The organism is Methylobacterium sp. NEAU K (assembly GCF_030700285.1).
GTDB lineage: Bacteria > Pseudomonadota > Alphaproteobacteria > Rhizobiales > Beijerinckiaceae > Methylobacterium.
Genome location: NZ_JAUYZJ010000007.1, coordinates 57,427 through 113,175 on the forward strand (window position 1 = coordinate 57,427; position 55,749 = coordinate 113,175).

Genomic DNA, 55,749 nt, shown 5'->3' on the forward strand with positions numbered 1-55,749 from the left:
TCCACACGCGCAATCGGCGCAACCGGCTCCTGGCGACCTGGGCGTGCGAGCGGATGCGCCTCACCGGCACGGCGGCGGAGGGCTACGTCACCTCCTTCACCGAGGGCGCCGTGGTGACCGACGACGAGGATCTGATCGTCAGGCTGGACGCGGACCTGAAGGCGGCCGGCGTCGCGGTGGCGCCCGCGATCCTGCGGAAGGAGATGGAGCGCTGTGCCGCGCTCGCCCATGCAGAACGGCGCGTCGGCCTTGCGCTGGATCAAGGCTCCGCCGTCTAGGGTGCGCAGAGTCATCGCGCCGGCCCAGCCATCGGGCGTGAACGGGAGGACTGCCATGACCGACAAGGATCTCCGCCGCGACGTGCTCGACGAACTCGACTTCGATCCCAGCCTCGACGCGGCCGATATCGGTGTCGCGGTCTCCGAGGGAGTCGTGAGCCTGACGGGGCATGTCGGCAGCTATGCCGAGAAGGTCGAGGCTGAACGCGCCGTCCGCCGCATCAAGGGCGTGCGCGCGATCGCTCAGGAGATACAGGTCCGCTACGCCGACGAGAAGAAGGTCGAGGACGACCAGATCGCCGCGCGGGCGCTGGCGATCATCGACTGGTCCGTGCACCTCCCCAAGGACGCCATCCAGATCAAGGTCGCCGGGGGCTGGATCACGCTGACCGGCTCGGTGCGCTGGCAGTACCAAGCGATGGGCGCGGAGGCGGCCGTGCGCAAGCTGTCCGGCGTCTACGGCGTTACGAACCTGATCACGGTCAAGCCGGAGGTCCGGCCGATGGCGGTCAAGGACAGGATCCTGGAGGCGTTCAAGCGCAGCGCGCTGTTCGAGGCGGACGCGATCAAGATCAGCGTCGAGGGCGACAAGGTCACCCTGGAGGGCGCCGTGACGGCGTGGGCCGAGCGGGACGCCGCCGAGCGCGCGGCCTGGTCGGTGCCTGGGGTGCGGTCCGTCGAGGACCGGATCGTCGCTCTCTCCTGAGGAGATGTCCATGCCGCACGCAACGCAAGATCCCGGCGCCACCGCGTCTCGACGCGAACAGCATGCCGCGAAGCCGGCCGCGCCCGCGATGCTGCACCGGGTTATCCTGACGCTGGCGCGCTGCCCGGAGCATCCGGACGGCAGCGCCGGGCGCGGCTACGAGATCGTCGCGCCGCTCGGGCCGGACGGCCGCCTCGACGCGGCGCTGTGGAGCGAGTCCCGCGACCATTGCCGCGTGCGCCGCTTCTGGACCGGCGAGCCCGACCGCTATGGCCGGCTCGTGCATCGGGCCGGAGGCGAGGGCGGCGCGACTTGGCTGATCGACTACGACGACCGGACGACGGAGGACGACGAGCCGGGCTACCGGCTCGGCACGCACGTCTTCGTCGAGGGCGAGTACGTGTCCATCCGGGAGGCCGACGACGAGACCTACCACACGTTCAAGGTGACCCGGCTCGGCAGTGGGCTCCTGGGAGACCATGCATGACATTGAAGCCTAGACTTGTTCCTTCGACCGTGGCGGGAGCGGCCTTGCCCGTGTCCGGCGACCCGTGGCTCGCCCTGTGGCGCACGGTCTGGCTCGACCTGCCCCTCGCATGGGCTGGCGAGTTCGACCGTTGCCTGTCCCGGGGGACGCCGCTGGGGCCGGCGGCCGTCGCCGATCGGCACGCCGGTGCCGCGCGGACGCCCGCGGAGGCGGTCGCGCTGGGCCTCGGCTGCGGCGACTACGCCGAGGAGGCTTTGGAACGAGCATGAACCCTCCCGGCGCGCCCGGCCAGCGGCGCCCTCGCGGCAGTCTGAGGATCATGGCGTCGGAACGCGCCGCTCCGCGCTCCGGCCTTTGACCCAACTCAAGGTTACGACCCGGATGTGTCGGCCCGGTGGTCTCCCGGACTGGGAGACACTCCACGACCGACGCACCCGATCGCCAACCAGCGGCACGGCGTCCTCGAGGTCGCGATCAGGCTTCACACGGCTTGCGATGCGCGGCGGGCTCGGACTTCGAGGCGGCGCCTCGGGTTGAATGCCGGCATCCTCGATCCGTCTGCAACCGGCCGGAAGCGCAGGTGGATCACCCTGGAGGCGTCCCGCTCCAGGGTGACTGGGAATCATCAACCCAGGATCGTCCAATCATCCACCGTCTCGGCCTTCCGGGGCTCATCGGTGTCGGCGGGGCCGCATTGCATGATGTCGCCCTCGATCCGGCGCTGGTCTGGAGACTCGGGCGCATGCCGCTCCGGCCAGACCCAATCCTTCACCTTCGGGAGGTCGTCCCCGGTTCGGCAGACGTAGGCCCGATGGGCGGCGAGCGCCTCCCGGAGCGCCTGCTCGGCGTGCTCGGCATGCGCTCCGAGTCGGGGCACAATCTGAAGTGCGGCCTGCGCCAGATGGTACCGGTCGAGGCGGTTCAGCACGCACATGTCGAAGGGCGTCGTCGTGGTGCCCTCCTCGATGAAGCCGTGCACGTGGAAGTTCTCGTGGTTGGTCCGCTTGTAGGTCAGGCGATGGATGAGCCACGGATAGCCATGATAGGCGAACACCACCGGCCGGTCGTGGGTGAACAGGCTGTCGAAAGTCGGGTCGTCCAGCCCGTGCGGGTGCATCGCCCGCGAGGGGAGTGTCATCAGGTCGACGACGTTCACCACCCGCACCCGCAGCTCGGGGACGTGCTGGCGCAGCCAGTCGACCGCCGCCAGCGTCTCCTGGGTCGGCACGTCGCCCGCGCAGGCCATCACCACGTCGGGCTCCGCGTCGCCCTCGTTCGAGGCCCATTCCCAGATGCCGGCCCCTGCCGCGCAGTGCTTGGCGGCCTCGTGCAGGCTGAGCCATTGCAGGGCGGGCTGCTTGCCGGCCACGACCACGTTGATGCGGTCGTAGGTGCGCAGGCAGTGCTCCGTGACGCAGAGCAGGCAGTTCGCGTCCGGCGGCAAGTAGATGCGGGCCGTGTCGCCGCGCTTGTTCGCCACGAAGTCGATGAAGCCCGGGTCCTGGTGGCTGAAGCCGTTGTGGTCCTGCCGCCAGACATGGGACGACAGCAGGATGTTGAGCGAGGGCACCGGGCGGCGCCAGGGCAGGTCGCGCGCGGATTTCAGCCATTTGGCGTGCTGGTTCACCATCGAATCGACCACGTGCACGAAGGCCTCGTAAGTCGCGAACAGGCCGTGCCGGCCCGTGAGGACGTAGCCCTCGAGCCACCCCTCGCAGAGGTGCTCGCTCAGCACCTCCATGACGCGGCCGTCCTTGGCGAGGTGGTCGTCGCCCGGCAGGATCGCCTCCTGCCAGTCCCGGTTCGTCACCGCGAAGACCGCGTCCAGCCGGTTCGAGGCGGTTTCGTCGGGGCTCATGATGCGGAAGTTGCGCGCCTCGGTGTTGAGCGTCAGGATCTCGCGCAGGTAGGCACCGAGGGCACGGGTGGCCTCGGCTTGCGAGCCGCCAGGGCTCGCCACCGCGACGGCGAAGCTTTCCAGGTCCGGCAGACGCAAGGCCTGCGTCCGATCCCCGTTGGTGTGCGGGTTGGCGGAGAGCCGCCGGGGGCCCTGCGGCGGCAGCGCCGCGAGGTCGGCCACGAGCGAGCCGTCCTCCGCGAACAGCTCCTCCGGCCGGTAGGACCGCATCCAGCGCTCCAGGATCGCACGATGCCCGGCGTTCTCGCGGACGGCCGCCACGGGCACTTGGTGCGCGCGCCACGTTCCCTCGACCGGCTTGCCGTCGACGGTCTTCGGCCCCGTCCAGCCTTTGGGGCTGCGCAGCACGATCATCGGCCAGCGCGGCCGCTGGACCTCGCCGTTCCGGGCCGAGTTCTGGATCGCCGCGATCGCATCGAGCGCCGCATCGAGGGCGGTCGCCATGGCCTGGTGCATGGTCGAGGGCGCGTCCCCCTCGACGAAGGTCGGCTCGTAGCCGTAGCCGACGAGCAGGCTGCGCAACTCCGCCTCGGGGATGCGGGCCAGGATCGTCGGGTTGGCGATCTTGTAGCCGTTCAGATGCAGGATCGGCAGGACGGCCCCGTCGTGGCGCGGGTCGAGGAACTTGTTCGAGTGCCAGGCGGCGGCGAGCGGCCCCGTCTCGGCCTCGCCGTCGCCGACCACGCAGGCGACGATCAGGTCGGGGTTGTCCAGGGCCGCGCCGAAGGCGTGCGCCAGCGAATAGCCGAGTTCCCCGCCCTCGTGGATCGAGCCGGGCAGTTCGGGCGAGGCATGGCTCGGGATGCCGCCCGGGAACGAGAACTGCCGGAACAGGCGTGCCATCCCGGCGACATCCCGCGCCACGTCCGGGTAGATCTCGCTGTAGGTGCCCTCGAGATAGGCGTTCGCCACGAGCCCAGGGGCACCATGGCCCGGTCCCCAGACGGCGATCATGTCGAGGTCGCGCAGGCGGATGGCGCGGTTCAGGTGCGCGTAGATGAAGTTGAGGCCCGGCGTGGTGCCCCAATGTCCGAGGAGCCGCGGCTTGACGTGTTCCGGCTTCAGTGGCTCGCGCAGGAGCGGGTTGTCCATCAGGTAGATCTGGCCGACAGACAGGTAGTTGGCCGCGCGCCAGAAGGCGTCGATCTGCCGGAGCCCGTCCGGCCCGAGCGGGCCGGGCACGAACGGCAGATCGTATCCATCATCCCGACCATGGCCGCTGCGGCGGTCCCTCGGCTCGTGCGTCACGTCCATATCGGCCACTCGGAGGATGCAGATCCAGGCATCGACGGTGCCCGTGCGCAGGGCCGAGGGCGTTGAGGTGGATCAAAGCGCCCGTCGGCAGGCCCGGCAGGATGCCTCCCGTCAGCCAAGATGGGAGCGGGCGATGAACCTGGTGTTTCAATCCACCGACATCCGGACGGTGCGCCGTGTGGCCGTTCCGGTCAGGCTGGAGGCACGCAACGACGCGAGGCCCGGCCTCGTCACGGACATCGGCCGCTACCGGACCATCGGCAGCCTGCAGGCCCTGGGCCTGGCCATCGCGGCCTCGATCGTCACGCCGCCGCTGATCTGGCTGGCTCTCTGACACCCGGACCGAGCGCAGGAGGCAAGGCGATGGACGACAGGACCGTGCGCCAGCACGTCACCGACGAGCTGAACTTCGCCCCGATGATCGACGCGGCACAGATCGGCGTCGCGGTCGAGAACGGTGTCGTGACCCTGACCGGGCATGTCCGCAACTACGCGGAGAAAGGCATCGCAGAACATGTCGCCCTTCGGGTGCGCGGGGTCCGCGCGGTCGTGGAGCAGATCGAGGTCCGCTACCCGGACAACATCCGCATCGGCGACGAGGCTCTGGCCGACCGTTGCGCCCGCGTGCTGGAATGGGACGTGCAGATCCCGGAGCGATCGGTCGAGCTCAAGGTCGAGAAGGGGTGCGTCACCCTCCAGGGCAGCGTGCCCTACTACCACCAGAAGGCGGATATCGACAAAGCCCTGCGCCGCCTCGCCGGCGTCACCGACATCGTGAACCTCATCGCCGTGAAGCCGCCGGCCCAGCCCGCAGAGATCAAGGCCCGGATCCTCGCGGCGCTGAGGCGGAGCGCCAAGGATCCGGACACCATCCGCGTGCAGGTGGACGGCGATACGGTGATCCTCGACGGATGCGTCGACGCGTGGCGCGAGCGCGAGCTGGCCGAGCGCGCCGCTTGGTCGGCCCCCGGGGTGCGGGCCGTGGAAGACCGCCTGACGCTGGCTTGCTGAGGCCGGTCCGATGCTGGCGATGGTGCTGCGGTCGGTCGGCGGTCCGCTCCTGCCCGAGCACCGCCCGGACCCGGAGCCCGCCCCCGGCGAGGTCCGCATCCGCGTCGAGGCCTGCGCGATCTGCCGGACGGACCTCCACGTCATCGACGGCGAGCTGCCGCAGGCCGTCTACCCCGTCGTGCCGGGCCACGAGGTCGTCGGCCTCGTCGAGGCCGCCGGTCCGGGTGTGACCGACCGGCGACCGGGCATGCGGGTCGGTGTAGCCTGGCTCGGGCACGCCTGCGGCCGCTGCCGCTATTGCGAGGCCGGCCGCGAGAACCTGTGCGACACGCCCGGCTTCACCGGGTGCACGCGCGACGGCGGCTTCGCGAGCCACCTCCTGGCCGAGGCCGCCTTCACGGTGCCGCTCGATCCGAGCCTCGATCCGGTCGCGACCGCGCCGCTACTGTGCGCCGGCCTCATCGGCTGGCGCACCCTGCGGATGGCAGGCGACGCCGGGACGGTCGGGCTCTACGGCTTCGGAGCGGCCGCCCACATCGTCGCCCAGGTCTGCCGATGGCAGGGACGGCGCGTGTTCGCCATGACTCGGCCCGGCGACCGGGCGGCGCAGGATTTCGCCCGCGCCCTCGGGGCCGCCTGGGTCGGCGGCTCCGACGAGGCGATCCCGGAGCCGCTCGACGCGGCCCTCATCTTCGCGCCGGACGGGCGCCTCGTCCCCGCCGCCCTCAGGGCCGTGCGCAAGGGCGGCCGCGTGGTCTGCGGCGGCATCCACATGAGCGACATCCCGGCTTTCCCGTACGCGTTGCTCTGGGGCGAGCGCGCGGTGCTCTCGGTGGCCAATCTCACCCGGGCCGACGCACGCAGCTTCTTCGCGGTCCTGCCCCAGGCCGGAATCGTCACCCGTACGCGAACCTACCCGCTGGCGCAGGCGAACGCCGCCATCGCGGCGCATCGGTCCGGCGCCCTCCAGGGGGCTGCCGTCCTCGTGCCGTGAACCGCGGGCCTGCGCCGGCTCACGCTCCAGCGGGCCGCCCGGCCGGCGCCCTTTGCGCTGGATCAACGACCCGCGCGCGGACCCGCGCGAGAGTGATTCCCGTCGGACCGGTACCCGGGCCTTCGGAGGCGACCATGCACTACGCGAACATCCTCGTATCCGTGGATCTGGACGGCCCCGCGCCGGACCGGATCCGCCTGGCTGCCGGGCTCGCGCACCGCTTCGAGGCGACGCTCACCGGCGCGGCCGCCCATCCGGTCCCGGTCCCGATCCTGGTCCACGATGTCTACGACGCCACGATCCAGGAGAAGGAGAACGAGCGTGTGGTGCACGGCCTTCTCGAGCGCGCCCACGCTGTCTTCGCGGGCAACGCGGGCGAGGGCATCCGGACCGATTGGCGCCCGGCCTTCGCGGGACCGATCACCCACCTCGTCGAGCAGGCGCGGGCGGCGGACCTGGTCGTCGTCGGCCGGCGCGGCCCGGACGACGACAACGCCGACGGCCTCGGCGTCCCGCCCGGCCCGGTCCTCATGGAGGCCGGCCGCCCCGTCCTGGTCGTTCCACCGGGCATCGAGCACCTGAAGGCGGCCCGCATCGTTGTGGCCTGGAAGGACGGCCCGGAGGCACGGCGCGCCGTCTCGGGCGCGCTTGGCTTCATCCGGCACGCGGATCAGGTCTTCGTGGTCACGGCCGGCGACGGCGCACGGTTCGAGGGCGCCGAGGACGTGGCCGGTCATCTCGCGCGCCACGGCGCCTCCGCGACCACGCATCTCCTGAAGGCGGCGGCCGGCGACGGCGATGCGGTCCTGCGGTTCGCCCGGGAGCACGAGGCCGACCTGATGGTCATGGGCGGCTACGGTCATTCCCGCCTGCGCGAATGGGCCTTCGGCGGCGTCACCCGCGAGATTCTGCAGACGGCGCCCGTCTGCTGCCTGATGTGCCACTGATGCGCCTCTCAGCCCCCGCGATGAGCATCGCCGTCGTGCTCCTGACCGCCCTCCTCGGCACCCCCGCGACCGCCTGGGACCGCCGCGTGCAGCAGGGCGAAACGCTCGCTCGCACCAACTGCGCCCGCTGCCACGCCGTCGGGCGGATCGGGAGCAGTCCCCTGCGCGAGGCCCCGCCCTTCCGCGAGCTTCACACACGCTATCCGGTCGAGGACCTCGGCGAGGCCCTCGCCGAGGGCATCCGCACCGGACATCCCACCATGCCCGAGTTCCGGTTCGAAGCCGACCAGGCCGAAGCCCTCATCGCATACCTGAAATCGTTGGAACGCTGAGGCGGAGACCCCGATGTACCTGCGCTGCCTGCTCGTCCCCACCGGGCCCGGCGTCGACCCGACCCGCCGGCTGGAAGCCGCCCTGCGCCTCGGCCGCCGCCTTCAGGCCCATATCGGCGTCTGCTTCATGGCGCCCGGGCCGGAACACGTGCTGGCCGGCATGGCGAGCCTGGTGCCCGTCGACGATAGGACCATCGAGGCCATCGAGCGGGGAGTGCGCGAGGCCGCCGCGGAGGGCAAGGCGGCCCTCCGCGCGTGGTGCGAGCGCGAGAACGTGCCGCTGATCGCCAAGGCGGAGCGCCTCGACGCCACCTTCGCGACCTGGACCGAACTCTCCGGCGAGGTCGAGCCCCTCCTGACGCTCGCGGGCCGCGTCAACGACCTCGTCCTCGTCGACCGACCCAACCCCGGGCAGCCCTTCACCGGGCGGGCGCTCGACACCGCGCTGTTCTCAGTCGGTCGGCCGACTCTGATGGTCGGCGAAACCGTCCCGAACGACCTGCTGGGCCACGTCATGATCGCCTGGAACGGCAGCCTGGAGGCGACGCGCCTGATCGGCCAATCCATCGCCCTGCTGCACGAGGCCACGCGGGTCACGGTCGTGCACGCGCGGACCGAACGCTTCGACGAGGCGCGAGCTGCGGACCTGTGCGGCTACCTGCGCTGGCACGGGGTGGTGGCCGAGGCCGTCACCCTGCCGGCTCCGGACGGCACCCCGGTCGGTCCGGCGATCCTGGCCGAGGCCGAGCGCCGGAACGCCTCCATGCTGGCGCTCGGCGCCTACACCCACAGTCGCGTGCGCGAGTTCCTGCTCGGCGGCGTCACCCGCCACATGATCGAGAACGCGCGCCTGCCTGTGCTGATGGCCCACTGAGACCGCACCCGCGCTCGCCGCACGCGGTCAGCGCGGTGCCCGTTCCAGGTCGAGATAGGCCGGGTCGAACTCCGCGATCCGGCACAGGCGGTTCCAATCCTCGATGGTCAACGACGTGCCCCGCCAGGTGATGAGCCCGTCATGGCGAAGCTCCTGCACGACGCGGTTCGTGTGGACCGACGTCAGTCCCAAAGCGCTGCCCAGCTCCGTTTGGGTGACCGGCACCTGGCACGTGCGTGCCTTGGTCATCCCGGCCGTCCGCAAGCGGGTGAAGAGTTCGCAGATCAGATGCGACATCGCCTCGCGTGCCCGCCGGTGCCCGACGTTGAGGAGCCAGCGGCGGGAGATGGCGCCGTCGACGAGCGTATCGAGCCAGAGAAGGCGCGCGAGGTGCGGGTTCCGGTCCATGATCTCGTGCAGGGCCCTGTGCGGGATAACGGCCAGCCTGCAGGGTGTGAGCGTCGAGATGGCGTGGTCCATGCGCCGCCGGGGAAAACTCTGCAGGTCGATGAAGTCTCCGGGGATCTGAAGCCCGAGGATCTGCGGTTGCCCCCCCGCAAGCAGGGTGTAGCGGCTCGTCCAACCTTCCAACAGCAGCCTGCACTCCGACGGGACGTCGTGCTCGCGCAGGATGTCCCGGTCCGCCGCGACCTCCACGGTCCGACAGACCGCACCCGAGAGAGCGTCCTTCTCTGCGGCCGACAGAACATCGCGTCGCTCCAACCTGCGGATCAGGGGTTCGAGGCCGACACGATCCCCGCCGCCGATGTGTATCCTGGCTGCTTGTACGGGCATGGGTCAGTGGCTCATCAGGCAGCAGACGGGGGAGCCGGCGAGCAGGTTACGCGTGACGCCGCCGAAGGCCCATTCGCGCAGCCTGCCGTGGCCGTAGGCGCCCGTGACGATCAGGTCCGCACCGTGCTCGGCGGCCGCGTCCACGAGCGTTTCGGAGGTCGACGCACCCAGGGCGCCCGGCCTGACGCTGGTTGCGAACACGTCGTGGGCTTCCAGGAAGCGGAGGATGTCCCGCGTGTCGGCGGCCCCGCTGCCGTCGTCGATGGCCACGACGACGGCCTGGGACGCCCGCTTCAGGAACGGCAGGGCGTCCCGGACGGCCCGGCGCGCCTCGCGGGTGTTCTTCCAGCCGACCGCGACCCGCTTGGCATCGAGGTGGTCGACGTCCGGCGGCACCACCAGCACGGGCCGTCCGAGATGCATCAGCGCTTCGCCCGCGTCGACCGAGAACAGCCCGGAGCCGGGATCCGTCCGGCGTCCGACCACGACGAGGTCGGCGGCGGCGGCCTGCGCGACCAGGAAGGGCAGCGGAAGGTCGAGATTCGAGCGCCACTCGATGCGACTGCGCGTCCCGACGGCTTCCGCGAAGACGGCATGGGCCCGCTTGAGGTCGTCCAGGATGATCTCGCTCGACGCCTCCAGCGCGTAGGCGCTCGCGGGCGTCGGTCCGACGGGCGGAACCGCGAAGGCCGGCTGCTCCGCGCAGACGCCGATCAGGCCCGCGTGGAAATCGTCGGCGAGGTGGGCGGCCAGCCGGACGCGGTCCCGCGCATGAGGGTTCTGGTCCACTGCCACCATGATGCTGGCGTAGGTCATGGAAGGGCTCCGGCCGGAAGGGAGGAAAGGCGGCGGTGTCCCGCGGGGTCCGTGAGGCCGGCGGCCCCGCGCACCCCGCGCGGCCGCTCAGGCGACGGTCAGGTGATCCACGACGGCGCGCACCCCCGGGGCCGACCAAGCGGCATTCTCGGCGAGATTGCGCTCGTGCCAAGCGTGCACCTTGCCCTCCAAAGTGACCTTCGCATCCTTGACGGTCACCTGGATCGCGTCCGACTCGACCTCCGCGTTGCGCTTGAGGGCCGCGAGGATCTTCGAGCGCACGTCGGCCGCGTCCGCCTTCGGGGCCACCTCGATCTTGTTGATGATGCCGGTGACGCCGGAGAGGCGCTTGATCGCGGCGCGGGCCTCCTCCTTCTGGTACTGCCACTCGACCTGGCCGGTCAGGGTCACCCAGCCGTCCTGGACCTGCACCTGCACGGTGTTCTTCGGTACGGTCACGGACCAGTCGAGCATCTGCACCGCGCGCCGGGCGAGATCCTCGTCGCGCGGCGGCGCCTCCCCGACGAAGCGTACCTTGATCTCCTCCACCACGCCGCGCACGCCGCGCACCGTCTTGGCCGCCTTCTCGGCGGCCAGCCGCTCCGAGTAGCTGCCGACGTGGCCCGTGAGGATCACGATACCGTTCTCGACGGCGACCCCGATGCTCGCCGCGTCGATGCTCGGCTCGAAATCGAGCTCGTCGATGACGTTCTGGCGCAGGAACTTGTCGCTCATCTCACTCTCCCTGTGGTCATGTTGAGGCCCTGACGGGCCCGGAGCGGACGCTAGGCGCGGCAAGCCGTCGGACATTGATCCAGCGCAATACCTTCTCCCGTCTCGATGCGGCTCCGTATCGGGCAGGGCCGAGGGCCGCCCCGGCAGCCCGGGTTCACCGAGCAGGCCGCGACCGTCTCGATCATCATTCGTGCGTCGAAGAGCCGATCGAACACGGGCACGTCGGCGAAGGCGCGTGGGACCTGCGCATTTCCGGAGATCAGCGCGAACGGGACGCCCCGCCGGCGCAATTCGCAGGCGAGCGGGAAGCAGGAGCCGCGGTTCAGGTCGATGCTGACGATCGCGAAATCCGGCCGGACGTCGTCCAGGCTCCCGGCCGCGTCATCGCAGCTGGCGTAAGGGCCGCTGACCGCGCAGCCGGCATCGGTCAGCATGTCCTCGAGCCACATGCCCGGCAGTGCCTGCGGCTCCGCCACAAGCACGGTCGGCCCGTTTCCCATTCCATCCAGCTGCATCCCGTGCCTCCCGTTCCCGATTGCGACGGTGCCAGGATGGCCCAGGCAGACAGGCGCGCCTTGCGCTATGTCAACGGACGCACGGCCATGCCGACCATGGCGAGGACCGCCAGAAACATGCAGGCCGTGGCCGCCCAGCCGAGCAGCCGGAGCGGCCCGCGCACCGCGAAGGCGCCCATGATGTCGGGGCGTGCAGCGGCCAGCATCATCACTGCCATGATCGGCACCGCGATGACGCCGTTGACCACCGCGCTCCAGTACAGCGCCCGGATCGGGTCGACCGCGCCGAGGCTGATGATCATGCCGACCAGCGTGGCCAGGGCGACGGTGCCGTAGAAGGCGCGGGCCTCCAGCATGCGGCGGCCGAACCCGACCGGCCAGTGTTGCGCCTCGCCGACCGCGTAGGCCGCCGAACCGGCCAGAACCGGCACCGCCAGCAGGCCGGTCCCGACGATGCCGAGGGCGAAGACCGTCGCGGAGAACGGGCCCGCGAACGGGCGTAGGGCCTCGGCGGCCTGGGCCGATGTCTGGATGTCGGTGATTCCGTGGGGATGCAGCACCGCGGCCGTGGTGACCATGATGGCGAGCGCCACGAAGTTGGAGAAGGTCATGCCCACGATCGTGTCGACCTCGATCCGATGCAGGGCTTCCCTGCCCTGTTCCGGTGCATGCAGGAGGTCGCGGCGGCGCGGATAGGCGTGCAGGTCCTCGGCCTCTTCGGCCGCCTGCCAGAAGAACAGATATGGGCTGATCGTCGTGCCGAACAGCGCGACCAGCGTGGTCAGGCCCGGTCCGCTGAGGTCGATGCGCGGCAGCGCCATGGCCAGGGCCAGCTCCCACCACGAGACGCGCGCGAAGATCACCACGGCGAGATAGGCGAACAGGCTGAGCGTCAGCCATTTCAGGACGGCGACGTAGCGCGCGTACCGGAGGACGAGCTGCATGAACGTGCAGATGCCGGCGAACAGGACGACGTAGAGCCAGCGTGGACCGGGCAGCAGCAGGTCCAGGGCGTCGGCCATGGCCCCGAGGTCGGCGCCGAGGTTCAGGATGTTGGCGACGAGCAGCAGCAGCACCACCGCCTGCAGCAGGGCGTTCGGGTAGTGCTGGCGCAACACGCCGGCGATGCCGTGGCCGGTGGTGCGACCGATCCGTGCCGAGACCATCTGGACCGCCGCCATCAGCGGCAGGCTGTAGAGCATGGTCCAGCACAGGGCGTAGCCGAGTTGCGCCCCGGCCTGCCCATAGGTGGCGATGCCGCTCGGATCGTCGTCCGAGGCGCCGGTGATCAGGCCCGGACCGAGCACGCGCAGCAGGCGGGGTTTCGAGGGGCCGACCGCGGGGCTCGGCGCCTCGGGATCCTGCTCCTCCAGCGGGACGGAGAGCGTGGGCGTCGGAGCACTCATGCCGCTGATTGTCGTCCGTCGCGCAATCCCGCCTGGATCGAACGGGCCACCTTCAGGGCCGCGGCCAGGTCGTCCCGGTCGGTGCCGTACCGCCGCCAGAGATCGTCGAGCCAAGACACCCGCCCCTCGCTCCCATCGGGGATCTCGGAGAACGGAATGTGATACATCCCGTCCAAGGCCTCGATACCGTAGCCGGTCACGGCCCATTGCCGGCCCTGCCAATGCACGGGTTCTATCAGGTCGTGGCTCATCGCGATCTCCTCAGGCGACCAGTTCGGTCAGTTCGACGACGTCCCAGGTATCGGCCCGCAGCCGCCAGTCGACGATGCCGGCGGCTTCGCAGAACAGCGCCTTGGCCGCATCGGCCGCGGCGTCCTCGGAGCAGGCGGACACGACGGCCTGCAACTGCGGGACGCGGTGGTCGTGACCGCTGTCATCCGCAACAATCTTGAGGAAGGTGACGAGGAAGTTCCGCATCACGGCGCTCCGTTTCCCACAGGCGGTCGACCGTGGGCGCTGCCGGGACCGGCGGCCTTGATCCAGCGCAAGGATCGCGGCGCGCTCAGGCTCCCGGGGGCGGCGGGAAGAGCCGTTCCCGACCAGGTTCGAGGTCGAGGCCGGTCTTGGCGGACCGATGGGCGTGCGCCTTCCCGTGCAGCGGCCAGTACCGCTCCATCGCCAGGTATGTGAACGAGGCCGACCATCCGATCAGGAGCAGGCCGTTGAGCGCCTCGACGCCGGCGAGCAGGCGGGTATGCGAGGTCGGGAAGTGGTCGCCGAAGCCGAGGGATGTGTACGCCACCACGGAGAAATAGAGGCAGTCCTCGAAGGAGGTGACCGGCGTGCCGGCGAAGGCGCCGATGCCGAGCCGGAGCACAAGCAGCCAGTAGGCGCCGGCATAGATCCAGACCGCGACGGTGTGCCCGACGAAGGTCACCAGCACCACGGCGAGGATGCGAGCACGCGGCGGGATCGGCAGATCCGACAGGTGCTCGGATGTCAGCCGCAGCGTCTCGTAGAGCACCAGGATTGTGGAGACGACGAGGACGACGCTGGCCGTCATGGCGAGGAGCATGGCGCTGTCCCGAAGGGTCGGTCGCGCACAGGGTTGCATCCCCGCCGGGATGTCCTCCTTGACATGCCTCAAGGCGCCCCGCCGCCCGGCAGACCGGCGCCGCAAGGGCGGATCCGGATCGAGGGTGATCCAGATCAAGGTGGCCATCGTCCGGAGGGTGTTGCGTGGCCGTGGCGTCCCGCTGCGGGGCGCCCGCAGGGAGAGGGCGCCATGCCGGACGTTCGCGTATCCGAGGAACTCTGGGCCACCGCCATCTTGCCCGAGGGCATCTTGGAGCAGTGGCTCGTCGAGGACGGCACGCTGGTCCGTGCCGGACAGGCCGTCGCTGCCGTCAGGATCGGCGAGGCGCTGCACGAGATCGTGTCCCCGACGAGCGGCCGACTGGATGTCGTGGCGCAGGCACGTGAGGTCGTCGATCCCGGCTGCGTTATCGCCGAGGTCCATGCGTGAAGCCTGACTGCGGCACCGTGTTTGACACGGATCAACGCGGCGGCCCGTCGGCCCTGGCTGATCCAGAAAACGTCCACCCTATCGGAGGCCGATCGTGTCCCGGATCGAACTGCGCATGAGGCCCTCGCCGTCGGGATCGGGAAGCGACGAAGTTCTTCTCGGCCTCGCCCAGCACGCCATCGGCTCCGTCCTCGTCCTCGCGGCCTGGGGACTCGCGATCATGGACCAGGACCGCGCCGCCTCGTCGGCCCTCCTGCCCGGCCTGCTGATCTTCGGACTGTCGGCCGCGAGCCAGCTCCGGTTCCGCGCCGTGATCGAGCGGGCGATCGCGCTGATCGGCGCCTGGACCCTCATCGCACCCTGGGCGCTCGGATTCGCCGCGAACGATGCCGGGACCTGGGTGCACACGATCTTCGGAGCCGCGACCGTCGCGGCGGCTGCGGCCTCCCTGAATCATGCAGGGACGCGATGACGCCGGTGCCCTCCCGCTTCCTCAGCGCGATGGTCCTCGCCGGCCTACTTGCGGCCTGCACCCCCCTTGCGGCCGCCACCCCGGCTGAAGACCATCGTGTCCGGGGCCGGGCCGTGGCCTCGCAGCTCTGCAGCCGATGCCACGTGATCGGGCGCGAGCCGCAAGCGGGCGGGTTCATCGGGCCGTCCTTCGTGGAGATCGCCAAGATGCCGTCGACGACCGGCATGGCCCTCAACGTCTTCCTCCAGAGCCACCACCAGCGAATGCCGAGCCTGCAGCTGGACCGCGAGGAGATGGATGCGGTCATCGACTACATCCTCAGCCTCGAGGACCCTGAGGCGGCGAGGCCTTGAGGCCGCGTGCGGGTGAGCGAAAGCGGTACTGCGCCATCCCCTGCTCCCGATCCCCTGCTCCCGATCCCATGCTTCTGGGCGATATCGGTGTCACCGATGCCCGGTTCGCCGTCCCCGGGGCCGGAAGCCCGACCCGGTCCGACAGGTGCGCGCTTCATCGCGTCTTCCCGTTTCCTGCCAGCGGTTCCCCGAAGGGACCGACTCGGGATTGAGGCAGATCAAGGCCGCGCTCCCGGGAGCGCCGCATCGTGACGCGCACGGCTTCCGGTCTGAGGGACGGCCCCATGTCCTATGCAAGCATCATGGTCGCGGTCGATGACGGGCGCCATGCTTCGGCGCGGGTCCGCCTCGCTGCGGACCTTGCGGAACGCTTCAGCGCGCGCCTTGTCGGCGTCGCCGCCTGCATGCCGGATTATCCGCAATACTATGGCGAGACGGCCGCTCCCATGGACCTGATCTTCGAGGAGGTCCGTCTTGCGGCTCGCGGCAAGCTTCTGGGCGCCGAACAGGTCTTCCGGGATGCCGCGCTTCCCTATGGGCGCGTCGAGTGGCGCGCGGACTTCGATCATCCCATCCGCTACCTGGAGCGGCAGGTGCTGGCGGCCGATCTCGTCGTCGTCGGGCGTCACGAAGAGGACGAAGGGGTCGATCCCAGCGTGACCTTCGCGATGGGGGATGTGCTGATGGGCCTGGGCCGGCCCGTTCTGGTCGTTCCGCCCGGCGTCGAGCACGTGGCGGCGGAGCGCATCATCCTCGGCTGGAAGAACTCGTCTCAGACGCGCCGGGCCGTATCCGACGCGATGCCCGTGCTGAGGCGTGCCGAGGCGGTCCAGGTGCTGCGGGTCACCGAAGGCGAGAGCCGGGCCGAGGTCGAGGACGTGGTCCACTACCTGTCCCTCCATGACGTCCAGGCGAGCGCGGTCCTGGCGTCTCCCTCGGGTTGGACCGTCGCGGACGAGATGCAGAAGCGTGCGGCCGAGCTCGGCGCCGACCTGATCGTCACCGGCGCCTACGGCTACAGCCGCCTGCGGGAGTGGTTCTTCGGCGGGGTCACGCGCGACCTGCTGGCGAAGGCGCCGGTTTGCTGCCTGATGTCTCATTGAATCGCGCGGAATCCCTCATGTCCGACCCATTCAACCCCGGGGCGCCAAGCCCGACCTTCCCGCTCCCCTCCCCTTCGCGCCCGCCGGAGCCGGCTCCGGACTCGCTCCCAGAGCCCCTCGCCGTGCCACTTCCGGAGCCGGAAAACATGCCATCGCCGAACGAACCGCTCGGCTTCCCGGGTGGGATGCCGCCCGAAATCGTACCCGGAGGCTTCGGCCCGGTGGGATGATCCGCAAGCCGAGGGCAACCTCGGCCACCCTGCTCGGGGTGCGGGCTCGGATCCCGCGGCGTGCCCGCCGGCTTGTTGCGGGATTCCCGCTGGTGCCGACGAGAGATCCCGTTAAGGGACGCCTCTATGACAATCTCGCTGCCGCCTGACAGCATCCGAATGCATCATGGGCCCTTCACTGCGTCATTGCGCCGGCGATGGCGTGCTCCTCACGTGCGATCGGGGTGGACGCCGGCAAGGAAGAGCGCGACCGCAGCGCGCCGACGTTTCTCCTGTGCCTCCGGGTCGACCTCGATGCCGTAGAGAGCCTGCTTCGAACTGCGACCGAGGATGAGGTTGAGGAATAGGTCGGCGGCGATCTCGGCGTCGTCGACGGCGATCTGACCCTGCGCGGCCAGTACGTCCAGAAGCTGGCCGACCGCCCGCACGCCACGCATCCAGCCCTCTTCGTAGGCGAGCTTCGCGAGGTCCGGGAACTGCAGCGCCTGGGCGGCGATGCAACGCGTGAGCGCGGCCGCCCCAGGATCAAGCGAACGGGCGAGCAAGGTGCGGCTCAGCTCATCCAGCACCGTTGCGGCATCCTTGGGTTCTGCCAGGAGCGCCTGCGTCTCGGCCACCGCAGACAGCGGAGCGAGCCACTCCCGGACGCGTTCGTTCAGCACCGCTTCGAACAAGGCGCGCTTGTCGCGGTAGCGCGCGTAGAGCGTCGGCTTGCTCACGCCGGCGACCTCCGCGACCGCGTCGATGGAGGTCCCGTCGAAGCCGCGCTCGATGAACAGCTGCGTGGCCACCTCGACGATGCGCGCATCCCGTCGCACGGCCTCCTCACGTGTCGGACGCCCACCGGTGCCGCGCCTCGGCGGCTCCTTCGTCTCCATGACCTCAACCGGCGTCATGAAATTTCTCCTTGTCGACCGCGCTCGGTCAGCTTATTACAACCATACCGTATCGTTTTGTTGTTGGCCACACCGATGCAACCTCGTTCCGGCGACAATCCCAAGCCTGATCCTGCGTCCGGGCCGGCGGTGGCCCAAACCAAAGGGGAAGCGCCGTCCACCCCTGTGTTGATCACCGCACCGGTGCGCAAGCGTCGGAAGGGGCGTCTGATCGTTGCCTTGGCTCTCCTGACTGCACTGGGCGGCGGCGGCACCTACGGCTGGCACTGGTGGACGGTCGGGCGGTTCCTGGAGACGACCGAGGACGCCTACCTGCAGGCCGACAAGGTGACGGTTGCCTCGCGCGTCGCCGGTCACGTCGCCGAGGTGATGGTCGGCGACAATCAGCCTGTGAAGGCCGGTGACGTGGTCGCGCGCCTCGACGACCGCGAGTATCGCATCATGCTCAAGCAGGCCGACGCCGAGGTCGAGAAGAGCCGCGCCCAACTCCTCGGCACCGCCGCCGCCATCACCCAGCAGATGGCGCAGGTCGAGTCAGCGCGCGCCGAGGTCGAGAACACGGACGCCGCCCTGGACTTCGCCGGCAAGGAATACGCGCGCTACCAGAATCTCCTGCAGACCGGGTCAGGCACGGTGCAGCGGCAGCAGCAGGCGGATGCGGACCTACGTCAAAAGCGGGCAGCCCACGACAAGGCGCTTGCCTCGTTGGAAGCGGCCAAGAAGCAGGTCGAGAGCTTCAAGGCGCTGGAGGGCAGCGCCCGTGCGAGCCTGGAGGCCGCGCAGGCGAAGGTTGAGCAGGCAAAGCTCAACCTGACCTATACAACCATTACGGCACCCGCCGACGGCGTGGTCGGCGACCGTTCGGCGCGTGTCGGGCAGTTCGTCTCCGCCGGCACCGGACTGCTGACCGTCGTTCCGATGGGCCGCGACCTCTACCTCGTGGCCAACTTCAAAGAGACGCAGACCGGCCGGATCGTCGAGGGTCAGCGGGTCACCTTCACGGTCGACATGTTCGGCGACCACGAATTCGGGGGGCGGGTCGACAGCTTCGCGCCCGGCACCGGCTCGCAATTCGCGCTGCTGCCCCCGGAGAATGCCACCGGCAACTTCACCAAGGTGGTGCAACGCGTGCCCGTGCGCATCGCCCTGGACGACACGGACCCGATGCTCGCGCGGCTGCGTCCCGGTCTCTCGGTCGAGGCGACCGTTCACACGCAGGATCCCGTCGAGCGAGCCGAGCCACGCCACGGGAGGACGCGCCCGGCGCTCGTCAGCGAGGCGCTGCCGCGATGAGTGCGGCTGCGGCGCCTTTGGCCGCTCCCGGTAGGGCGAGCGGGCGCGACTGGCTCGCTGTGTTCGGCGCCATCCTGGGGGCGTTCACGGCCATCCTGGACATCCAGATCACCAACGCCTCGCTCGCCGATATCCAGGGCGCGCTCGGCGCCTCAACCGAGGAGGGAAGCTGGATCTCGACCGCCTACCTGATGGCCGAGATCATCGTGATCCCTCTGACCGGGTGGCTGTCCTCGGTGATCGGGCTGCGCCGCTACCTCGCGGTTAACACGATGCTGTTCACGGGCTTCTCGCTCGCCTGTGCGCTCTCTACCTCCTTGAGTCAGATGATCCTGTTCCGGGCCGGCCAGGGCTTCACGGGGGGCGTGCTGATCCCCACCGCCATCGTCATCGTGCGCACGCGGCTCTCGAAGGCCCAACAACCGATCGGCATCGCGATGTTCGGCCTGACGGCGACGTTCGCCCCGGCGATCGGTCCCACGGTCGGCGGCTGGCTTACTGACAATTTGTCCTGGCACTACATCTTCTACCTGAACCTGATCTTCGGCCCTCTGGCCGCGGCAATCCAGCTCGGCGCCTTCGACAGCGTCCCGGCCCGCTGGGGCGAACTGCTCAAAGGCGACTGGATCGGCATCGGCCTGATGGCGATCGGCTTGCCGTCCCTGACCTACGTGCTGGAGGAAGGCCAGCGGAAGGACTGGTTCGGCTCTCCCATGATCGTCCAGGCAAGCATGCTTGCGGCGGTCGGCATCACTGGCTTCATCGCGCGGGAGCTCTTGGCCGAGCGTCCGTTCATTAACCTGAGGGTGCTGGCCAACCGCTCGGTCGGAGGGGCCTGCGTGCTGATGACCGTGCTGGGCGCCGTGTCGTTCGGCTCGATCTACATAATCCCGGTCTACTGCGCCCAGATCCAGGGCTACAACGCGCAGCAGATCGGCTACGTCGTGATGTGGTCGGGTCTGCCGCAGTTGCTGCTGTTCCCGATGATGCCGCTGATCATGCGCATCTTCGATGCCCGGCTGCTGGTCGTCGCGGGAACACTGTTCTTCATCGCGAGCTGTTGGATCAACGTCGGGCTGACCCACGATGTCGGTGCCGACCAGCTCATCCTTCCCCAGCTCCTGCGGGCCATCGGCCAGCCGCTCTTCACAATCCCGCTCTCGCAGCTCTCGACGGCGGGCCTCGCGCCTCGTGACACCGCCGACGCTTCGGCGCTGTCGAACATGATGCGCAACCTCGGCGGCTCCATCGGCATCGCGATGCTGTCGACGATGATCGACCGGCGCGAGCATATGCACTTCTCGGTGCTGGCCGAGGCGATCACGGTGAACGCGACGCGCACGCAGGAGCGCGTCTCCGCCCTGGCCGCGGGCCTGCACGGCCACATCGCCGACCAGGCGGCCGCGAAGGGCGCCGCGATCGCCATGCTCGCCGCCCAGGTCCGGCGCGAGGCCTATGTCATGGCCTACGCGGATGGATTCTACCTCGTCGGCGTCAGCCTCGTGCTCAGCTTGGCCGTGGTTGCCATCCTGAAGAAGCCGCAGCGGTCCTCGGGTCCGATCGAGGCTCATTGAGGCCGCTGCTCCACCATCACGCCCTGGGACGTCCCCGCTTGCTCCGCAATTCTCAGAAGCCGCGACCAGATTCACGGCGTGTGTCGGATGGGGTGCAGCCATAGAGCCGGCGATAGCGCTGCCCAAAGTCGCTGATGTGGACAAAGCCCCAATGTCGCGCAATTTCAGCAATGGACCATGTGGATTTTTCAGTAGAAGTCAGATCCGTGTGGGCGCGCTCCAGCCGTCGCTCGATGATGAGTTGGATCGGGGTTCGCCCGATTTCCTTTCGGAAATTTTCCTGCAGCGATCGAACGCTGACTCCGGTCACGGATGCGATTTCAGACAAAGTAAGTCTATTCTGTAGATTCGCATCGATATAATCGATCGCCAGTCGGAGCCGCTGAGACGGAACGTGTGGCGCGCCGGCAGCCTTCACCTCAACACGCTTCGGCCAGGCCGAGAGCAGCTGATAGCTCATGACCTCCTGAAGCAAGGGAAAGACGAGATCGGCGCTTCGATCCAGTTCCTGGATCCGGCGCTGAATCAGCCGGACCGTGCAGAACAAGGCCGCCATGCCGGGCGTGCTCATCTCGGCAACCGGTGCGAGTTGGGGAAGCCCCGGGTGGTCGCTGCCCGTCAGCGCCTCGTTCGCGGCCGCAAGGGTGTTGACCGCAATCGTTCCGCTGACCGCGCTGAACGCGCTCGAAGCGCGAACCTCGTTGAGATCCTCGAAGCCGGCCAGCGTCGCATGCGTCGTCGAACCGAGGATGTCTCCGTGCCGGTGCGCGTAGACGATGTGGCCGCTCGTGACGAACCGGACAGTCACGAGCTGGGCGGCGAATTTGGGTTGAGTAATGAAGCCGCTCGCCGAGCGCGTCTCCCAGAAGCTCAGCACCTCGCTTTGACTGCCGGAGATCTCGATGTCCGGCTTCGTGGACTGCATGACATCGAAATGAACCGCGATGCCGCCCGTGTCGTTGAAGGCGCGAAGCTGACGCAAAGAGGCGATACGCGCCGCGAATTGAGCCTGTGACCGCCACGTGGCCCGATCCAGGCGCTCCTGACCTGCCGTCATGTCAATCCAATATCCAGACACACACCTTTCCGGTTCGACCAACAGGCGACCGTCTTATCGCCTCGTAGACGGACGGGACGTTTGCGCAAGTCCCGTGAAGGAAAAAATTGAGATATAATACAATAGTTTCTCTATAATAATTGCGCATAAGCCTATCATTTTTGCGCGGAGGCTCTTTTTAACAAGTCTATAACCTCGTGCAGCTAGGATATATCGTAAGATTTCGAGGTGCAACAATGGGACCTCGTCCGGATTAGCTGTTTGAGCGGGGCCTCTGCGATGCTGAATCTTCAATCCCGTACGTCACGCGCCACGCTGGCCGCGCTGAACCGCTCGCAGGCAGTTATCGAATTCAGCCCGGACGGGACCGTTCTGACGGCCAACGACAACTTCCTGACAACCATGGGATACAGCTTGGCTGAGGTGCGGGGACGCCACCACAGCTTTTTCGTGCCGCCCACCGAGCGGAACGATGCTGCCTACCAAGCCCTGTGGGATGATCTGCGCCGGGGCACCTTCCGCAGCGCCGAGTTCCTGCGTGTGGCCAAGGACGGGCGCGAGGTGTGGATCCGGGGCAGCTACAACCCGGTGCTCGGACGCGGGGGCCGGGTCGAGAAGATCGTGAAGTTCGCAACGGACATCACCGAGCAGAAGCTGCGCAGCCTCGACGCCGAACAGCGAATTGCGGCCTTCGGCCTTTCACAGGCTGTGATCGTCTTCGCCGCGGACGGCACGATCGAGGACGCCAACCCGAATTTCCTCGACGCGTTGGGATATCGGCTCGACGAGATCCGGGGCCGTCACCACAGCCTCTTCGTCGATCCGGCCGAACGCGGAAGCGCCGACTACCACATGTTCTGGCAAGCGCTGATGCGGGGCGAATTCCAGTCGGCGGAGTACAGGCGCATCGGCAATGGGGGCCGCGAAGTCTGGATTCAGGCAACCTACAATCCCATCCTCGATACGCGCGGCCACGTATTCCGGGTGGTGAAGCTCGCCACCGACATCACCTCGCGCGTGCGCGAGCAGCAGCGCCGCGCCGAGGCGGGATGCGTGATCACCGGCGAGCTCAACCGGATCGGTGATGCGGTCAGCGGCGTCACCAATCAGAGCAGCGACGCGGCCAGCACGGTGGAACGGGTTTCGCGGGACATCCAGACGGTGGCCTCCGGAGCGGAGGATCTCGCGGCCTCCGTGACCGAGATCAGCCAGCAGGTCATCCAGGCTTCCGAGATGTCCCGGAAGGCGGTCGTTCAGTCACAGCAGACCGGCGCGATCGTGATCGGCCTGAGCGAGCAGGCGGAACAGATCGGCGAGGTCGTGAGCCTGATCCAGACCATCGCCGAGCAAACCAATCTGCTCGCCCTCAACGCCACAATCGAGGCCGCACGGGCCGGACAGGCGGGCAAGGGCTTCGCTGTCGTCGCCGCGGAGGTCAAGGCGCTCGCCGGGCAGACCGCGAAGGCCACCGACGAGATCCGCGCGAGGATCGGCGCGACCCGTGACGCCACCGGCAAGGCGGTCGATGCCATCAGCACGATCCAGGCGACAATCGAGAAACTGAACCATGTCTCGGCTGCAATCGCGGCTGCCGTCGAGGAGCAGGCCACTGTCACGCGCGAGATTTCCGGGTCGATGCAAACCGCCTCGAAGGGGACGACTCATATAGCCAGCAGTATCGGTGCGATCGCCGACACGATGTTCCAAGTGGATCAAATCACGCAGCGCGTGCGCAAGATCTCAGGAGAGATCGCCTAGCGTCGAACCGCATCCGCTGGCGCTTCGCCATTATCCCGCCCAATCCGCCCCGTTCGCCGACGCGCAGCTGGTTCATGGCAGCCCGACGATGCCCAACCACGTCATGGATTGTCCTGCGGATGCGCTCGCCGCGCCGACCTCGTCCTGCGCGTGGCCGTCCCTGGGCGCCATCGTCGGGCACAGTGAGCGCCTCTTCCGCCTCCTGGCCGAGCACACGAACGATGTGATCGTTCTCGGCGCCCCCGACATGCAGTGCCTCTACGTCTCGCCGGCTGCGCTCGTCGTGCTCGGTTACGATCCTCATGACCTAGTCGGGACAAGCCCCGTCGACTTCATCCATCCGGACGATATCCACGTCTTCGCCGAGCATTGGACCGGGATCCTCGGCGGTCCGGAAGTCCGGACGGTGTGCAGCGTGCGCCATCGGCATAGGGAGGGGCACTTCGTCTGGATCGAGGCCTCGGTACGCGGGGTCGACGATCCGCGAAGCGGGCAGATCATCGGCTGCGTGGCCGCCCTGCGGGACATCACCGCGCGTCGCGAGGCGGAAGATGAGATCCGTCACAGAGCCCTGCACGATGTCCTGACGGGGCTGCCGAACCGATCCCTGTTCCGCGACCGCCTCGATCAGGCCGTCGCGCACGCGGCCCGCACGCGCAGCCACTTCGCCGTGCTCGCCTGCGACCTCGACCGGTTCAAGGCCATCAACGACAGCCTCGGCCACCCCGCTGGCGACGCATTGCTGCGGGTGACCGCGGCGCGCATGCGGGCGGTCCTGCGGTCCTGCGATACCGTAGCTCGACTCGGCGGCGACGAGTTTGCCGTCGTGCTCACGTCTCTCGACGAAGCCCACTCTGCCGAATGCGTGGCCGAACGGCTGATCGCGGCGCTGAGCGAGCCTGTCGACCTCGACGGACAGATCGTCGAGGTCGGCGTCAGCATCGGCATCGTGGTGGCGGCCAACGATGGCCTGGGCGCGGACGAATTGTTCAAGCGGGCCGACATAGCCCTTTACGAGGCCAAGGCGAGCGGCCGCAACACCTACCGGGCGTTCTGTCCGGAAGTCGGGCGTCGCATCGCGACGCGCAGTCACCTCGGCCTCGACATGAAGGAGGCAATCCGACGCGGCGAGTTCCGGCTCGTCTACCAGCCGGTGATCGACGCGAATACCGGTGCGGTCGTCAGCCTGGAGGCGCTGATGCGTTGGCAACACCCCGTCCACGGCGAGATCGGGCCGAGCGCCTTCATCCCGGTGGCGGAGGAGACCGGGCTGATCGTCCCCCTCGGCAGCTGGGCGTTTCAGGAGGCCTGCCGTGAGGCGACACACTGGCCGCCGCATGTCCGTGTGGCTGTCAACATCTCGGCCGTCCAAATGCGGCGCGACGGACTCGAACTGGCCGTGATGCAGGCGCTGGCTACGAGCGGCTTGCCGGCCTCACGGCTGAAGCTTGAAGTGACCGAGAGCGTCCTGATGCAGGATGCGGACAACGTGCTTGCCTGCCTGCACCGGCTGCGCGCGATCGGCGTCCTGGTGGCGCTCGATGATTTCGGCACCGGCTACTCGAGTCTGAGCTATCTGCGCCGCTTCCCTTTTGACAAGATCAAGATCGACCGGTCGTTCATCCGCGACATCGCCGACCCGAACGCGGCGGCTATCGTGCGCGCGGTCGTCAGTATCGGTGAGCGCTTGGGAATGGGGATCGTTGCCGAGGGGGTGGAGACTGCCGAGCAACTCGAGCTCGTGCGACGCGAGGGCTGCAATCAGGTCCAGGGTTTCCTGTTAAGCCGACCGCTGACGGCGGAGCGCGCCCGCGCCTACGTTCGGTCCCGCCCAGGCTCGGTGGGCAACGATCAGGGCCGCTGATCACCGCACGCGTTACCCTGGATTCGGCCAAGTGCCTCTGCCGGAGGGTATTTTCTGATCGTCAACAGGCGAGAGGCTACCGGCATAATCATTCTCTTGCGTAAATAGCCACTCCTGCTGCCGAGCCCGCCTCTCTCGTTTTCCCACGCGAATGCAGACGGACGGTTCCTCACCCCAAGCGGTCGTTTGCCGGTTGTCGAACTCGGCCAGTGCAACCGATTGCACGCGGCGACGGGCCCCCTCGCACGCGGCCTTCCCATTCAAGGGACGGTAGTAGACGCTGGCCCGGCCGATCCCGAGCCGGATTTGCATCTTGTGGGTCCTGTCGGAATAACTCGCCTTGGCCTCCCTCCGTCATTTCCAGTGGAGCGAAGCAACCCGGTATGGCGCGAGATCGCCGAACGTGGCGTGTCTCAGGCTCGATTAGCTCCGCTCATAATGGCAACGCCGCCAGACCAACGGGGCCACTCGACCGGACACCATGGACTCAGGGACGTGGGGCGGGCGCGCAATGGCCGATTTTCGAAGCCTCGAAGTCTTCTACTGGGTCGCGAAACTGTCCAGCTTCCGCCGGGCGAGCGAGCAGGTGAATACGACCCAGCCCGCCGTCTCGCAACGCATCGCCGCCCTGGAGCACGAATACGGGACTCTGTTCGAGCGCCGCAGCCGCGATGTCGCGCTGACGGAGAGGGGCCGGGTCCTGCTCGGCTTCGCCGAACGCTTCCTGGCCCTCCAAGCGGAGATGGGCGCGGTCCTGAACGAGACCGGCCGAACCAGGGGCACCTTGAGGCTCGGCGTCTCCGAAACCATCGTCCACCTATGGCTGTCGCGCTTCATCGAGCGGATGCGGACGGCCTATCCCGGGATCAGCGTCGATATCATCGTCGACATCTCGCCGAACATGCAGGCGGCCCTGGTCGCCAACGAGATCGACCTCGCTTTCCTTGTCGGCCCGATTACCCTCCCGAGCCTGGTGAACCGGCCCCTGTTCAGCACCCCCGTGGCGTGGGTCGCCGCTCCCACTCTCGTGCCAGGGGAGGAGCCCCTCAGCCTGGGGGCCCTGCTGACCCATCCGCTCATCACCTATCCGAGGAACACCAGCCCCTACGTCGAGCTGCGCGACCTCGTGCTGCGGACGAACCTGCTGCCGAGCCAGATTCATACGAGCGCCTCCCTCGCCACCATCGTGAAAATGGGCATCGAGGGGCTCGGCATCTGCGTGATTCCCCCCGCCATCGTCCAAGGAGAGCTGGCCTCCGGGGCGCTGCGCATCCTGCCGGCCGAGCAGACGCTCTCGGACCTGACCTTCACGGCTACCTACGCCAAGCGGCCGGATCGCCAGTTCGTGGCTGAGGCGGCCAAGCTTGCCCAGGAGGCCGCGGAAGGATGGGCCCGCGGTCGCCAAGCCTGATTCGTCCTGCCTCGGGTCGGCGATCGCTGCGGCCGGGATAAGGCCCGTTTATCGGCCTCCATTCGCAATCACGATTGGCGTGCAAAGCGGCAGGGTGGGATCGTGCCTCATAAGGCGGCAAATCACCGCCGCGAGCCGCCGGCCCAGGACCATCCACGGTCGCCGGCCAGGAGGATGCCGTGAGCCCGCAGGACCGTGCCATCGAACCGGCCCCCGTCTTCGCCGATGCGAGCGAGGTTCGCCGGGCCATCCGCGCCAGCCGCTGGCGCGGGCACACGTCGGGGCTCGCGCCGGCCCATGTCCAGGGCAACCTGATGATCCTGCCCCGCGCCCTGGCGGAGGATTTCCAGCGCTTCTGCCAGCAGAACCCGAAGCCCTGCCCGGTTCTGGCGGTGTCGCAGCCCGGCGCCCGCGACCTGCCGGCCCTGGGCGAGGACCTCGACATCGCCACCGACATCTCGGCCTACCGGGTATACGAGCACGGCGAGATGGTGGCCGAGGTGCCCGCCCTGACGCGCCTGTGGCGGGACGACTTCGTGAGCTTCGTGCTCGGCTGCTCCTTCTCCTTCGAGTCGGGGCTGATCGAAGCGGGCATCCCCCTCCGGCACGTGGCACAGGGCCTCAACGTCGCGATGTACCGGACCTCGATCCCCACGAGGCCGGCCGGCCCCTTCCACGGCCCCCTGGTGGTCTCCATGCGGCCGATGAAGGCTGCCGACGCCATCCGGGCGGTGCAGGTGACGGCCCGGGTACCGGCGGTGCACGGCGCCCCGGTCCATCTGGGCGATCCGAGCCTGATCGGCATCCGCGACATCGCGCGACCGGATTTCGGCGATCCCGTCACGATCGAGCCCGACGAGATCCCGGTGTTCTGGGCCTGCGGGGTGACGCCCCAGGCCGTGGCGATGGCGGCGCGCCTGCCGCTCTGCATCACCCACGCCCCCGGCCACATGCTGGTGACCGATCTCCTGAATCGCGACCTGCCCTTCATGTGAGGGCCCGGCGCCGTGTGCCACCCCTTCCGCTGAGGAGATCCGCTATGTGGTTGAAAGACACGAGCCCGCCGGAGCGCCGGGTCCTGGGGGCGGCCTTCGCCGGATACGGCGTCGATGCCTTCGACTACATGGTCTACACGTTCCTCATCCCGACCCTGGCCATGGTCTGGGGCCTGACCAAGGTCGAGGCGGGCAACATCGCCACCGCTGCTCTCGTCACCTCGGCGATCGGCGGCTGGGCCGCCGGTATCCTGGCTGACCGCTACGGCCGGGTCGTGGTCCTGCAGGGCACCGTGGCGTGGTTCACGGTGTTCACCGTGCTCAGCGGCTTCACGCAATCCTACGAGCAGCTCCTCGTCACCCGCGCCCTGCAGGGCTTCGGCTTCGGCGGCGAATGGTCGGTGGGCTCGGTGCTGATCGCCGAGACGATCCAGGCCCGCTACCGCGGCAAGGCGGTGGGGCTCGTCCAGTCGAGCTGGGCCGTGGGCTGGGCCTGCGCCGCCATCGCCTTCTGGGCGGTCTTCGCCCTTGCCGAGCCTGCGCGCGCGTGGCGGATCCTGTTCTGGCTCGGCGCGCTGCCCTCGGTGCTGATCTTCTGGATCCGCCGAAACATCGAGGACCCGGAGGTCTATCGGCAGACGCGCTCGGCGATGCGGGATGCCGGGGACGAGGGCAGCTTCCTCGATATCTTCTCCCGCGACCTGATCGGCCGGACGGCCCTGGCGAGCCTCCTCGCGACGGGGATGCAGGGCGGCTACTATGCCGTCACCACGTGGCTGCCCACCTATCTGAAGACCGAGCGCAACCTCTCGGTGCTGAACACCAGCGGCTATCTGCTGATCCTGATCTTCGGGTCCTTCCTCGGCTACCTGACGAGCGCCTATCTCTCGGACCGCATCGGCCGCCGCAGGGGCTTCATTCTGTTCGGGTTCTGCGCCGCCCTCCTCGTGCTCGGCTACACTCTGATCCCGATCACCGACTCGGCGATGCTGTTCCTCGGCTTCCCCCTCGGGTTCTTCCTGTCGGGCGTCTTCTCCGGAATGGGGGCCTTTCTGAGCGAGCTGTTTCCGAGCCGGGTGCGGGGGTCGGCGCAGGGGTTCTGTTACAATTTCGGCCGCGCCACGGGGGCGGTCTGCCCGGCGCTGGTGGGCTACCTCAGCGGATCGCTGACACTCGGCATCGCCATCGGGACGGTGGCGGCCAGCGCCTATTGCCTCGTGATCGTCGCCGCGCTTCTCCTGCCGGAGACGGCGGGACGCGAACTCGATATCCGCACCGAGGCCCCGGTCCGGCCCGAGCCGGCTGGGCGGGAGGGCGGCGCCATCCCGGCGGGATCGGCGGGAGTGCGCGTGGGGGCCATACGGCAAGCGGAGTGACGGACATGGGAAGCGTCGATCTCAATGCGGATCTCGGCGAGGGCTACGGCGCCTATGCCTGCGGCGACGACGAGGCCATGCTCGCCGTCGTGACCTCCGCCAACGTCGCCTGCGGCCTTCATGCCGGCGATCCCGAGATCATGGCCTCGACCTTCCGCCTGGCCCGGGAGCGGGGCGTGGCGGTCGGCGCCCATCCGGGCTTCCCGGACCTGTGGGGCTTCGGGCGGCGGCGCATGCCCTTCACCCCGGCCGAGATCGAGCGGCTCGTCGCCTATCAGGTCGGCGCGGCGGCGGGGCTGGCGGCCTATGCGGGCCACCGGATCACCTACGTGAAGGCCCACGGGGCACTCGCGAACCTCGCCGCGGAGGACCGCGCCGTGGCCGACGCCATCGCGCGGGCGGTCCGGGCGGTCGATCGAGACCTGGCGCTGCTCGCCATCGCGCTCACCGCCCAGGTGGCGGCCGGCGCGGCCTGCGGACTCGACGTCCATCAGGAGATCTTCGCCGACCGCGGCTATACCGAGGACGGTCAGCTCATCCCTCGAGGCAGGCCGGGGGCGCTCATCACCGATACGGACGAGGCCGCCGCGCGGGTGCTGGCGATGGTCGCGGCGGGCGCCATCCTCACGGCCGGGGGCACGAGCCTGCCGACGCCGATCCGATCGATCTGCGTCCACGGGGATTCCACCCATGCCGTCGCAACCGCCCGCGCGGTGCGGGCCCGGCTGGAGGGCGCGGGCGTTACACTGCTGCCGTTCCGCCCGTGAGCGCGCCCCCTCGCATCCTCGACGCGGGCGAGGCCGCTCTCGTCGTCGAGTTCGGCGTAGCGGTCGACCCGGCCATCAACGACCGGGTGCTGGCCCTCGACGACGCCCTCGCGGCGGACAAGCCGGCCGGAATCACCGAGACTGTGCCGACGTACCGCTCGCTGATGATCCACTACGATCCCATGGTCCTCGACCGGGGGACGCTGACCCGGCGCGTCCTGGATCTTACCCGCGGAGATCCCCGCCGCGCCGCCGCTCCCGCCCTGTGGGTCCTGCCCTGCTGCTACGAGGCGCCCCATGGGGAGGATCTCGAAGCGGTCGCCGAGCTGGTCGGACAACCGCCGGGAACGGTCGCCGCCCTCCATGCCGGGGCGACCTACCGGGTCTACATGTACGGCTTCGCCCCGGGCTTCGCCTATCTCGGGGGACTGCCCGAGGCGCTGGCGGTGCCCCGGCGGCCGAGCCCGCGGCCGCCCCATCCGACGAACGCCGTCATGATCGGCGGCGGTCTCGCCGCGGTCGCCACCGTGCCCATGCCGACGGGCTGGTACGTGCTCGGTGCCACCCCGTGCCGGCTCTATGCGCCGGAGCGCAGCGAGAGTTTCTTCGTGAGCCCCGGTGACGGGATCCGGTTCGAGCCAGTGGACGCCGCGACCTTCACCGAACTCGCTCGGCGCGAGGCCGCCGGCGAACGCGTCGCGCGGCGGGAGGAGGGAATCCGGTGACCGTTCTCGCCATCGAGGCCGCCGGGCCGGGTGTGACGCTGCAGGATCGCGGCCGCCGGGGCTACCTGCGCTTCGGCATCACCGCGGCGGGTCCCATGGACTCGCTGATGTTCGCCACCGCCAACCGTGCCGCCGGCAACCCGCCGGACGCCACCGCCATCGAGATATCCACCGGTGGCCTCACCCTCGCCGCGCCGGAAGGGCCGCTCGGCCTCGCCCTGGTCTCGGCGGGCTTCCGCGTGGCCCTCGACGGCGAGGCGCTGCCGCCTTCCTGCGCGCTGACTCTGGCACCGGGGCAGACCCTTACCGTGCGGGCCGGCCCCACCGGGGCCTGGGGCTACATCGCCGTCTGCGGCCGCCTCGCCGTCGCCCCGGTGCTCGGCTCAACGGCGACGCACACCCGCTCCGCACTGGGCGGCCTCGACGGGCGCGGGCTGCGGGCCGGTGACCGCCTCGCCGTCGCGCAGGCCCGCGCCGGGGACGATGCCCCGCAGCGCCTCCTCGCGCCCTGGCTCGACCGGGATCCCGCCCGGATCCGCGTCGTGCTAGGCCCGCAGGACGACTATTTCTCCCCGGACCAGATCGCGGCCTTCCTTGAAGGACCTTGGACCGTTTCGGCGCGGGGTGACCGGATGGCGTGCTTCCTCGACGGGCCGCCCCTCACCCATATGAGGGGGCACGACATCGTGTCGGACGGGGTCGCGATGGGGGCGATCCAGGTCCCCGGCAACGGCCTGCCGATCGTGCTCATGGCCGACCGGCAATCGACTGGCGGCTATCCGAAGATCGCCACCGTCATCGGGTCCGACCTCGGCCGGCTCGCCCAGGCGCAGGGCGGCACGCGCCTGTCCTTCACCGCGGTGACGGTGGACGAGGCGGTCGCCGCCCGCCGCGCCGAGGCGGCGATCCTGAAAGAGGACGTGCCGCGCGAGCCGGTGCTGCGTACAGACTTCTCGGCGCAGTTCCTTCTCGGACTCAATCTCGTCGGCGGCGTCACGGACGGCCGTGCCTAGCGTCCCGTCTCTGGAGGGGCCTGCCGCAAACCGCGACAGGCCTGCCCAGATCGATCGACCGGTTTCCGTCGTCTGCCTTCACGGGATCGCATTGTGCGCAGGGCTCAAGGCAACGCCAGAAGACCCGCCTACGGGAGGACGTGCCTACACCCGATCTTCCGCGATGGGCGCGAAACCGCCGCCTTGAGCTGAGCGTAGGCCGAACGGCCGCTCTCGAGACACCTTTCAAGCCGCGTCAGCTTGGGTCGGCCGGCTGCGCGAAGATGTGGTCGGCGATCGCTCCTGCCGTTGTCAGCCAGATGTCGGCGCGATGGCTGGCGACGTGCTGCAGCGCTCGGCGCAGGGGTCTCAGCCGGTGCGGGCGCCCGACGATGTAGGGGTGGAGTGCGATGCCCATGACGAGCGGCGCATGCACCGACTGCTCCAGCATCTCGTCGAAGGCATCCACGATCATCTCGGCGAATTGCCGTCCGGAATCCTTGCGGGCGACGATGGCGGGAATGTCGTTGAGCTCCTGCGGGTACGGCACCGCGAGGATGCGGCCTCCGTCACGCGTCTGGAACCAGGTCGGCTGGTCGTCGTGGTCCCAATCGAGCAGATAGCGGTAGCCGGCCTCGGCCAGAAGATCGGGCGTCACCCGCGACTGTGAGATCCAGGGGCCGAGCCAGCCGGCCGGCGCACGCCCTTCGTGCGCCGCGATCACGGCTGTCGCCTCGGCGATCAGAGACCGTTCTTCGGCCTCGCCGAGAAGACCCTGTCGTTCCGCATTGCTCCGTCCATGGGCGACGATCTCGTCGCCGCGGGCTCGGAACGCCTCGATAAGTCCAGGACAGTCTCGGTAGAGATTGCTGTTGACGAGCACGCTCGCTGGCATCGCCAGCCCGTCCAGCATGTCGGCGATCCGCCAAGCGCCGATCCGATTGCCCCAGTCGCGCCAGGCATAATTGAGCACGTCCGGATGCGGGCCGCCCGGCGCGAGCTCGGCACCCAGGCCCTCGCCGAAAGCGAAGGTTTCGAGGTTCAATCCGACATAAACGGCGAGGCGCTTGCCTTCAGGCCAGTCGAAGACCGGCCGATCCGGGAGGGCGCTGTAGGCGTAGCGACCATGTCCCGAGCCCGTGTCCATGAATTTTTCCTGTTACGCTGCGCCGAGATAGGCGGCTTCCAGTCCCTTGTCCGCCGACAGCTCGGCGGCGGTTCCACTTGCGACGACGCGACCCTGCTCGAGGACGTAGCCGCGATCGGCCACTGTGAGGGCGAGCGCCGCCATCTGATCGACGATGAGGATGGTGACACCCTCATCGCGCAGCTCGGCTACGGTTGCATAGAGGGCGTTGATCATCGACGGGGCGAGGCCGAGCGACGGTTCGTCGAGCAGCAGGATGCGCGGGTGCGCCATCAGCCCGCGGGCGATGGCCAGCATCTGCTGCTCGCCGCCGGAGAGCAGACCCGCCCGGCTTCCGGCCCGGTCCCGCAGCCTTGGGAACCGGTCGAGCAGGCGCCCCACCTCGGCGTCGTCGATCGGCCTTCCACGCCCGAAGGCGCCGAGCCGGATGTTCTCGACGACGCTGAGTTCCGGGAAAACCTGCCGCCCCTCCGGCACCAGGACGAGGCCGAGGCGTGCTATCCGGTGCGCGGGAAGCGTGTCCACGCGATGATCGTCGAGCACGATCGCCCCTTCGACCGGACGCAGGAGCCCCGATAGGGCCCGCATCACCGTGGACTTGCCGGCACCGTTGGCCCCGAGCAAGGCGACGGTCTCGCCCGGCCGGACGTCCAGACCGATGCCGTCCAGGACGGGAGCGGCGCCGTAGCCCGCCGTGAGGCTCAGGACAGAGAGGACGGCATCGGCCGCCCCCTGCAACGGGGCGCCGCGCGGCCGGGCCGGTGTATCCGCGTCGCCGAGATAGGCGCGCAGCACCGCCGGATCGCGGCGGATCTCGGCCGGCGTCCCCTGCGCGATCGGGCGTCCCGCATCCATGACGAGGATGTGATCCGAGATCCCCATCACCAGCGGCATGTCGTGCTCGACGAGGATCACGGCGATGCCGTGATCGGCGATCCTGCGGATCAGCTGGGCCAGCCGATCGGTGTCGGCCCGCGAGAGGCCGGCGGCGGGCTCGTCGAGCAGCAGGACCGTCGGACCGCCGGCGAGAGCACGGGCGATCTCGACGAGCCGCCTGTCGACATGAGGCAGCTCGGCGGCCAAGCGGTCGAGCGAGCCGCGGTAACCGACGAAGGCGAGGAGAGCCGAGGCCATCCTTCGATCGCCGACTCGACCGAGGCGCCAGAGACGTCCCGGCGCGAAGCCGAGGGCGACGTTGTCGATCACCGGCAGCGAGCCGAACAGGCGCGTCGTCTGATAGGTGCGCGCGATGCCGGCGCGGGCGACGACATGCGCCGGCCGGCCGGCGAGTTCGCGCCCGCCCAGCCGGATCGCGCCGGCGCTCGGGCGGTAGAAGCCCGAGATCATGTTGAGCACGGTGGTCTTGCCGGCCCCGTTTGGTCCGATCACGCTGGTGACGGCCCCCGTCCGTGCGGTGACGCCGACGCCCTCCGCCGCCGTGATGCCGCCGAAGCGGATGCCGATCCCGTCGACGACGAGAGCCTCGCCCGGTGCACCCTCGGGCAGCGGCGCAGCCCGCCCATCGCCACGCACCTGCTCGTCGACGCCGCGGGGCAGCAGACGTGCCAGGCTGCCGACGAGACCCGACGGCACCAGCCAGAGCACAGCGAGCGTCGCGAGCCCGAAGAACAGCAGGCGGTATTCGGCCAGTCCCGACAGCGCCTCCGGCAGGAGGACGGTGACGAGGGCGCCGAACAGGGGACCGAGCACGGTGCCGGCACCCCCGACGATCACCGAGAGCACGAACAGGATCGATTGCGAGAAGGGGAAGGAGCTCGGCGCGATGAACAGCATCAGCGGCGGTAGGATTGCTCCCGCGAGGCCGGTCAAGGCCGCGGAGATCGCGAAAGCCAGGGTCTTCACCCGGACCGGATCGAAGCCGAGCGCCGCGGCGGCGACGTCCGAATCACGCACGGCGCGCATCGCACGGCCCAGACGGCTGCGGGCGAGGGCATCGAATCCGAACAGGCTCGATGCGGCGGCCAGCACCGCCAACGCGGCGAGGCCCCCAGCGGAGAGCGGCGCGCCGAGGAAGCTCGGCGCGTCGGTGACGACGAGGCCGTTCTGGCCGCCCGTTAGGCTGCCGCCCTCGATCAGGCCGTGCTCGACGATGACGCCGAAGGCGATCGTCAGCATGGCGAGATAGGGTCCCCTCACCCGCATCGCCGGCACCGCGACGAGGCCGCCGACGATGGCGGCGATCAGCGCCGCCGCCGGGAGAGCCAGCCAGAAGCTGACGCCGTTGAGCGTCAGGATCGCGCTGGCATAGGCGCCGATCGCGTAGAAGCCGGCATGGCCGAAGGAGATCAGACCGGTCAGGCCGAGCAGCACGTTGAGGCCGACGCCCGCCACCGTCGTCAGCGCGACGAGGGCGATCACGAAATGGCTGTACCCGGCTGTCAGCGCGATCAGCCCGAGCGCGGCGGCGGTGAGGCATGCGATGCAGAGCCGCATCGCCAGGGCCGAGCGCAGGCGGTGCATCGCGTCAGACCTTGTTGACCGCGGCGCGGCCGAGCAGGCCATCGGGGCGCAGGGTCAGGGCCAGGATGATCACCGAGAACACCACGAGTTGCGTGTAGGTCGAGCCGAGGGTCGCGGTGACGCCGGCCTCGACGAGGCCGTAGAGGAGACCCGCCAGGATCACCCCCGTCGCAGAGCCGATGCCGCCGAGGATCGCCACCGCGAAGGCCTTGATGCCGAACAGCGTGCCGAGCTCGGCCGAGACCGAGAACAGCGGCGCGATCAGCAGGCCGGCGACGCCGGCGAGCGTCGCCGAGAGGGCATACGCGCAGGCGACGGTGCGGCGCACGTCGATTCCCATCAGGCGTGCCGCGTCGGCGTTCTGGGCGACAGCGAGCAGGACGCGTCCGAGATCGGTCTTGCGAAACACCGTGCGGATCGCGAAGGCGAGCACGAGCCCGACCACGGGGATCACGAGTTGTAGCGGGTAGACGCCTGCTCCCAGGATCTCCACCGGCTTGCCGGCCAGCGGCGACGGTAGGCTTCGAGGCTCTTTGCCGAAGGTGAAGAGCAGGGTGTTGTCGAGCACGATGCCGCCCGCCACCGTCGCCAGCAGCCAGGCATCCGAGCCGCGCTCGACGAAGGGCCGGACCAGCGCGCCCTCGACGAGGAGACCGAACAGGGCGCAGCCGATCAGCGCGAGGACGAGAGCCGCCGGCATCGGCCAGCCGAGGGTGACCCCGAGCCAGTATGCCAGGACCGCGCCGAGGGTGACGACGCTCCCCTGCGCGAAGTTCACGGTCCCGGACACCGCGTAGGTCACGTGGAAGCCGAGCGCCACGAGCCCGTACATGCTGCCGAGCCCGAGGCCGCTGACGAGGATGGAGGTCAGCATCGCCGATGCTCAGTTGGTCACGGCGACGATTTCGCCATCCTTGAAGCGCGTGAACACGTAATCCGCCGGGCCCAGGGCGTCGTGCTTCTCGGGGGAGAACGGCTTGTCGTAGGTTTTGATCAGGCCCGGGTAGGTGCCGATCTTGTAGAAGCCGTCGCGGACCTTAGGACCTTCGGTCGAGCCGGCAGCCTGGATGGCGAGCGCCAGTAGATGCGTCGCATCGTAGGCATTGGCGATGCCGACGGCGGGCGTCACGTCGGCCATCGACTTGATCGCCGGGTACTTGGCCTTGAGCGCGTCGAGCACGGCGGCCGCTTTCGGAGAGGCATTGCCCGCGAAGGTGAAGGTCTGGACGAAGTGCACCTTGGCGGCGCTCGGGCCGGCCAGTTCGTCGAAACGGCCGCCCGCGGGCCCCCAATGCGAGACGACGGGCACCGCCCAGCCCATCCGGTCGAGGGATTTCACCACCTGGGCCGAGGGACCGACATTGCCGACGAGGAACAGGGTATCGGCACCGGCTTCCTTCAGCCGCGAGAGCTGGGGCACCATGTCGACGTCGCTGGCTTCGTATTTCTCGATGCCCGCCGTCGGCAGGTTCGCCGCCTGAAGCGCGTCCTTGAGACCCTTCTGGTTGGATTCGCCCCAGGCGTTGTTGACGAGGATCATGCCCGGCTTCTTCGCACCGTAGGTCTTCACCGCGTAGGCGACGAGCGCCTCGTCGACGAGAGCGTCGACCGCGGAGACGCGGAAGGCGTAGTTGTCGGCGGCGCCGTTGCGGGTGATGCCGGTCCCGGCCGCCCAGGGGCCGAGGAAGGGCACCTTCATCTGGTTGGCGATGGGCACGATCGCCATCGATACGGGCGTGTCGAGACCGCCCACGACGGCGACGACGCCGACCCGCTGAATCAGCTCACGCGCCGCCAGAACGCCCTTCGACGGGTTGGCCTCGTCGTCGCGGGCCACGAGTTCGAGGGGCCGTCCGAGAACGCCGCCCTTGGCGTTGATCTCATCGATGGCGAGGCCGATCCCGCGCGAGATCGCCTCGCCCGACTTCGCCGACTGCCCGCTCAATGCCGTGACCAGGCCGATCTTGACCGTATCGGCCGCCTGCGCCGTCGCGATGGCGAAGCCGAGCAATGCGCTCGTGGTCACGGCGATGCGGCGCAGGGAGGGACGGGTGTAGGAGGACATGGGGTGTCTCCGAGAGCAGGGCGCCGCAGGTCGACCGCAACGTCCATGCCACTGAAATCCCGCGGCTTTGGAGCTTCGACATATCAGGACATGCACGTCCGCAAGCAGTCTGTGCCCGTTCTCGTGCCAAAGTGCATACACTTGTTGCATGCACTTTTTCGGTCTTTGCGGCAGTTTGAGGGGACTGGAGGTACCCCATGACCGACGCGAAACAGACTGCGGCGACGGCGCGCGACGCTGCCAACGTCACCGCCTATCTCGAAGCCTCGATGGTGCCGGATCCCGAGACGGCCGCGCGCTACATGGCGCCGGGCACCAAGATCGTGTTCACCGGGGCACGCGTCTTCGACAATCCGTCCGAGGTCACGGCCTTCAATGCCGATCGCTATGCTTGGGTGAAGAAACGGATGGAGCGGCTGGATGTGGTGCCGGGGGACGGCGTCACCACGGTCTACAGCCTCGGTACGCTCTACGGGGAATGGCCCGACGGCACGCCGTTCGAGGGCAACCGCTACGTCGATCGCTTCACCGTGCGCGACGGCATGATCGTGACCATGGAGGTGTGGAACGACAGTGCCGAGCGCCTGCTGACCAAGCACGGCATCAAGGCCTGACGACCGGAATCAGGCTCCGCCGCCGCTGGCGGACTCGACATAGGGCGCCAGCAACCGGCCCAGATCGCGCTCGCGCGGTGTCTGCGGAACGATGCGCGCGCGCTCGGCCACCGCGTCGAGGTGGTGGCCCATGAGCGCGCACGCGTGCTCGATATCGCCCTCGACCAGGGCTGCGACGATGTCGCGATGTTCGCTCACGGCACAATCGGAGGAATGCGGCCGGCTGTACAGGGAGAGGATCAAGGCGCAGCGATATCCGAGCTCGGCGACGTATCGGGTCAGCACGGCGCTGCCGGTCATCCCCGCCAGCATCAGGTGGAACTCGGTGGCAAGCCGGATCGAGACCGCTTCCGGGCCGTTTCGAGCGGCCTCTTCGCGCGCGATCTGGTCCAGCAGCGTCTGGCGCTGCTCCGCGCTGAGCCGCCCCGCGAGGCGTCGCACCACGAGCCGCTCCAGACCGATGCGCACGTCGAAGGTATCGTGGGCGTCCTCCCAACTCGGCGTCGCCACGACGGCGATCCGGTTCCGGCGCAGGTCGACCAATCCTTCACCGGCCAGACGTCCAAGGGCCTGCCGCGCGATCGTGCGGCTGACGCCGAACCGCTCGCCGAGGGCATCTTCCGGCAGGCGGTCGCCGGGGGCCAGCGCCCGTTCGACGATCGCGCGTCGCAGGGCTTGGCAGATCGCGCCCACGCGATCCCCATCTCCTGTCGCCGTCATCGAGGACGATATGAGCTGGCTGCAGATGCCGCTGCGGAATGGTCCGTCATTGTCCTCCCTCGGTCGCGATCCACTCCGGGGCGGTCGGACGAAACTTCAGCGCGCTCTCTGCCGAAGTCGATCTCCGGGTGCAACGGTCACGCCACAGGCTCCGGGCGAAGACGAACGGCCGCTTCGGGGACGCGAGCACGGTCAGGTGAACGACGGCAATGGGGGGAACGCCCAAGGTCTGCTTTCCGGTCAAGAGCTTGATGGATCCGCGCTCCGAAAGGGCAGATTCCTCCCGCTTCAGGAGGCCATCGAGCCGGGCGTCATGCCCGGCCTGTAAGCCGGCCTCGCGCATCACGGCATCCTCCCGGACGCAGAGGTTGTCCGTGTTCAGCGCCCAGCCGAGATTGCGTGCTCTGGCCGGGTCGGGCGTGCCGAGGCGCAGCGCGACTGTCATCGGTCGCGCTTGGTCGACGCACCGCGACGGTACACATCAGAACATATCGTCGACGTGCCGACCTTGTGGACAAGCGCGTGCGACGGCCCTGCCTACGACTGGCTCCGCCGCAAGCGCAGCTGGAGACAGATTGCAATCAGGTCAACGACTGAGCGGAGGCTTGGCTGGGGCGCCAGGATTCGAACCTGGGAATGGCGGTACCAAAAACCGCTGCCTTACCACTTGGCGACGCCCCAAGGTGGGCTCGGGCTGTCTAGACGCCGGGACCCGGCGTGGCAAGCCGTCGATCGGCTTTGCGGTCCCTGTCCAGCGGCCATGGTGCTGTGCCCGGCCCGACCGGGGGCGAGGGCGCCGGACGGCAGCCGGTCGCGCGCTCGTGGCGGTGGCTCAGCCGCGTTCGAGAATGCCGTCGATCCGGCGCGGCAGGCCCAGAGGGTTGTCGGCCTGAAGGACGGCGGGCAGCAGGGTCTCGGGGACGTCCTGATAGCTCACGGGCCGCAGAAAGCGCTCGATCGCGAGGCTGCCCACGGAGGTCGTGCGCCCGTCCGATGTCGCCGGGTATGGGCCGCCATGGACCATGGCGTGCGCCACCTCGACGCCGGTCCCGAACCCGTCGACCAGGATGCGCCCGACCCGGCGCTCCAGGAGCGGCAGCAGAGTGCGCAACGCCGCATGGTCCTCAGGGGCGATGTGCAGCGATGCCGTGAGCTGGCCCTCGAGATGCTCCAGCACCGCCCGTATCGCCGCGAAGTCGGGGCAGCGCACCACCAGCGCCGCCGCGCCGAACATCTCCTCCTGCAGTTCCGGCTCCGCCAGGAACGAATCGGCTTCCGTGGCGAAGAGGGCGGCCCGCCCCTGCGTCGCGGTGCCCTCCGGTCCCTCGACCAGCCGCGTGACCGAGGCGTGCCCGGCCAGGCGCGCGACGCCCTCGCGATAGGCGCGATGGATCCCCGGGGTCAGCATGGTCGAGGCCGGACTCTCCCGCAGGGCGGCCGTGGCCGCGGCCACGAAGGCGTCGAGGCCGGCCCCGGGCTGCGCCAGGATCAGGCCAGGATTCGTGCAGAATTGCCCTGCGCCCAGCGTCAGGGAGGCCGCGAAGGCCCGCCCGATGGCCGCGCCGCGCGCCGCCAGCGCGCCCGGGAACAGCAGGACCGGGTTGATGCTGCTCATCTCCGCATAGACCGGGATCGGGCGCGGGCGCCGGGCCGCGATGTCCATCAGGGCCGTCCCGCCCCGGCGCGATCCGGTGAAGCCCACGGCGCAGATCCGGGGATCGGCCACCAGCGCCCGCCCTATGGACTGGCCGGCATCGAACAGCAGGGAAAACGTGCCCTCCGGCAGGCCACAGGACGATACCGCCCGCTGGATGGCGCGCCCGACGAGTTCGGAGGTTCCGGGATGTGCCGGATGCGCCTTCACGACCACCGGGCAGCCAGCCGCCAGGGCCGACGCTGTGTCGCCGCCCGCCACCGAGAAGGCGAGAGGGAAGTTGCTCGCGCCGAACACCGCCACCGGTCCCACCGCGATGCGCCGCAGCCGCAGGTCCGGTCGCGGCAGCGGCTTGCGGTCCGGCAGGGCCGGGTCGATGCGGACCCCGACCGCGCTACCCTCGCGCACGACGCCGGCGAACAGGCGCAGCTGGCCGACGGTGCGGGCGCACTCACCCTCGATCCGCGGACGGGGCAACCCGGTCTCCGCCATGCAGCGGGTGAGCAGGTCGTCGCCGATGTCGAGGAGGTTGGCGGCGATGGCTTCGAGGAAGCCGGCCCGGGCCTCCGGGGCGGCCTCGCGGTAGGTGTCGAAGGCGGCGTCCGCCAGGGCGCAGGCCCGGTCGAGATCGCCGAGGCTCGCGCCGGGAAAGTCGGGCTCCAGGGGCTCACCGGTGGCTGCCGCCACGGCCCGGAAGGTCGCCTCTGTGCCGCGCCGGGCCTGGGCGCCGATCAGGTTCTCGCCGCGCACGGTCATATCCTGCTCCAGTTCGAAAGGCGGCGGAATCTCCGCACCGAGAGACGCCGGCGGAGGCCTTCAGCCCGCGCGCGCCGCCAGGGCCTTCGCGCGGATCCCCGCGAGGGTCATGGTCGGGGTCAGCGCCTCCGGGTCGACGCGGCAGTGGATCATCGCCGGCAGGCCCGCGGCGAGGCTGCGCTCGAAGGCCGCCGCGAACTCCTCGGTCCGCTCGACGCGCTCGCCATGGCCACCGCAGGCACGGGCCAGAGCCGCGAAGTCGGGGTTGCGCAACTCGGTCGCCGAGACCCGGCCGGGATACTCGCGCTCCTGGTGCATCCGGATCGTGCCGTACATGCCGTTGTCGAGGACCACGACCAGGATGGCGATGCCGTACTGCACGGCGGTGGCGAATTCCTGCACCGTCATCATCACGTCGCCGTCGCCCGCGAGCGCCACGACGACCCGGTCGGGCAGGCTGCGCTTGGCCATCACCGCCGCGGGCAGGCCGTAGCCCATGGAGCCCGAGGTCGGCGCGAGCTGCGTGCCGAAGGCGCGGAAGCGGTAGTAGCGGTGGATCCAGGTGGCGAAGTTGCCGGCGCCGTTGCAGATCACCGCGTCCGGCGGCAGCCGCTCGCGCAGCCACGTGATCGCCGCGCCGTACTGGAACGCCCCCGGCTTCGGCTCGGGCGCCTCGGACCAGGCGCGGTAGGCGGCGTGGGCCTCGGCGGCGCGTCCGGTCTGGGAGGCCTCGTAGCTGGGCAATGCGGCGCAGAAGGCCTCGGGAGTCGCCTGGATCGCCAGCGCCGGCTGGTAGACACGGCCGAGTTCCGCCGGGTCGGGATGGACATGGACCAGGGGCAGCCCCGGATTTGGGATGCCCAGAAGCCCGTAGGATTGGGCCGGCATTTCGGAGAGGCGCCCGCCCACCATGAGCAGCAGGTCGGACTCCCGGATCCGGGCGACCAGGGCGGGGTTCGGCCCGATCCCGAGCTCGCCGGCGAAATTCGGATGGTCGGCGGCAAACAGCTGCGCGCGCCGGAACGAGACCGCCACCGGCACGTCGTGGCGCTCGGCCCAGGCGGCCATCGCCGCGCAGGCCTGCGCGGTCCAGCGCGAGCCGCCCAGCAGCACAAGCGGCCTCTGCGCGGCGGCCAGCATCGCGCGCAGGCGTTCCACGTCGCCCTGCGACGGGGCTGACTCGGCCGGGACGACGCGCGGCGCGTCCGCGACCGAGGCTATGTCGTCGAGCATGTCCTCCGGCAAGGCGATCACGACAGGCCCCGGCCGCCCCTGGAGCGCCACCCGGAAGGCCCGGGCGAGGATCTCCGGGATGCGGGCGGCATCGTCGATCTCCACCGCCCACTTGGCCAGACCGCCGAACATCTGCCGATAGTCGACCTCCTGGAACGCCTCCCGGTCCCGCATCCCCCGGGCGATCTGACCGACGAACAGGATCATCGGCGTCGAATCCTGGCGTGCGATGTGGATCCCGGCCGAGGCATTGGTGGCGCCGGGGCCGCGGGTCACGAAGCAGATGCCGGGGTGGCCGGTGAGCTTGCCGGCGGCCTCCGCCATGATCGCCGCGCCCCCCTCCTGCCGGCACACCAGCACATCGATGCCGCTGTCGCGCAGCGCGTCGAGCACCGCCAGATAGCTCTCGCCGGGTACACAGGTCACGCGCTCGACGCCTTGAGCGAGCAATTGATCGACGAGCACCTGCGCGCCGGTGCGTGGGGGCAATCCGCTCAAGCCGTTCCTCCCTGGTGACCGCGCCGCGTCCGATGCGCCTCGGCGGGCGGCGGGCCGGCGTTCCCGGCCGTGCCCACTACGCGCCGCCTCCTGGAGTGCGACTGATATGTCAGTCGGAGGACAGAGGCGCGCGGCTCGATTAACCTGTCACACCAGAGGCCGGCGGTCGAGGGCGCGGCGCGTCATCTGATCCAGGAGGTCGAACAGCATCCCGATCCCGGCAAGTGCCCGCTCTGTATCGCGGTCTGCGATCCCGGCAACGATCGCCGCGTGGAGCTCGGCGCAGTCGAGGAAGCTGGCCGTGGGTTCGTAGGTGTACCAGAAGCGCCGGGACTGGGCGTGGAGCGACGCCATCGTGCCGCTCAGGGTCTGATTGTACGCTGCCCCCACCATCGCCTCGTGGAGCGACCGCTTCGAGCGGAAGTAGACCTCCCGGTCGCGGGCACCCGCGGCCGCAAGCAGCCTCGCGACGCAATCCTGCAAGACTGCGATGTCCCGGTCCGTGGCGCGCTCGACGATGCATCGGACCACCGTCTCGTCCAGCGGGCGACGAACCTCGAGCAGTTCGAGGTGCTTGATGATGTCGACATGAGTCACCAGCACGCCGCGGCGCGGATGGACCTCGACGAAGCCGATCGTCTTGAGCCGGGCCAAAGCCTCGCGGACCGGGGTGCGTCCGAGCGCGAGTTCTTCCCCGAGCTCCCCCTCCGACACCATCGCGCCCGGCGCCAGGCGCCGGCTGATGATCATCTGCTCGATCGCGTCGTAGGCGGTCTCGGAAAGGGACCGCGGCCGATTCGGGGCCGCCGTCACCCCGGTTGAATCCGGTCCGGTCGTCACAATCCTCGATCCGGCCAATGCATTCTCCGTCGGTTTCGGAGCCGGCCTTGGCGCCATCCGTGCCGGTTGACAATGGGGCCGAACGACGCCCTACTCAAGGCCTGGGATATCAGTCGGCGCTCAGACGGCGCGCGTCTCGGCCGCTGGGGAGCCTCTCGACGGCCACGGTCTCGCGGCAACTGACCCCTGGGAGGAGATTCGGATGGCCGAGCTGTCCCCTGAGACACGCGACAAGCTGAAGACCGTCAGCACGGCGACGCTGATGACCGCGCTGTACAAGCGCGGCTTCCGCAATCAGATGATCCAGGAGGTCCGGCCCCTGAAGGCCGGCGGCGGTACCATGGTCGGCGAGGCGTTCACCTTGCGCTACATGCCGGCCCGCGAGGACCTGAATCCGATCACGGTGTTCCGCGACCGGGCGCACCCGCAGCGCAAGGCTGTGGAGGAGTGCCCGCCGGGCGCCGTGTTCGTGATCGACAGCCGGAAGGACGCGCGGGCGGCCTCGGCCGGCTCGATCCTGGCGACCCGGCTGATGGTGCGGGGCTGCGCCGGCATCGTGACCGACGGCGGGTTCCGCGACGCCGACGAGATCGCCCGGCTCGACATGCCCAGCTACCATGTCCGCCCCTCGGCGCCGACCAACCTGACCATCCATCAAGCCATCGACATCAACGTGCCGATCGGCTGCGGCGACGCCCCGGTCTTCCCCGGTGACGTGATCGTCGGCGACGGCGACGGCGTTGCCGTGATCCCCGCCCACCTCGCCAACGAACTGGCGGACGAGGCCGTCGCGATGACCGCCTACGAGGACTTCGTCACCGAGGAGGTGCGCAAGGGCCGCTCAATCCTCGGTCTCTACCCTGCCACCGACGAGCAGAGCGTGGCCGACTTCGCCGCCTGGCGGAAGCAGAACGGGCGCTGAAGACGGCCCGCACCCGACCCATTCCGGGCTTGGCCGAGCCGGTTCCGGGCTGGCCGGCGCGCGACTTCAGCGGGCCGGCGAAGACAACGATGACGGTTCGGAGGGCGCCATGTCGGCAGGCATACCAGCGGTCACGGCGGCGCCGGAGATCGAGCGGCGCACGGTCGCCAAGGTCTCGTGGCGGCTCCTGCCGCTGATCGTCCTGATCTACTTCATCGCCTACATGGACCGCACGAACGTGGGCTTCGCCTCGTTCGGCCTGAACCGGGAGTTCGGCTTCTCGGCGACCCTCTATGGGTGGGGCGCGGGGATCTTCTTCCTCGGCTATTTCTTCTTCGAGGTGCCGAGCAACATTCTCCTGGAGCGCACCGGGGCCCGGATCTGGATCGCCCGGATCATGATCACCTGGGGCCTGGTTGCGGGTGGCATGGCCTTCATCACCGGCCCTGTGAGCTTCTTGGTGATGCGCTTCCTGCTCGGCGTGGCGGAGGCCGGATTCTTTCCCGGCATGATCCTGTACTTCACCTACTGGTTCCCGCGGCGATACCGGGCCCGGGTTGTGGCGGCCCTGTTCCTGGCGGTGCCGGGCTCGAACGCCCTCACGGCGGTGATCTCGGGGGCGCTGCTTCAGCTCGACGGGCTGCTCGGTCTGCACGGCTGGCAGTGGCTGTTCCTCATCGAGGCGGGGCCTTCGATCCTGCTGGCTTTTGTGGTGCTCGCGCAGATGACAGACCGGCCCGCCAAGGCGCGCTGGCTCGCGCCGGACGAGCGCGCCTGGCTGGAGGACACGCTGGAGGCCGAGCGCCGCAGCACCGTGGAGGCGCACGGGCACTTCACGCTCAGGCAGGCCTTGACCGATGGCCGGGTGCTCGCACTCGCAGCGATCTACTTCACCATCGCCACCGCGACCTACGGCATCACCTTCTTCCTGCCGCCGATCCTCAAGAGTCTGAAGCTCACCGACTGGGAGACCGGGCTCGCGACGGCCGTCCCGTATGTGGTGGGCACAGCGGGCATGATTGCCTGGAGCTGGTCGTCGGACCGGCGCGAGGAGCGGCGCTGGCACTTCGTGACCGCCGCCTTGGTCGCCGCCGGCGGGCTCATCGCGGCCGGTCCGCTGCTCGGCAGCCTCTGGGCGCTCACGGTGATGTCCGTGGCGACGGTCGGCCTCTACGGCTCCAAGCCCGCCTTCTGGCCTCTGCCGGCGGAATTCCTGTCGGGGCCGGCCGCGGCCGGAGGCATCGCGCTGATCAACGCGATCGGCAATCTCGGCGGCTTCGTCGGTCCCTACGTCCTGGGCTGGCTCAAGGATGCCACCGGCACCTACGAGGCCGGCCTGTATTTCCTGGCGGCGTCCGCGCTCGCCTCGGCGGCCATCACCTTCTTCGCGGTTCGGCCGGGCGCGGGCGCGGTGGATCCGGGCATCGCGACCGGCCCGGTCGGCTCCGCCCCGCCGAACGCATGAGACCGGAGGCGCCGCCATGACCGCACGCAAGACCCTGGCCGACCTGCGCAGCCAGCGCTGGTTCGGCACCGCCGACCTGCGCGGCTTCGGCCACCGCTCGCGCATGCTGCAGATGGGCTACGAGCGCGCTGATTTCAGCGACAAGCCGGTGGTCGGCATCATCAACACCTGGAGCGACATCAACCCCTGCCACCTGCATTTCCGCGAGCGCGTGGAGCAGGTGAAGCGCGGGGTGTGGCAGGCGGGGGGCTTCCCCATCGAACTGCCGGCGCTCTCGCTCTCGGAGAACTTCGTCAAGCCGACCACGATGCTCTACCGCAACCTCCTGGCCATGGAGGTGGAGGAATTGCTGCGCCAGCACCCGGTTGACGGGGCGGTCCTGATGGGTGGCTGCGACAAGACCACGCCCGGCACCGTGATGGGCGGCATCTCCATGAACCTGCCGATGATCTTCTTGCCGGCCGGCCCGATGATGCGCGGGCATTCCGGCGGGACGATCCTCGGCTCGGGCTCCGACGTGTGGAAGTTCTGGGCCGAGAAGGAAGCCGGCACCATCACCACGCAGCAATGGAACGACATGGAGGCCGGCATCGCGCGCTCGGCCGGCACCTGCATGACCATGGGCACCGCCTCGACCATGACGTCGATCGCCGAGGCGATGGGCCTGTGCCTTCCGGGTGCGGCCTCCATTCCGGCGGCCGACGCCGACCATCCCCGCATGGCCAGCGCCTGCGGACGCCGGATCGTCGCGATGATCTGGGAGGACCTGAAGCCGTCCGACATCCTCGACCGGCGCTCGATCGACAACGCGCTCGTGGTGCACAACGCGCTCGCCGGCTCGACCAACGCGATGATCCACCTCGTGGCGATGGCCGGGCGGGCCGGGATCCCGGTCAAGCTCACCGCGTTCGACGACTTCGCCCAGACGGTGCCGGTGATCGCCAACCTCCGGCCTTCGGGCCGGTGGCTGATGGAGGATTTCCACATCGCCGGCGGCATCCGCGCGCTGATGGCGCGGCTGTCCCCCCTCCTCCACCTCGACGCCCGCTCGGTCACGGGCGGCACGATCGGCGACGGGCTCGCCGGCATCACGGTGTTCAACGACGACGTGATCCGCCCGCTGGACAAGCCGATCGTGGCCACCGGCGGCACCGCCATCCTGTACGGCAACCTCGCCCCGCACGGCTGCGTGATCAAGCCGCCGGCCGCCGACCCGCGCTTCCTCAAGCATACCGGCCCGGCGCTGGTCTTCGACGATTACGACGCGATGAGCGCCGCGGTGAACGACCTCGACCTCGACGTCACGCCCGATCACATCATGGTCCTGCGCAATGCCGGCCCGATCGGCGGGCCCGGCATGCCGGAATGGGGGATGCTGCCGATCCCGAAGGTGCTGCTCCGGCAGGGGGTGCGCGACATGCTGCGGATCTCCGACGCCCGCATGAGCGGCACGAGCTACGGGGCCTGCATCCTGCACGTCTCGCCGGAATCGGCGGCCGGCGGCCCGCTCGCCGCCGTGCGCAACGGCGATCTCATCACGGTCGACGTGGCCGCGCGGCGGATCCACCTGCACCTGGACGATGCCGAGATCGCCGCCCGCGTGGAAGCCTTCGTGCCGCCGGACCGCGCCTATCCGCGTGGCTACAACCGCCTGTTCGCCCAGCACGTGCGGCAGGCCCACGAGGGCTGCGACTTCGACTTCCTCGAAGGCGCGGGCGGCATCCCCGAACCCGAGATTCACTGAGCGGAGCGCGTCTCGCGCACGGGCATCCCAGCCCGGCACAAGGGAGCCTGTCCAAACAATGCCTTGCGCACGGCCGGCAAAGATCCGGCGGACGCACACTCCAGGGAGGAGACATGGCGATGATCGCGCGCAGGGGTCTGCTGGCGGGTGCGGCCGTGCTCGGCGCCGCACAGGCGACCCGGGCCGGATGGGAGCCGTCGCAGCGCGTTCCCGACCCGGCCGTCGAGGTGCTCGACCCGTCCTTCGCCAAGTACCGCCTCGCCTCGGCAACCGTGGAGCGGGTCGCCACCGGTCTGCGCTGGGCCGAGGGGCCGGTCTGGTTCGGCGACATGGGCGCGCTGCTGTTCAGCGACGTGACCAACGACCGCATCATGAGATGGGACGAGGCCTCGGGCGCGCTCTCGGTTTTCCGCAAGCCGTCTTCCTACGCCAACGGCAACACCCGCGACCGGCAGGGCCGCCTGATCACCTGCCAGCACAAGACCCGCAGCGTCACCCGGACCGAGCACGACGGCGCGATCACCACGCTGATCGACCGGTTCGACGGCAAGCCGCTGAACTCGCCCAACGATCTCGTCTGCCATTCCGACGGCGCCGTCTGGTTCACCGACCCGGCCTTCGGACCGAACCCCCACGAGGCGATGGCGGCGCCGGAACTTCCGGGCAGCGTCTACCGGTTCGATCCGGCGACCGGGCAGGCGAGCGTCGCCGTGGCGGGCCTCGCGGGCCCGAACGGCCTCTGCTTCTCGCCGGACGAGTCGAAGCTCTACGTCATCGAGGCCCGGGCCAAGCCGAACCGGCTGATCCGCGTCTACGACGTGGTCGAGAACGGCACCAGGACCGCCAACGGGCGCGTGTTCTACGATGCCGGGACCGGCACGCCGGACGGTTTCCGTGTCGATGTCGACGGCAACCTGTGGTGCGGCTGGGGCATGAGCGAGGCCGAGGACGGGGTGCTGGTGCTCTCGCCGCAGGCCAAGCCGATCGGCCGGATCCGCCTGCCCGAGCGCTGCGCCAACCTGTGCTTCGGTGGCTTCAACCGCAACCTGCTGCTGATGGCCGCCTCGCACTCGGTCTACGCACTCTACGTCAACACGCGCGGCGCCGGGATCTGCTGATCCTGGTGATCCGAATCGCATGACGCATCCGGCGACGGCCCCTCCAACGGAGTCGGGTCGTCGTCGGACGCGGCGCTGGCCCCCTACTCCGCGGCCTCCGCCAGATACCGCGCCGGGTCGTAGTTCAGGATCGGCCCGAGCCAGCGCTCCACGTCGCGGATGTCCATGCCCTTGCGGAGGGCGTAGTCCTCGACCTGGTCCCGCTCGACCTTGGCGACCCCGAAGTAATGCGCCTCCGGATGAGCCAAATAGAGGCCCGAGACCGAGGAACCGGGCCACATGGCATAGGATTCGGTGAGCTTAACCCCGATCCGGCGCTCGGCCTTCAGGAGATCGAACAGCTGCGTCTTCTCGGTGTGGTCGGGCTGGGACGGGTAGCCCGGGGCCGGGCGGATACCGGCATAGGGCTCGCTCGCCAGCTCGGCGGGGGAAAAACTTTCGTCCGGCGCATAGCCCCAGAACTCCCGCCGGACGCGCTCGTGCATGCGCTCGGCGAACGCCTCGGCGATCCGGTCAGCCAGCGCCTTCACCAGGATCGCCCGGTAATCGTCGTTGGCGCGCTCGAACCGCTCGGCGATGCGCACCTCCTCCAGGCCGGCCGTGACCACGAAGCCGCCGACGTAATCGGCGATGCCGGTCTCCCTGGGGGCGACGAAGTCCGACAGGCAGGTGTTGGCGCGCCCGTCGCGCTTGGACAGCTGCTGGCGCAGGCCGTGGAAAGTCGCGAGCCGGTCCGACCGGCTCTCGCCCGTGTAGAGCACGATGTCGTCCCCGACGCTGTTGGCCGGCCAGAAGCCGATCACCGCCTTCGGGTTGAACCAGCGCTCCGCCACGATCTGCGTCAGCATCTCCTGCGCGTCCTCGTAGAGGGCACGGGCGGCGGGACCCTGGTCCGGGTCGTCCAGGATCGCCGGGAAGCGGCCCTTGAACTCGTAGGTCTGCAGGAACGGCGTCCAGTCGATATAGGGCACGAGGTCGGCGACCTCGTAGGAGCCGAACACCCGCGCATCCGTGAAGGCCGGCTTCTTCGGCGCGTATCCCGACCAGTCGATCCGGAAGGGGTTAGCCCGGGCCTTCGCCAGCGGCAGGCGCTGCTTGTCGAGCTCCGATCGGGCATGGGCGGCGGAGACCTTGGCGTATTCCGCCCGCACCGTCGCGATCGTGGCGTCGCGGGTGTCCTTGGACAGGAGGCTCGATACCACGCCGACCGCGCGGCTCGCGTCGGTGACGTAGACCGCCTGGCCCTTGGCGTAGGCCGGGTGGATCTTCACCGCCGTGTGGACGCGGCTCGTTGTGGCGCCGCCGATCAGCAGCGGCACGGAGAAGCCTTCGCGCTCCATCTCGCCCGCCACGTGGACCATCTCGTCCAGCGACGGGGTGATCAGGCCGGACAGGCCGACGATGTCGACGTTCTCGCGCTTGGCGGTCTCCAGGATCTTGGCGGCCGGGACCATAACGCCGAGATCGATGATCTCGTAGTTGTTGCAGGCGAGAACGACGCCGACGATGTTCTTTCCGATGTCGTGGACGTCCCCCTTCACGGTCGCCATCAGCACCTTGCCGGCGGCCTGGCGCCGGCCGTCGCCGCCATTGGCGCGCTTCTCCTCCTCCATGAAGGGTTCGAGATAGGCGACCGCCTGCTTCATCACCCGGGCGGACTTCACCACCTGGGGCAGGAACATCTTGCCGGCGCCGAACAGGTCGCCGACCACGTTCATGCCGGCCATCAAAGGCCCCTCGATGACGTGGAGCGGGCGCTCGGCCTGGCTGCGGGCCTCCTCGGTGTCGGCCACGATGTACTCGGTGATGCCGTTGACCAGCGCGTGCTCGATGCGCTTGGCCACCGGGGCCTCGCGCCACGTCAGGTCGGCGGTCTTGGCCTGGGCCGAGGCGCCGGTCTTGAAGCGCTCGGCCGCCTCCAGCAGGCGCTCCGTGGAATCGTCGCGGCGGTTGAGGACCACGTCCTCGCACAGCTCGCGCAGCTCCGCCGGGATCTCGTCGTAGACCGCGAGCTGGCCGGCATTGACGATCCCCATGTCCATCCCGGCCTGGATGCAATGGTACAGGAACACCGCGTGCATCGCCTCGCGCACCGGCTCGTTGCCGCGGAAGGCGAAGCTGAGGTTCGAGACGCCGCCCGAGATGTGGGCATGCGGCAGGGTCTCACGGATCGTCCGGGTCGCGTCGATGAAGGCGACGCCGTAGGGATTATGCTCCTCGATGCCGGTGGCCACCGCGAAGATGTTGGGATCGAAGATGATGTCTTCCGGCGGGTAGCCCACCTGCTCGGTCAGGATCCGGTAGGCCTTGGTGCAGATCGCGACCTTGCGCTCGTAGGAGTCCGCCTGACCCTGCTCGTCGAAGGCCATCACCACGACGGCGGCGCCGTAGGAACGGCAGATCCTAGCGGCCTCGATGAACTTCGCCTCGCCCTCTTTCATGGAGATCGAGTTCACGATCGCCTTGCCTTGGATACATTTCAGGCCGGCCTCGATCACCTCGAACTTCGAGGAATCGACCATCACCGGCACCCGGGCGATGTCGGGCTCGGCGGCGACGAGGTTGAGGAACTCGACCATCGCCTTCTGAGAGTCGAGCAGGCCCTCGTCCATGTTCACGTCGATCACCTGGGCGCCGGCGGCGACCTGATCGCGGGCGACATCCAGGGCCGCGGCGTAATCGCCGTTGGTGATGAGCTTCCTGAACTTGGCCGAGCCGGTGACGTTGGTGCGCTCACCGACGTTCACGAACGGGATTTCCTTGGTTAGCACGAAGGGCTCCAGGCCCGAGAGCCGCATCAGGCGCGGGATCTCGGGGACCTGCCGGGGCGCCTTGCCGGCGACCGAGTCGCTGATCGCGCGGATGTGGTCCGGCGTCGTGCCGCAGCAGCCGCCGACCATGTTGACCAGGCCCGCTTCGGCGAATTCGCCGACCAGCTTGCCCATGGCCTCCGGGCTCTCGTCGTAGAGGCCGAACTCGTTGGGCAGGCCGGCATTCGGATAGGCGCAGACCAGGGTGTCGCACAGGCGGGACAGCTCGGCGATGTGGCCGCGCATCTCGCGGGCGCCCAGCGCGCAGTTGAGGCCGAAGGTCAGCGGGTCGGAATGGCGGAGCGCGTTCCAGAACGCCGCCGGGGTCTGTCCCGACAGGGTCCGGCCCGACAGGTCGGTGATCGTGCCGGAGATCTGGATCGGCAGGCGGATCCCGGTCTCCTCGAACACCGCCCAGGCCGCGGCCACGGCCGCCTTGGCGTTGAGCGTGTCGAAGATCGTCTCGATCAGGATCAACTCGGCGCCACCGGCGATCAGGCCGCGGACCTGCTCCATGTAGGCGGTCTTGACCTGATCGAAGGTGACGGCCCGGAAGCCGGGATTGTTCACGTCCGGGGAGATCGAGAGCGTGCGGTTCGTCGGGCCGATGGCGCCGGCCACGAAGCGGCGGCGACCATCCTGCTTCTCGGCGAGCCGGGCGGCCTCGCGGGCGAGGCGTGCGCCCTCCCGGTTCAGGTCGTGGATGATCGATTCGAGGCCGTAATCCGCCTGCGCGATCGTGGTGCCGGAGAAGGTGTTGGTCTCGCAGACGTCGGCGCCGGCCAGGAAGTAATCCAGATGGATCTGCCGGATCGCGTCCGGCTGCGTCAGGATCAGGAGGTCGTTGTTGCCCTTCTGATCGTGCGCGTGATCCTTGAAGCGGTCGCCGCGGAAATCCGCCTCGGTGAGGCCGAGCCGCTGGATCACCGTGCCCATCGCCCCGTCGAGGACGAGGATCTTCTCCCCCGCGCGCTGGCGCAGCGCACGTGCGATCTCGGTGCCGTCGACGGGTGGGAAATCAGTCATCAAGGCAATCCCATCGGCCACCTCATCCTGAGGTGCCGGAGCGTAGCGGAGGCCTCGAAGGAGCCCTCCAGATGTCGTGTCGGTCCCCGGGCCCCTCCTAAGAGGCCGCGCGATCTTCGATCGCCCGGCAGCTCAGGATGAGGGTGGGATCGGGTTGCGCCGTCCGGGCGCGGCTGAGTTTAAGCCGCGGCCTTGGCGGCCGCCAGCTTCGGCGCCTGCGCGCGCAGGCCGAGCAGGTGGCAGATGGCGTAGACGAGGTCGGAGCGGTTCATCGAGTAGAAGTGGAAGTCGTTGACGCCCTCGTCCACGAGGTCGAGCACCTGCTCGGCCGCCACCGCGGCGGCCACGAGACGGCGCGTCTCCACGTCGTCTTCGAGCCCCTCGAACCGGGCCGCGAGCCAGTAGGGCACCGAGGCGCCTGTGCGGCGGGCAAAGTTCGCCGCCTGCTTGAAGTTCTGCACCGGCAGGATGCCCGGGATGATCGGGATCGTGATCCCGGCGGCCCGGACCTTCTCGAGGTAGCGCAGGAAGATCTCGTTCTCAAAGAAGAACTGGGTGATCGCCTGATCGGCGCCGGCATCGACCTTGGCCTTCAGGGCGTCGATGTCGGCCTCCAGCGAGGCCGCCTCCGGGTGCTTCTCGGGATAGGCCGAGACCGAGACCTTGAAGTCGCCGATGCGCTTGATCCCCTCCACCAGCTCGGCCGTGGTGGCGTAGCCCCCGGGATGCGGCCGGTAGGCATGGCCGACGCCCTCGGCCGGATCGCCGCGCAGCGCCACGATGTGGCGCACGCCCGCGTCCCAGTAGGACTGCACCACCGCGTCGATCTCCTCACGGGAGGCATCCACGCAGGTGAGGTGGGCGGCCGGCTTAAGGCTGGTCTCGCGGACCATCCGGGCGACCGTGTTGTGGGTGCGCTCGCGGGTCGAGCCGCCGGCCCCGTAGGTCACGGAGACGAAGTTCGGCTGGAGCGGGGCCAGCCGCTCGATCGAGGTCCAGAGGATCCTCTCCATCTCCTCGGTCTTCGGCGGGAAGAACTCGATCGAGACGCGGATCGGGTGGTAGCCGTCGCGGCTGGCGCGGTGTGTGGATCGGCGCATCGGGTCTCGTCCTCTATGTCGATCGGTTCAGACGATGGCGGGGAAGGGTTGCATGGAGGTCGCTCGGCCCGGGGGTCACGCGACCGCGCGCCGGGGCTGAGCCGCGTCGTGTCCGACGCCCACTTGGTGAACGCCGGCCTCTTGGGCGAGCCAGAGCGTGACGGTGAGCTGGCCGGATTCCCGCGGTGCGAGGTCGTGGGTCGAGACCGTGGCGAGCCCCGCCTCGGCGAGCCAGCCGGAGACCTGATCGGCCGAGAAGCCGAGCCGCCGATGGGCTTGGCCGGTCCGCAGGAATTCCAGGTCGTGCGGCGCGAAATCCACCACCAGGAGCCGGCCTCCGGGCGCCACGAGCCGGGCGGCGCCGCGTAGCGCGCGGGCCGGATCATCGAGATAATGCAGCACCTGATGCACCACCACGAGGTCGAAGCTCGCCCTGGCGAAGGGTGGCGCGTGGATGTCGCCCTGCCGCAGGTCCACCCGCGCCAAGCCTTGCCGCTCCAGATTGGCCCGGGCGACGGACAGCATGGCGTGGCTCGAATCGAGGCCGGTGGCGCGTGTGGCCCGGGGCGCGAGCAGGCCGAGCATCCGGCCCGTGCCGGTTCCGAGGTCGATCAGGCTGCCGAGGGAACGCTCGCCCAGCGCGTCGAGCACCGCCGCCTCCACCGTCGCCTCGGGGACATGCAGGGAGCGCAGCTCGTCCCATTTCGGCGCGAGCCGTGCGAAGAAGGTCTGGGCCGTCTCAGCCCTCTGCGCCCGGACGGCGTCGAGCCTGGCGCGATCTTCCGACAGGGGCGGCGCCGTCCGGTCGAGCTCGGACAGGAGCGGGTCGGCGAGGCCGGCGCGGGCCTCGGAACGCCGGAAGAACGCCCAGGCGCCCTCGCGGTGGCGCTCGACCAAGCCGGCCTCGACCAGGAGCTTGAGATGGCGCGAGATCCGCGGCTGCGACTGGCCCAGGATGTCGGTGAGGTCCGAAACCGAGAGCTCGCCCTCGGCGAGCAGCGCGAGGATGCGCAGGCGCGTCTCTTCGGCGGCCGCGCGCAGGACGCCCAGGGCCTCGGAGAACGGGATCGATCCCACTGCTTCATCGCGATCGATAGACATAAAGATATGTTTATGTCCGTTTCGAGCGGGGCGCAAGGGCGATCTTGGAAGCCGCGATCCCCGCCCCTACCGCAGCCAGTACCCGTCCGGCGCCAGCGGCGGGGGCATCGGCTCGCCCAGCGCGTGGTGCACGATGCGGTCGACGGCACGGACCATCGCGTCGAGGGGCAGGTCGTTCGGCTCGGTGCCGAAGGGCTCCTCCAGCTCGTCCCCGAGGGCGTCGAGGCCGAAGAACGTGTAGCCGACGAGCGCCACCACCACCGGCGTCACCCACCCGAGGGAGCCCGTGAGTCCTACCGGCAGGAGCAGGCAGTAGAGCCAGGCGGTCCGGTAGACGAGCAGCGTGTAGGCGAAGGGCAGCGGCGTGTTGGCGATCCGCTCGCAGGCGGTATGCACCCCCGAGAGGGCCTCGATCCGCGCCTCCAGGATGCCGAACTGGATGTCCGTGAGGCGGCCCGCGCGCATCAGCCCGGCGAGGTCTCGGGTCATCGTGGCCAGGACCGAGTCGGTGGGATTGGGGCCGCAGAGGTTCGATCCAGGCGCCTTCCCGTCCACCGCGAGGGCCTCGTCGAGGCCGCGCAGGCGCGCGTGCAGGCCGTGTGCGAAGGCCGATAGCCGTCGAAGCTGGGCCGCCGCCTCCGGCTCCGGCAGCAGCGCCGGCAGGATACGGGCGAGGTTGCGCACCTCACCGATCAGGCTGCCCCAGGCCTTGCGGGCCTCCCACCAGCGCTCGTAGCAGGCATTGTTGCGGAAGCTCAGGAAGATCGACAGGGCGAGGCCGACCAGCGTGAACGGCGCGACCCCGGCGGTCACCGGGAACGCCGCGGGCCAGCGCGCCTCGGCCCATACCACCGCGCAGGAGACGGCAACGATCCCGACGAGCTTCGGCGCCACCTGCGGCAGGATCGAGCCGCGCAGGGTGAACAGCAGGGTCAGCAGGTTGGGCCGGGTGCGGACGATCATCGGGTCTTCGGGGCTGAGGCGCGGCTGTCCTGC

At 69.3% G+C, this 55,749-nt stretch carries 53 protein-coding genes and 1 tRNA gene (1 of these 54 only partly in view); 29 read left to right on the forward strand and 25 right to left on the reverse strand.

What is annotated here, in order from left to right; translation table 11 throughout:
• The 4 genes in view from Q8W67_RS07625 to Q8W67_RS07640 are tightly spaced (at most 55 nt apart) and all read left to right on the forward strand, a layout consistent with a single transcriptional unit that may run on beyond the window.
• Positions 1-278, forward strand: the 3' portion of a protein-coding gene (locus Q8W67_RS07625; protein ID WP_305543133.1) for a DUF1476 domain-containing protein. 70 nt of this gene lie to the left of the window's left edge; 278 of the gene's 348 nt are visible here — the last part of the coding sequence; the start codon falls outside the window, past its left edge; it ends in the stop codon at positions 276-278.
• A 55-nt stretch (positions 279-333) separates the two neighbouring features.
• Complete coding sequence (locus Q8W67_RS07630; RefSeq protein ID WP_305543135.1) at positions 334-984, forward strand: BON domain-containing protein; 651 nt, start codon at positions 334-336, stop codon at positions 982-984.
• A gap of 10 nt (positions 985-994) precedes the next feature.
• A complete protein-coding gene (locus tag Q8W67_RS07635) occupies positions 995-1,471 on the forward strand; it encodes a hypothetical protein (RefSeq protein WP_370693837.1) in 477 nt (158 codons plus the stop codon).
• Positions 1,468-1,740, forward strand: a complete 273-nt coding sequence (locus Q8W67_RS07640) for a hypothetical protein (RefSeq protein ID WP_305543138.1) — start codon at positions 1,468-1,470, stop codon at positions 1,738-1,740. The genes Q8W67_RS07635 and Q8W67_RS07640 overlap by 4 nt, the downstream gene beginning before the upstream one ends.
• A 356-nt stretch (positions 1,741-2,096) precedes the next feature.
• Here the strand turns inward: Q8W67_RS07640 and Q8W67_RS07645 are convergent, their stop codons facing one another.
• Positions 2,097-4,643 carry a phosphoketolase gene (locus Q8W67_RS07645; protein ID WP_305543141.1) on the reverse strand — a complete coding sequence of 849 codons (2,547 nt, stop codon included), beginning with the start codon at positions 4,641-4,643 and terminating at the stop codon, positions 2,097-2,099.
• A gap of 133 nt (positions 4,644-4,776) precedes the next feature.
• Between Q8W67_RS07645 and Q8W67_RS07650 the strand changes: the two genes are divergently transcribed.
• The 6 genes from Q8W67_RS07650 to Q8W67_RS07675 all read left to right on the forward strand — a co-directional run bounded on the left by Q8W67_RS07650 (position 4,777) and on the right by Q8W67_RS07675 (position 8,801).
• Positions 4,777-4,977, forward strand: coding sequence for a hypothetical protein (locus Q8W67_RS07650; protein WP_305543143.1), 201 nt, complete (start codon positions 4,777-4,779; stop codon positions 4,975-4,977).
• Between the two features lie 29 nt (positions 4,978-5,006).
• Positions 5,007-5,654, forward strand: coding sequence for a BON domain-containing protein (locus tag Q8W67_RS07655; protein ID WP_305543144.1), 648 nt, complete (start codon positions 5,007-5,009; stop codon positions 5,652-5,654).
• A 10-nt stretch (positions 5,655-5,664) separates the two neighbouring features.
• Positions 5,665-6,648, forward strand: coding sequence for a zinc-dependent alcohol dehydrogenase family protein (locus tag Q8W67_RS07660; protein ID WP_305543146.1), 984 nt, complete (start codon positions 5,665-5,667; stop codon positions 6,646-6,648).
• A 134-nt stretch (positions 6,649-6,782) separates the two neighbouring features.
• A complete protein-coding gene (locus Q8W67_RS07665) occupies positions 6,783-7,595 on the forward strand; it encodes a universal stress protein (RefSeq protein WP_305543148.1) in 813 nt (270 codons plus the stop codon).
• Positions 7,595-7,927 (forward strand): cytochrome c, encoded by a 333-nt coding sequence (locus Q8W67_RS07670; RefSeq protein ID WP_305543150.1) that lies wholly within the window; start codon positions 7,595-7,597, stop codon positions 7,925-7,927. The genes Q8W67_RS07665 and Q8W67_RS07670 overlap by 1 nt, the downstream gene beginning before the upstream one ends.
• Positions 7,928-7,940: 13 nt before the next feature.
• The gene (locus tag Q8W67_RS07675; RefSeq protein WP_305543152.1) at positions 7,941-8,801 is read left to right on the forward strand and encodes a universal stress protein; all 861 of its coding nucleotides are present in this window, start codon (positions 7,941-7,943) and stop codon (positions 8,799-8,801) included.
• 27 nt (positions 8,802-8,828) lie between these two features.
• On the opposite strand, the gene Q8W67_RS07680 is transcribed toward Q8W67_RS07675, so the two are convergent.
• The 8 genes from Q8W67_RS07680 to Q8W67_RS07715 all read right to left on the reverse strand — a co-directional run bounded on the left by Q8W67_RS07680 (position 8,829) and on the right by Q8W67_RS07715 (position 14,143).
• Positions 8,829-9,596, reverse strand: coding sequence for a Crp/Fnr family transcriptional regulator (locus Q8W67_RS07680; protein ID WP_305543155.1), 768 nt, complete (start codon positions 9,594-9,596; stop codon positions 8,829-8,831).
• Positions 9,597-9,599: 3 nt separating this feature from the next.
• Positions 9,600-10,412 carry a universal stress protein gene (locus tag Q8W67_RS07685; protein ID WP_305543158.1) on the reverse strand — a complete coding sequence of 271 codons (813 nt, stop codon included), beginning with the start codon at positions 10,410-10,412 and terminating at the stop codon, positions 9,600-9,602.
• 87 nt (positions 10,413-10,499) lie between these two features.
• Complete coding sequence (locus tag Q8W67_RS07690; RefSeq protein WP_305543160.1) at positions 10,500-11,147, reverse strand: BON domain-containing protein; 648 nt, start codon at positions 11,145-11,147, stop codon at positions 10,500-10,502.
• Between the two features lie 50 nt (positions 11,148-11,197).
• Positions 11,198-11,662 carry a histidine kinase gene (locus tag Q8W67_RS07695; protein WP_305543162.1) on the reverse strand — a complete coding sequence of 155 codons (465 nt, stop codon included), beginning with the start codon at positions 11,660-11,662 and terminating at the stop codon, positions 11,198-11,200.
• 65 nt (positions 11,663-11,727) lie between these two features.
• Positions 11,728-13,068, reverse strand: a complete 1,341-nt coding sequence (locus Q8W67_RS07700) for an NRAMP family divalent metal transporter (protein WP_305543164.1) — start codon at positions 13,066-13,068, stop codon at positions 11,728-11,730.
• Positions 13,065-13,319, reverse strand: a complete 255-nt coding sequence (locus Q8W67_RS07705) for a hypothetical protein (RefSeq protein WP_305543166.1) — start codon at positions 13,317-13,319, stop codon at positions 13,065-13,067. Before Q8W67_RS07705 ends, Q8W67_RS07700 begins: the two co-directional genes overlap by 4 nt.
• A 10-nt stretch (positions 13,320-13,329) precedes the next feature.
• The gene (locus Q8W67_RS07710) at positions 13,330-13,545 is read right to left on the reverse strand and encodes a hypothetical protein (RefSeq protein ID WP_305543169.1); all 216 of its coding nucleotides are present in this window, start codon (positions 13,543-13,545) and stop codon (positions 13,330-13,332) included.
• Between the two features lie 85 nt (positions 13,546-13,630).
• Positions 13,631-14,143 carry a potassium channel family protein gene (locus tag Q8W67_RS07715; protein WP_305543172.1) on the reverse strand — a complete coding sequence of 171 codons (513 nt, stop codon included), beginning with the start codon at positions 14,141-14,143 and terminating at the stop codon, positions 13,631-13,633.
• Between the two features lie 210 nt (positions 14,144-14,353).
• On the opposite strand from Q8W67_RS07715, the gene Q8W67_RS07720 reads away from it, so the two are divergent.
• From Q8W67_RS07720 to Q8W67_RS07735, 4 genes are all read left to right on the forward strand, one after another.
• Positions 14,354-14,593 carry a biotin/lipoyl-containing protein gene (locus Q8W67_RS07720; RefSeq protein ID WP_305543175.1) on the forward strand — a complete coding sequence of 80 codons (240 nt, stop codon included), beginning with the start codon at positions 14,354-14,356 and terminating at the stop codon, positions 14,591-14,593.
• A gap of 94 nt (positions 14,594-14,687) precedes the next feature.
• Positions 14,688-15,065: an SPW repeat protein gene (locus Q8W67_RS07725; RefSeq protein WP_305543177.1), complete on the forward strand. Its 378-nt coding sequence runs from the start codon at positions 14,688-14,690 to the stop codon at positions 15,063-15,065.
• Positions 15,062-15,418, forward strand: a complete 357-nt coding sequence (locus Q8W67_RS07730; protein ID WP_305543179.1) for a cytochrome c — start codon at positions 15,062-15,064, stop codon at positions 15,416-15,418. The genes Q8W67_RS07725 and Q8W67_RS07730 overlap by 4 nt, the downstream gene beginning before the upstream one ends.
• Before the next feature lie 284 nt (positions 15,419-15,702).
• Positions 15,703-16,521, forward strand: a complete 819-nt coding sequence (locus Q8W67_RS07735) for a universal stress protein (RefSeq protein ID WP_305543181.1) — start codon at positions 15,703-15,705, stop codon at positions 16,519-16,521.
• Positions 16,522-16,960: 439 nt separating this feature from the next.
• Here the strand turns inward: Q8W67_RS07735 and Q8W67_RS07740 are convergent, their stop codons facing one another.
• Positions 16,961-17,647, reverse strand: coding sequence for a TetR/AcrR family transcriptional regulator (locus Q8W67_RS07740; RefSeq protein ID WP_305543183.1), 687 nt, complete (start codon positions 17,645-17,647; stop codon positions 16,961-16,963).
• A gap of 219 nt (positions 17,648-17,866) precedes the next feature.
• Here Q8W67_RS07740 and Q8W67_RS07745 point away from each other — a divergent pair, with 219 nt between their 5' ends.
• Positions 17,867-18,940: an HlyD family secretion protein gene (locus Q8W67_RS07745; protein WP_305543185.1), complete on the forward strand. Its 1,074-nt coding sequence runs from the start codon at positions 17,867-17,869 to the stop codon at positions 18,938-18,940.
• The gene (locus tag Q8W67_RS07750) at positions 18,937-20,514 is read left to right on the forward strand and encodes a DHA2 family efflux MFS transporter permease subunit (RefSeq protein ID WP_305543216.1); all 1,578 of its coding nucleotides are present in this window, start codon (positions 18,937-18,939) and stop codon (positions 20,512-20,514) included. The genes Q8W67_RS07745 and Q8W67_RS07750 overlap by 4 nt, the downstream gene beginning before the upstream one ends.
• 52 nt (positions 20,515-20,566) lie before the next feature.
• On the opposite strand, the gene Q8W67_RS07755 is transcribed toward Q8W67_RS07750, so the two are convergent.
• Positions 20,567-21,571, reverse strand: a complete 1,005-nt coding sequence (locus Q8W67_RS07755) for an AraC family transcriptional regulator (protein WP_305543219.1) — start codon at positions 21,569-21,571, stop codon at positions 20,567-20,569.
• A 279-nt stretch (positions 21,572-21,850) separates the two neighbouring features.
• Between Q8W67_RS07755 and Q8W67_RS07760 the strand changes: the two genes are divergently transcribed.
• The 8 genes from Q8W67_RS07760 (at position 21,851) to Q8W67_RS07795 (ending at position 31,480) form a co-directional block, all read left to right on the forward strand.
• Entirely contained in the window at positions 21,851-23,329 is a 1,479-nt protein-coding gene (locus Q8W67_RS07760; protein WP_305543222.1) for a PAS domain-containing methyl-accepting chemotaxis protein, read from the forward strand.
• A 103-nt stretch (positions 23,330-23,432) separates the two neighbouring features.
• Positions 23,433-25,193, forward strand: a complete 1,761-nt coding sequence (locus Q8W67_RS07765; protein ID WP_305543563.1) for a bifunctional diguanylate cyclase/phosphodiesterase — start codon at positions 23,433-23,435, stop codon at positions 25,191-25,193.
• Between the two features lie 481 nt (positions 25,194-25,674).
• Positions 25,675-26,604: a LysR family transcriptional regulator gene (locus Q8W67_RS07770; RefSeq protein ID WP_370693838.1), complete on the forward strand. Its 930-nt coding sequence runs from the start codon at positions 25,675-25,677 to the stop codon at positions 26,602-26,604.
• 248 nt (positions 26,605-26,852) lie between these two features.
• Positions 26,853-27,599 carry a putative hydro-lyase gene (locus Q8W67_RS07775; RefSeq protein ID WP_370693840.1) on the forward strand — a complete coding sequence of 249 codons (747 nt, stop codon included), beginning with the start codon at positions 26,853-26,855 and terminating at the stop codon, positions 27,597-27,599.
• A gap of 44 nt (positions 27,600-27,643) precedes the next feature.
• A complete protein-coding gene (locus Q8W67_RS07780; RefSeq protein ID WP_305543228.1) occupies positions 27,644-28,975 on the forward strand; it encodes an MFS transporter in 1,332 nt (443 codons plus the stop codon).
• Positions 28,976-28,980: 5 nt separating this feature from the next.
• Positions 28,981-29,742 (forward strand): 5-oxoprolinase subunit PxpA, encoded by a 762-nt coding sequence (locus tag Q8W67_RS07785; protein WP_305543231.1) that lies wholly within the window; start codon positions 28,981-28,983, stop codon positions 29,740-29,742.
• Positions 29,739-30,467, forward strand: coding sequence for an allophanate hydrolase subunit 1 (locus tag Q8W67_RS07790; RefSeq protein WP_305543234.1), 729 nt, complete (start codon positions 29,739-29,741; stop codon positions 30,465-30,467). Before Q8W67_RS07785 ends, Q8W67_RS07790 begins: the two co-directional genes overlap by 4 nt.
• The gene (locus Q8W67_RS07795; RefSeq protein WP_305543237.1) at positions 30,464-31,480 is read left to right on the forward strand and encodes a biotin-dependent carboxyltransferase family protein; all 1,017 of its coding nucleotides are present in this window, start codon (positions 30,464-30,466) and stop codon (positions 31,478-31,480) included. Before Q8W67_RS07790 ends, Q8W67_RS07795 begins: the two co-directional genes overlap by 4 nt.
• 235 nt (positions 31,481-31,715) lie before the next feature.
• On the opposite strand, the gene Q8W67_RS07800 is transcribed toward Q8W67_RS07795, so the two are convergent.
• The 4 genes from Q8W67_RS07800 to Q8W67_RS07815 are packed head-to-tail and all read right to left on the reverse strand — an operon-like array spanning position 31,716 to position 37,152.
• Positions 31,716-32,606, reverse strand: a complete 891-nt coding sequence (locus Q8W67_RS07800; protein ID WP_305543239.1) for a polysaccharide deacetylase family protein — start codon at positions 32,604-32,606, stop codon at positions 31,716-31,718.
• Positions 32,607-32,618: 12 nt separating this feature from the next.
• The gene (locus Q8W67_RS07805; protein ID WP_305543241.1) at positions 32,619-35,087 is read right to left on the reverse strand and encodes an ATP-binding cassette domain-containing protein; all 2,469 of its coding nucleotides are present in this window, start codon (positions 35,085-35,087) and stop codon (positions 32,619-32,621) included.
• Positions 35,088-35,091: 4 nt separating this feature from the next.
• The gene (locus Q8W67_RS07810) at positions 35,092-35,961 is read right to left on the reverse strand and encodes a branched-chain amino acid ABC transporter permease (RefSeq protein ID WP_305543243.1); all 870 of its coding nucleotides are present in this window, start codon (positions 35,959-35,961) and stop codon (positions 35,092-35,094) included.
• 9 nt (positions 35,962-35,970) lie between these two features.
• A complete protein-coding gene (locus Q8W67_RS07815) occupies positions 35,971-37,152 on the reverse strand; it encodes an ABC transporter substrate-binding protein (RefSeq protein ID WP_305543247.1) in 1,182 nt (393 codons plus the stop codon).
• Positions 37,153-37,349: 197 nt separating this feature from the next.
• Here Q8W67_RS07815 and Q8W67_RS07820 point away from each other — a divergent pair, with 197 nt between their 5' ends.
• The gene (locus tag Q8W67_RS07820; protein ID WP_305543249.1) at positions 37,350-37,766 is read left to right on the forward strand and encodes a nuclear transport factor 2 family protein; all 417 of its coding nucleotides are present in this window, start codon (positions 37,350-37,352) and stop codon (positions 37,764-37,766) included.
• A gap of 9 nt (positions 37,767-37,775) precedes the next feature.
• Here Q8W67_RS07820 and Q8W67_RS07825 read toward each other — a convergent pair whose 3' ends face one another.
• From Q8W67_RS07825 to Q8W67_RS07850, 6 genes are all read right to left on the reverse strand, one after another.
• The gene (locus tag Q8W67_RS07825; RefSeq protein WP_305543252.1) at positions 37,776-38,486 is read right to left on the reverse strand and encodes a GntR family transcriptional regulator; all 711 of its coding nucleotides are present in this window, start codon (positions 38,484-38,486) and stop codon (positions 37,776-37,778) included.
• Between the two features lie 46 nt (positions 38,487-38,532).
• Entirely contained in the window at positions 38,533-38,931 is a 399-nt protein-coding gene (locus Q8W67_RS07830; RefSeq protein ID WP_305543255.1) for a hypothetical protein, read from the reverse strand.
• 161 nt (positions 38,932-39,092) lie between these two features.
• Positions 39,093-39,167 (reverse strand) — tRNA-Gln (locus Q8W67_RS07835).
• 151 nt (positions 39,168-39,318) lie between these two features.
• The gene (locus tag Q8W67_RS07840) at positions 39,319-40,896 is read right to left on the reverse strand and encodes an aldehyde dehydrogenase (NADP(+)) (protein ID WP_305543258.1); all 1,578 of its coding nucleotides are present in this window, start codon (positions 40,894-40,896) and stop codon (positions 39,319-39,321) included.
• Positions 40,897-40,956: 60 nt separating this feature from the next.
• Positions 40,957-42,627, reverse strand: a complete 1,671-nt coding sequence (locus tag Q8W67_RS07845; protein WP_305543261.1) for a thiamine pyrophosphate-binding protein — start codon at positions 42,625-42,627, stop codon at positions 40,957-40,959.
• A 147-nt stretch (positions 42,628-42,774) separates the two neighbouring features.
• Complete coding sequence (locus tag Q8W67_RS07850) at positions 42,775-43,440, reverse strand: GntR family transcriptional regulator (RefSeq protein ID WP_305543264.1); 666 nt, start codon at positions 43,438-43,440, stop codon at positions 42,775-42,777.
• 229 nt (positions 43,441-43,669) lie between these two features.
• Between Q8W67_RS07850 and Q8W67_RS07855 the strand changes: the two genes are divergently transcribed.
• The 4 genes from Q8W67_RS07855 (at position 43,670) to Q8W67_RS07870 (ending at position 48,716) form a co-directional block, all read left to right on the forward strand.
• Positions 43,670-44,389, forward strand: coding sequence for a ribonuclease activity regulator RraA (locus Q8W67_RS07855; RefSeq protein WP_305543266.1), 720 nt, complete (start codon positions 43,670-43,672; stop codon positions 44,387-44,389).
• A gap of 109 nt (positions 44,390-44,498) precedes the next feature.
• Positions 44,499-45,854: an MFS transporter gene (locus Q8W67_RS07860; protein WP_305543269.1), complete on the forward strand. Its 1,356-nt coding sequence runs from the start codon at positions 44,499-44,501 to the stop codon at positions 45,852-45,854.
• 16 nt (positions 45,855-45,870) lie between these two features.
• On the forward strand, positions 45,871-47,598 hold the full coding sequence (gene araD, locus Q8W67_RS07865) for an L-arabinonate dehydratase (RefSeq protein ID WP_305543278.1): 1,728 nt from the start codon (positions 45,871-45,873) through the stop codon (positions 47,596-47,598).
• Positions 47,599-47,717: 119 nt separating this feature from the next.
• Positions 47,718-48,716 (forward strand): SMP-30/gluconolactonase/LRE family protein, encoded by a 999-nt coding sequence (locus Q8W67_RS07870; protein ID WP_305543281.1) that lies wholly within the window; start codon positions 47,718-47,720, stop codon positions 48,714-48,716.
• A gap of 83 nt (positions 48,717-48,799) precedes the next feature.
• On the opposite strand, the gene metH is transcribed toward Q8W67_RS07870, so the two are convergent.
• From metH to Q8W67_RS07890, 4 genes are all read right to left on the reverse strand, one after another.
• On the reverse strand, positions 48,800-52,552 hold the full coding sequence (gene metH / locus Q8W67_RS07875) for a methionine synthase (RefSeq protein WP_305543284.1): 3,753 nt from the start codon (positions 52,550-52,552) through the stop codon (positions 48,800-48,802).
• A 179-nt stretch (positions 52,553-52,731) separates the two neighbouring features.
• Positions 52,732-53,652, reverse strand: a complete 921-nt coding sequence (gene metF, locus Q8W67_RS07880) for a methylenetetrahydrofolate reductase [NAD(P)H] (protein WP_305543287.1) — start codon at positions 53,650-53,652, stop codon at positions 52,732-52,734.
• Between the two features lie 75 nt (positions 53,653-53,727).
• A complete protein-coding gene (locus tag Q8W67_RS07885; protein WP_305543290.1) occupies positions 53,728-54,753 on the reverse strand; it encodes a metalloregulator ArsR/SmtB family transcription factor in 1,026 nt (341 codons plus the stop codon).
• A 66-nt stretch (positions 54,754-54,819) separates the two neighbouring features.
• Positions 54,820-55,716, reverse strand: a complete 897-nt coding sequence (locus tag Q8W67_RS07890) for a bestrophin family protein (protein WP_305543293.1) — start codon at positions 55,714-55,716, stop codon at positions 54,820-54,822.
• Between the last annotated feature and the right edge of the window lie 33 nt (positions 55,717-55,749).

Coding starts and splice junctions, on each gene's coding strand:
- metF (WP_305543287.1), bottom strand. CDS start 53,652: ATGCGCCGATCCACACACCGCGCCAGCCGCGACGGCTACCACCCGATC.
- Q8W67_RS07690 (WP_305543160.1), bottom strand. CDS start 11,147: ATGAGCGACAAGTTCCTGCGCCAGAACGTCATCGACGAGCTCGATTTC.
- Q8W67_RS07640 (WP_305543138.1), top strand. CDS start 1,468: ATGACATTGAAGCCTAGACTTGTTCCTTCGACCGTGGCGGGAGCGGCC.
- Q8W67_RS07870 (WP_305543281.1), top strand. CDS start 47,718: ATGATCGCGCGCAGGGGTCTGCTGGCGGGTGCGGCCGTGCTCGGCGCC.
- Q8W67_RS07760 (WP_305543222.1), top strand. CDS start 21,851: ATGCTGAATCTTCAATCCCGTACGTCACGCGCCACGCTGGCCGCGCTG.
- Q8W67_RS07650 (WP_305543143.1), top strand. CDS start 4,777: ATGAACCTGGTGTTTCAATCCACCGACATCCGGACGGTGCGCCGTGTG.
- Q8W67_RS07735 (WP_305543181.1), top strand. CDS start 15,703: ATGTCCTATGCAAGCATCATGGTCGCGGTCGATGACGGGCGCCATGCT.
- Q8W67_RS07840 (WP_305543258.1), bottom strand. CDS start 40,896: ATGACCGTGCGCGGCGAGAACCTGATCGGCGCCCAGGCCCGGCGCGGC.
- Q8W67_RS07800 (WP_305543239.1), bottom strand. CDS start 32,606: ATGGACACGGGCTCGGGACATGGTCGCTACGCCTACAGCGCCCTCCCG.
- Q8W67_RS07855 (WP_305543266.1), top strand. CDS start 43,670: ATGGCCGAGCTGTCCCCTGAGACACGCGACAAGCTGAAGACCGTCAGC.
- Q8W67_RS07770 (WP_370693838.1), top strand. CDS start 25,675: ATGGACTCAGGGACGTGGGGCGGGCGCGCAATGGCCGATTTTCGAAGC.
- Q8W67_RS07820 (WP_305543249.1), top strand. CDS start 37,350: ATGACCGACGCGAAACAGACTGCGGCGACGGCGCGCGACGCTGCCAAC.
- Q8W67_RS07705 (WP_305543166.1), bottom strand. CDS start 13,319: ATGAGCCACGACCTGATAGAACCCGTGCATTGGCAGGGCCGGCAATGG.
- Q8W67_RS07680 (WP_305543155.1), bottom strand. CDS start 9,596: ATGCCCGTACAAGCAGCCAGGATACACATCGGCGGCGGGGATCGTGTC.
- Q8W67_RS07830 (WP_305543255.1), bottom strand. CDS start 38,931: ATGACAGTCGCGCTGCGCCTCGGCACGCCCGACCCGGCCAGAGCACGC.
- Q8W67_RS07645 (WP_305543141.1), bottom strand. CDS start 4,643: ATGGACGTGACGCACGAGCCGAGGGACCGCCGCAGCGGCCATGGTCGG.
- araD (WP_305543278.1), top strand. CDS start 45,871: ATGACCGCACGCAAGACCCTGGCCGACCTGCGCAGCCAGCGCTGGTTC.
- Q8W67_RS07805 (WP_305543241.1), bottom strand. CDS start 35,087: ATGCACCGCCTGCGCTCGGCCCTGGCGATGCGGCTCTGCATCGCATGC.
- Q8W67_RS07660 (WP_305543146.1), top strand. CDS start 5,665: ATGCTGGCGATGGTGCTGCGGTCGGTCGGCGGTCCGCTCCTGCCCGAG.
- Q8W67_RS07630 (WP_305543135.1), top strand. CDS start 334: ATGACCGACAAGGATCTCCGCCGCGACGTGCTCGACGAACTCGACTTC.
- Q8W67_RS07710 (WP_305543169.1), bottom strand. CDS start 13,545: ATGCGGAACTTCCTCGTCACCTTCCTCAAGATTGTTGCGGATGACAGC.
- Q8W67_RS07765 (WP_305543563.1), top strand. CDS start 23,433: ATGGATTGTCCTGCGGATGCGCTCGCCGCGCCGACCTCGTCCTGCGCG.
- Q8W67_RS07675 (WP_305543152.1), top strand. CDS start 7,941: ATGTACCTGCGCTGCCTGCTCGTCCCCACCGGGCCCGGCGTCGACCCG.
- Q8W67_RS07715 (WP_305543172.1), bottom strand. CDS start 14,143: ATGCTCCTCGCCATGACGGCCAGCGTCGTCCTCGTCGTCTCCACAATC.
- Q8W67_RS07685 (WP_305543158.1), bottom strand. CDS start 10,412: ATGACCTACGCCAGCATCATGGTGGCAGTGGACCAGAACCCTCATGCG.
- Q8W67_RS07665 (WP_305543148.1), top strand. CDS start 6,783: ATGCACTACGCGAACATCCTCGTATCCGTGGATCTGGACGGCCCCGCG.
- Q8W67_RS07755 (WP_305543219.1), bottom strand. CDS start 21,571: ATGACGGCAGGTCAGGAGCGCCTGGATCGGGCCACGTGGCGGTCACAG.
- Q8W67_RS07815 (WP_305543247.1), bottom strand. CDS start 37,152: ATGTCCTCCTACACCCGTCCCTCCCTGCGCCGCATCGCCGTGACCACG.
- Q8W67_RS07730 (WP_305543179.1), top strand. CDS start 15,062: ATGACGCCGGTGCCCTCCCGCTTCCTCAGCGCGATGGTCCTCGCCGGC.
- Q8W67_RS07885 (WP_305543290.1), bottom strand. CDS start 54,753: ATGTCTATCGATCGCGATGAAGCAGTGGGATCGATCCCGTTCTCCGAG.
- Q8W67_RS07670 (WP_305543150.1), top strand. CDS start 7,595: ATGCGCCTCTCAGCCCCCGCGATGAGCATCGCCGTCGTGCTCCTGACC.
- Q8W67_RS07780 (WP_305543228.1), top strand. CDS start 27,644: ATGTGGTTGAAAGACACGAGCCCGCCGGAGCGCCGGGTCCTGGGGGCG.
- Q8W67_RS07695 (WP_305543162.1), bottom strand. CDS start 11,662: ATGCAGCTGGATGGAATGGGAAACGGGCCGACCGTGCTTGTGGCGGAG.
- Q8W67_RS07825 (WP_305543252.1), bottom strand. CDS start 38,486: ATGACGGCGACAGGAGATGGGGATCGCGTGGGCGCGATCTGCCAAGCC.
- Q8W67_RS07700 (WP_305543164.1), bottom strand. CDS start 13,068: ATGAGTGCTCCGACGCCCACGCTCTCCGTCCCGCTGGAGGAGCAGGAT.
- Q8W67_RS07750 (WP_305543216.1), top strand. CDS start 18,937: ATGAGTGCGGCTGCGGCGCCTTTGGCCGCTCCCGGTAGGGCGAGCGGG.
- Q8W67_RS07635 (WP_370693837.1), top strand. CDS start 995: ATGCCGCACGCAACGCAAGATCCCGGCGCCACCGCGTCTCGACGCGAA.
- Q8W67_RS07655 (WP_305543144.1), top strand. CDS start 5,007: ATGGACGACAGGACCGTGCGCCAGCACGTCACCGACGAGCTGAACTTC.
- metH (WP_305543284.1), bottom strand. CDS start 52,552: ATGACTGATTTCCCACCCGTCGACGGCACCGAGATCGCACGTGCGCTG.
- Q8W67_RS07785 (WP_305543231.1), top strand. CDS start 28,981: ATGGGAAGCGTCGATCTCAATGCGGATCTCGGCGAGGGCTACGGCGCC.
- Q8W67_RS07810 (WP_305543243.1), bottom strand. CDS start 35,961: ATGCTGACCTCCATCCTCGTCAGCGGCCTCGGGCTCGGCAGCATGTAC.
- Q8W67_RS07860 (WP_305543269.1), top strand. CDS start 44,499: ATGTCGGCAGGCATACCAGCGGTCACGGCGGCGCCGGAGATCGAGCGG.
- Q8W67_RS07740 (WP_305543183.1), bottom strand. CDS start 17,647: ATGACGCCGGTTGAGGTCATGGAGACGAAGGAGCCGCCGAGGCGCGGC.
- Q8W67_RS07720 (WP_305543175.1), top strand. CDS start 14,354: ATGCCGGACGTTCGCGTATCCGAGGAACTCTGGGCCACCGCCATCTTG.
- Q8W67_RS07890 (WP_305543293.1), bottom strand. CDS start 55,716: ATGATCGTCCGCACCCGGCCCAACCTGCTGACCCTGCTGTTCACCCTG.